This window comes from Saprospiraceae bacterium, from assembly GCA_016719615.1.
Lineage (GTDB): Bacteria > Bacteroidota > Bacteroidia > Chitinophagales > Saprospiraceae > Vicinibacter.
This window is the reverse complement of record JADJYQ010000001.1, coordinates 222,501-280,171: the sequence shown is the minus strand read 5'-3', so window position 1 is coordinate 280,171 and position 57,671 is coordinate 222,501. Positions and strand designations below refer to the sequence as shown.

Annotated in this window: 52 protein-coding genes, 2 rRNA genes and 1 pseudogene (2 of these 55 cut by a window edge); 25 read left to right on the top strand and 30 right to left on the bottom strand. The window is 38.4% G+C overall.

Translation table 11 applies throughout. The features are described 5' to 3' along the window. Window positions 1-777, top strand: the 3' portion of a protein-coding gene (locus IPM92_01180; protein ID MBK9107012.1) for a hypothetical protein. It extends 3 nt beyond the left edge of the window; 777 of the gene's 780 nt are visible here — the last part of the coding sequence; its start codon lies off the left edge, out of view; its stop codon occupies window positions 775-777. Between the two features lie 121 nt (window positions 778-898). Further along, window positions 899-1,447 (top strand): C40 family peptidase, encoded by a 549-nt coding sequence (locus tag IPM92_01175; protein ID MBK9107011.1) that lies wholly within the window; start codon window positions 899-901, stop codon window positions 1,445-1,447. Window positions 1,448-1,477: 30 nt separating this feature from the next. On the opposite strand, the gene IPM92_01170 is transcribed toward IPM92_01175, so the two are convergent. Further along, window positions 1,478-2,551 carry an isoaspartyl peptidase/L-asparaginase gene (locus tag IPM92_01170; protein ID MBK9107010.1) on the bottom strand — a complete coding sequence of 358 codons (1,074 nt, stop codon included), beginning with the start codon at window positions 2,549-2,551 and terminating at the stop codon, window positions 1,478-1,480. A 208-nt stretch (window positions 2,552-2,759) separates the two neighbouring features. Further along, window positions 2,760-3,143, bottom strand: a complete 384-nt coding sequence (locus IPM92_01165) for a DUF1801 domain-containing protein (protein MBK9107009.1) — start codon at window positions 3,141-3,143, stop codon at window positions 2,760-2,762. 103 nt (window positions 3,144-3,246) lie between these two features. On the opposite strand from IPM92_01165, the gene IPM92_01160 reads away from it, so the two are divergent. The 3 genes from IPM92_01160 (at window position 3,247) to obgE (ending at window position 10,477) form a co-directional block, all read left to right on the top strand. After that, entirely contained in the window at window positions 3,247-8,796 is a 5,550-nt protein-coding gene (locus IPM92_01160; protein MBK9107008.1) for a gliding motility-associated C-terminal domain-containing protein, read from the top strand. A 100-nt stretch (window positions 8,797-8,896) separates the two neighbouring features. Further along, window positions 8,897-9,472 carry an adenylate kinase gene (locus tag IPM92_01155; protein MBK9107007.1) on the top strand — a complete coding sequence of 192 codons (576 nt, stop codon included), beginning with the start codon at window positions 8,897-8,899 and terminating at the stop codon, window positions 9,470-9,472. 12 nt (window positions 9,473-9,484) lie between these two features. Then, complete coding sequence (gene obgE, locus IPM92_01150) at window positions 9,485-10,477, top strand: GTPase ObgE (protein ID MBK9107006.1); 993 nt, start codon at window positions 9,485-9,487, stop codon at window positions 10,475-10,477. Window positions 10,478-10,846: 369 nt separating this feature from the next. Here the strand turns inward: obgE and IPM92_01145 are convergent, their stop codons facing one another. Continuing rightward, window positions 10,847-11,413, bottom strand: coding sequence for a CvpA family protein (locus IPM92_01145; protein MBK9107005.1), 567 nt, complete (start codon window positions 11,411-11,413; stop codon window positions 10,847-10,849). Window positions 11,414-11,492: 79 nt separating this feature from the next. Between IPM92_01145 and IPM92_01140 the strand changes: the two genes are divergently transcribed. Next, window positions 11,493-11,987: a hypothetical protein gene (locus IPM92_01140; GenBank protein MBK9107004.1), complete on the top strand. Its 495-nt coding sequence runs from the start codon at window positions 11,493-11,495 to the stop codon at window positions 11,985-11,987. A gap of 387 nt (window positions 11,988-12,374) precedes the next feature. Here IPM92_01140 and IPM92_01135 read toward each other — a convergent pair whose 3' ends face one another. The 10 genes from IPM92_01135 to IPM92_01090 form a co-directional block, all read right to left on the bottom strand. Continuing rightward, a complete protein-coding gene (locus IPM92_01135) occupies window positions 12,375-13,730 on the bottom strand; it encodes a vanadium-dependent haloperoxidase (protein MBK9107003.1) in 1,356 nt (451 codons plus the stop codon). Between the two features lie 401 nt (window positions 13,731-14,131). Next, window positions 14,132-14,482 carry a transposase gene (locus IPM92_01130; GenBank protein ID MBK9107002.1) on the bottom strand — a complete coding sequence of 117 codons (351 nt, stop codon included), beginning with the start codon at window positions 14,480-14,482 and terminating at the stop codon, window positions 14,132-14,134. Between the two features lie 228 nt (window positions 14,483-14,710). Next, window positions 14,711-14,929 carry a hypothetical protein gene (locus tag IPM92_01125; protein MBK9107001.1) on the bottom strand — a complete coding sequence of 73 codons (219 nt, stop codon included), beginning with the start codon at window positions 14,927-14,929 and terminating at the stop codon, window positions 14,711-14,713. Window positions 14,930-15,071: 142 nt separating this feature from the next. Further along, entirely contained in the window at window positions 15,072-15,482 is a 411-nt protein-coding gene (locus IPM92_01120; GenBank protein MBK9107000.1) for a transposase, read from the bottom strand. Window positions 15,483-15,705: 223 nt separating this feature from the next. Beyond that, complete coding sequence (locus IPM92_01115; GenBank protein MBK9106999.1) at window positions 15,706-16,143, bottom strand: DUF1573 domain-containing protein; 438 nt, start codon at window positions 16,141-16,143, stop codon at window positions 15,706-15,708. 105 nt (window positions 16,144-16,248) lie between these two features. Then, window positions 16,249-18,363 carry an OmpA family protein gene (locus tag IPM92_01110; GenBank protein MBK9106998.1) on the bottom strand — a complete coding sequence of 705 codons (2,115 nt, stop codon included), beginning with the start codon at window positions 18,361-18,363 and terminating at the stop codon, window positions 16,249-16,251. Between the two features lie 60 nt (window positions 18,364-18,423). Continuing rightward, a complete protein-coding gene (locus tag IPM92_01105; GenBank protein ID MBK9106997.1) occupies window positions 18,424-19,449 on the bottom strand; it encodes a PorP/SprF family type IX secretion system membrane protein in 1,026 nt (341 codons plus the stop codon). Window positions 19,450-19,524: 75 nt separating this feature from the next. Beyond that, window positions 19,525-20,148, bottom strand: a complete 624-nt coding sequence (locus tag IPM92_01100; protein ID MBK9106996.1) for a TIGR04282 family arsenosugar biosynthesis glycosyltransferase — start codon at window positions 20,146-20,148, stop codon at window positions 19,525-19,527. Between the two features lie 12 nt (window positions 20,149-20,160). Next, on the bottom strand, window positions 20,161-20,307 hold the full coding sequence (locus IPM92_01095) for a DUF4293 family protein (protein MBK9106995.1): 147 nt from the start codon (window positions 20,305-20,307) through the stop codon (window positions 20,161-20,163). After that, complete coding sequence (locus IPM92_01090; GenBank protein ID MBK9106994.1) at window positions 20,304-20,591, bottom strand: DUF4293 family protein; 288 nt, start codon at window positions 20,589-20,591, stop codon at window positions 20,304-20,306. The genes IPM92_01095 and IPM92_01090 overlap by 4 nt, the downstream gene beginning before the upstream one ends. A 78-nt stretch (window positions 20,592-20,669) precedes the next feature. Here IPM92_01090 and IPM92_01085 point away from each other — a divergent pair, with 78 nt between their 5' ends. Genes IPM92_01085 through IPM92_01070 form a run of 4 tightly spaced genes read left to right on the top strand, consistent with a single transcriptional unit; the run spans window position 20,670 to window position 24,353 of the window. Next, window positions 20,670-21,821: an FAD-binding oxidoreductase gene (locus IPM92_01085; GenBank protein ID MBK9106993.1), complete on the top strand. Its 1,152-nt coding sequence runs from the start codon at window positions 20,670-20,672 to the stop codon at window positions 21,819-21,821. Then, window positions 21,818-23,071, top strand: a complete 1,254-nt coding sequence (locus tag IPM92_01080; GenBank protein ID MBK9106992.1) for a hypothetical protein — start codon at window positions 21,818-21,820, stop codon at window positions 23,069-23,071. Before IPM92_01085 ends, IPM92_01080 begins: the two co-directional genes overlap by 4 nt. Before the next feature lie 56 nt (window positions 23,072-23,127). After that, on the top strand, window positions 23,128-23,628 hold the full coding sequence (locus tag IPM92_01075) for a hypothetical protein (GenBank protein ID MBK9106991.1): 501 nt from the start codon (window positions 23,128-23,130) through the stop codon (window positions 23,626-23,628). Further along, the gene (locus IPM92_01070; GenBank protein ID MBK9106990.1) at window positions 23,625-24,353 is read left to right on the top strand and encodes a tetratricopeptide repeat protein; all 729 of its coding nucleotides are present in this window, start codon (window positions 23,625-23,627) and stop codon (window positions 24,351-24,353) included. Before IPM92_01075 ends, IPM92_01070 begins: the two co-directional genes overlap by 4 nt. Window positions 24,354-24,383: 30 nt before the next feature. On the opposite strand, the gene rpmA is transcribed toward IPM92_01070, so the two are convergent. After that, complete coding sequence (rpmA, locus tag IPM92_01065; protein MBK9106989.1) at window positions 24,384-24,632, bottom strand: 50S ribosomal protein L27; 249 nt, start codon at window positions 24,630-24,632, stop codon at window positions 24,384-24,386. 19 nt (window positions 24,633-24,651) lie between these two features. After that, window positions 24,652-24,963: a 50S ribosomal protein L21 gene (gene rplU / locus IPM92_01060; protein ID MBK9106988.1), complete on the bottom strand. Its 312-nt coding sequence runs from the start codon at window positions 24,961-24,963 to the stop codon at window positions 24,652-24,654. A 396-nt stretch (window positions 24,964-25,359) separates the two neighbouring features. Between rplU and IPM92_01055 the strand changes: the two genes are divergently transcribed. Continuing rightward, window positions 25,360-27,489, top strand: a complete 2,130-nt coding sequence (locus IPM92_01055) for an elongation factor G (GenBank protein MBK9106987.1) — start codon at window positions 25,360-25,362, stop codon at window positions 27,487-27,489. 453 nt (window positions 27,490-27,942) lie between these two features. Here IPM92_01055 and IPM92_01050 read toward each other — a convergent pair whose 3' ends face one another. Continuing rightward, window positions 27,943-29,328: a hypothetical protein gene (locus IPM92_01050; protein MBK9106986.1), complete on the bottom strand. Its 1,386-nt coding sequence runs from the start codon at window positions 29,326-29,328 to the stop codon at window positions 27,943-27,945. Window positions 29,329-29,379: 51 nt separating this feature from the next. Between IPM92_01050 and IPM92_01045 the strand changes: the two genes are divergently transcribed. From IPM92_01045 to IPM92_01030, 4 genes are all read left to right on the top strand, one after another. Continuing rightward, window positions 29,380-30,894: a F0F1 ATP synthase subunit beta gene (locus IPM92_01045; protein ID MBK9106985.1), complete on the top strand. Its 1,515-nt coding sequence runs from the start codon at window positions 29,380-29,382 to the stop codon at window positions 30,892-30,894. 2 nt (window positions 30,895-30,896) lie between these two features. Continuing rightward, window positions 30,897-31,139: an ATP synthase F1 subunit epsilon gene (atpC, locus tag IPM92_01040; GenBank protein ID MBK9106984.1), complete on the top strand. Its 243-nt coding sequence runs from the start codon at window positions 30,897-30,899 to the stop codon at window positions 31,137-31,139. Between the two features lie 329 nt (window positions 31,140-31,468). Further along, a complete protein-coding gene (locus tag IPM92_01035; GenBank protein ID MBK9106983.1) occupies window positions 31,469-32,413 on the top strand; it encodes a lytic transglycosylase domain-containing protein in 945 nt (314 codons plus the stop codon). A gap of 172 nt (window positions 32,414-32,585) precedes the next feature. Continuing rightward, the gene (locus IPM92_01030; protein MBK9106982.1) at window positions 32,586-34,127 is read left to right on the top strand and encodes a GH3 auxin-responsive promoter family protein; all 1,542 of its coding nucleotides are present in this window, start codon (window positions 32,586-32,588) and stop codon (window positions 34,125-34,127) included. A gap of 6 nt (window positions 34,128-34,133) precedes the next feature. Here the strand turns inward: IPM92_01030 and IPM92_01025 are convergent, their stop codons facing one another. The 7 genes from IPM92_01025 to IPM92_00995 form a co-directional block, all read right to left on the bottom strand. Beyond that, on the bottom strand, window positions 34,134-35,552 hold the full coding sequence (locus IPM92_01025; GenBank protein MBK9106981.1) for an efflux RND transporter periplasmic adaptor subunit: 1,419 nt from the start codon (window positions 35,550-35,552) through the stop codon (window positions 34,134-34,136). Window positions 35,553-35,573: 21 nt separating this feature from the next. Next, window positions 35,574-36,998 carry a TolC family protein gene (locus IPM92_01020; GenBank protein ID MBK9106980.1) on the bottom strand — a complete coding sequence of 475 codons (1,425 nt, stop codon included), beginning with the start codon at window positions 36,996-36,998 and terminating at the stop codon, window positions 35,574-35,576. Window positions 36,999-37,102: 104 nt separating this feature from the next. Next, window positions 37,103-38,383 carry a DUF5103 domain-containing protein gene (locus tag IPM92_01015; protein MBK9106979.1) on the bottom strand — a complete coding sequence of 427 codons (1,281 nt, stop codon included), beginning with the start codon at window positions 38,381-38,383 and terminating at the stop codon, window positions 37,103-37,105. 139 nt (window positions 38,384-38,522) lie between these two features. After that, window positions 38,523-38,834: a T9SS type A sorting domain-containing protein gene (locus IPM92_01010; protein ID MBK9106978.1), complete on the bottom strand. Its 312-nt coding sequence runs from the start codon at window positions 38,832-38,834 to the stop codon at window positions 38,523-38,525. 70 nt (window positions 38,835-38,904) lie between these two features. After that, complete coding sequence (locus IPM92_01005) at window positions 38,905-39,750, bottom strand: IS3 family transposase (GenBank protein MBK9106977.1); 846 nt, start codon at window positions 39,748-39,750, stop codon at window positions 38,905-38,907. Window positions 39,751-39,775: 25 nt separating this feature from the next. Next, window positions 39,776-39,994 (bottom strand): hypothetical protein, encoded by a 219-nt coding sequence (locus tag IPM92_01000; protein MBK9106976.1) that lies wholly within the window; start codon window positions 39,992-39,994, stop codon window positions 39,776-39,778. 286 nt (window positions 39,995-40,280) lie between these two features. Continuing rightward, window positions 40,281-40,649 carry a hypothetical protein gene (locus IPM92_00995; protein MBK9106975.1) on the bottom strand — a complete coding sequence of 123 codons (369 nt, stop codon included), beginning with the start codon at window positions 40,647-40,649 and terminating at the stop codon, window positions 40,281-40,283. On the opposite strand from IPM92_00995, the gene IPM92_00990 reads away from it, so the two are divergent. From IPM92_00990 to IPM92_00975, 4 genes are all read left to right on the top strand, one after another. Next, window positions 40,648-41,073, top strand: a complete 426-nt coding sequence (locus IPM92_00990; GenBank protein ID MBK9106974.1) for a BrxA/BrxB family bacilliredoxin — start codon at window positions 40,648-40,650, stop codon at window positions 41,071-41,073. The genes IPM92_00995 and IPM92_00990 overlap by 2 nt on opposite strands. Then, entirely contained in the window at window positions 41,070-41,687 is a 618-nt protein-coding gene (locus IPM92_00985; protein ID MBK9106973.1) for a hypothetical protein, read from the top strand. Before IPM92_00990 ends, IPM92_00985 begins: the two co-directional genes overlap by 4 nt. A 166-nt stretch (window positions 41,688-41,853) precedes the next feature. Next, window positions 41,854-43,746, top strand: coding sequence for a type IIA DNA topoisomerase subunit B (locus IPM92_00980; GenBank protein ID MBK9106972.1), 1,893 nt, complete (start codon window positions 41,854-41,856; stop codon window positions 43,744-43,746). Between the two features lie 35 nt (window positions 43,747-43,781). After that, the gene (locus IPM92_00975; protein ID MBK9106971.1) at window positions 43,782-44,219 is read left to right on the top strand and encodes an SRPBCC family protein; all 438 of its coding nucleotides are present in this window, start codon (window positions 43,782-43,784) and stop codon (window positions 44,217-44,219) included. A 212-nt stretch (window positions 44,220-44,431) separates the two neighbouring features. On the opposite strand, the gene IPM92_00970 is transcribed toward IPM92_00975, so the two are convergent. Continuing rightward, complete coding sequence (locus tag IPM92_00970) at window positions 44,432-45,781, bottom strand: alkaline phosphatase family protein (protein MBK9106970.1); 1,350 nt, start codon at window positions 45,779-45,781, stop codon at window positions 44,432-44,434. Between the two features lie 82 nt (window positions 45,782-45,863). Between IPM92_00970 and IPM92_00965 the strand changes: the two genes are divergently transcribed. The 3 genes from IPM92_00965 to fahA all read left to right on the top strand — a co-directional run bounded on the left by IPM92_00965 (window position 45,864) and on the right by fahA (window position 49,133). Further along, window positions 45,864-46,568 (top strand): carboxypeptidase-like regulatory domain-containing protein, encoded by a 705-nt coding sequence (locus IPM92_00965; GenBank protein ID MBK9106969.1) that lies wholly within the window; start codon window positions 45,864-45,866, stop codon window positions 46,566-46,568. A gap of 295 nt (window positions 46,569-46,863) precedes the next feature. After that, window positions 46,864-47,820, top strand: coding sequence for a methylenetetrahydrofolate reductase [NAD(P)H] (gene metF, locus IPM92_00960; GenBank protein MBK9106968.1), 957 nt, complete (start codon window positions 46,864-46,866; stop codon window positions 47,818-47,820). A 41-nt stretch (window positions 47,821-47,861) separates the two neighbouring features. Next, the gene (gene fahA / locus IPM92_00955; protein ID MBK9106967.1) at window positions 47,862-49,133 is read left to right on the top strand and encodes a fumarylacetoacetase; all 1,272 of its coding nucleotides are present in this window, start codon (window positions 47,862-47,864) and stop codon (window positions 49,131-49,133) included. Between the two features lie 153 nt (window positions 49,134-49,286). Here fahA and IPM92_00950 read toward each other — a convergent pair whose 3' ends face one another. The 4 genes and pseudogenes from IPM92_00950 to IPM92_00935 form a co-directional block, all read right to left on the bottom strand. Beyond that, on the bottom strand, window positions 49,287-49,859 hold the full coding sequence (locus IPM92_00950; protein MBK9106966.1) for a hypothetical protein: 573 nt from the start codon (window positions 49,857-49,859) through the stop codon (window positions 49,287-49,289). A gap of 161 nt (window positions 49,860-50,020) precedes the next feature. Beyond that, window positions 50,021-51,517, bottom strand: coding sequence for a hypothetical protein (locus tag IPM92_00945; protein ID MBK9106965.1), 1,497 nt, complete (start codon window positions 51,515-51,517; stop codon window positions 50,021-50,023). Window positions 51,518-51,609: 92 nt separating this feature from the next. Beyond that, complete coding sequence (locus IPM92_00940; protein ID MBK9106964.1) at window positions 51,610-52,680, bottom strand: DUF2279 domain-containing protein; 1,071 nt, start codon at window positions 52,678-52,680, stop codon at window positions 51,610-51,612. Window positions 52,681-52,779: 99 nt separating this feature from the next. Continuing rightward, window positions 52,780-54,089 (bottom strand): annotated as a pseudogene (locus tag IPM92_00935) (adenosylhomocysteinase). A 107-nt stretch (window positions 54,090-54,196) separates the two neighbouring features. Between IPM92_00935 and IPM92_00930 the strand changes: the two are divergent. From IPM92_00930 to IPM92_00920, 3 genes are all read left to right on the top strand, one after another. Further along, window positions 54,197-54,436, top strand: a complete 240-nt coding sequence (locus IPM92_00930; GenBank protein ID MBK9106963.1) for a hypothetical protein — start codon at window positions 54,197-54,199, stop codon at window positions 54,434-54,436. A gap of 131 nt (window positions 54,437-54,567) precedes the next feature. Further along, on the top strand, window positions 54,568-55,569 hold the full coding sequence (locus IPM92_00925) for a glycosyltransferase family 9 protein (GenBank protein MBK9106962.1): 1,002 nt from the start codon (window positions 54,568-54,570) through the stop codon (window positions 55,567-55,569). A gap of 62 nt (window positions 55,570-55,631) precedes the next feature. Further along, a complete protein-coding gene (locus IPM92_00920; protein MBK9106961.1) occupies window positions 55,632-56,777 on the top strand; it encodes a prolyl oligopeptidase family serine peptidase in 1,146 nt (381 codons plus the stop codon). A gap of 377 nt (window positions 56,778-57,154) precedes the next feature. Here IPM92_00920 and rrf read toward each other — a convergent pair. Both rrf and IPM92_00910 read right to left on the bottom strand, forming a co-directional pair. Beyond that, window positions 57,155-57,267, bottom strand: a 5S ribosomal RNA gene (gene rrf, locus IPM92_00915). Window positions 57,268-57,410: 143 nt separating this feature from the next. Then, window positions 57,411-57,671 (bottom strand): 23S ribosomal RNA (locus tag IPM92_00910); it runs 2,628 nt beyond the window's last position.

Here is a 57,671-nt window from a genome sequence, read left to right as displayed (position 1 = left end):
TCTTCCCTACGCCTTAGTTTATGCCAAATCCCCATAATTTGGGAAAATCCAGCTGCTAATAGAGAGGCCATAGAACAATTGCTTTTCCAGCAACTTAAACAGCCTACTGACCTTCTGATCTTCCCGGAGATGTTTACGACCGGATTTAGCATGGCTTCGGATAGGCTCGCAGAAAACATGGACGGACCTACGCGCATTTGGATGCAAAAAATTGGAGACATGTTTAATTGCGCTGTTGCAGGGAGTCTCATCATCAAGGAAGAATCTAAATTTTATAATCGCTTAATCGCAGTCCGAGCCAAAAGTGACCAAGCCTCGTTTTATGATAAAAAGCACCTTTTTACCCTGGCCAACGAGCATCAACACTATAGCCCGGGCTCACGCAAAATGATACTTGAGCTCAATTCCTGGAAAATTGCATTTTATATCTGCTATGACTTGAGGTTTCCGGTTTGGTGCAGAAATGAAGATGGCGCCGACCTCATCGTGTTTGTTGCCAATTTCCCTGAAAAAAGAGAACTTGCCTGGAATAGCCTTTTGCCAGCAAGGGCTATCGAAAATCAAAGTTTTGTGGCAGGCGTCAATCGAATTGGAAGTGATGAAATGGGAATTCACTATAAGGGGGATTCTGCAGTCTATGATTTTGAAGGAAGACCTATGGTCCATCTAAATTCAGCCCATGGCATCGCTCAGCTTGAACTGGATCTTGCTTCGCTCCAGGTATATCGCCGGGCCTACCCTTTTCTCAAAGACCGGGACCTGTTTGAATTCAAATAAGCATCATAACGAGTTTAAACAAAGCTGCTCCTAAGGCGTTATATCATTCCTGCTTTCCAGATAGTTAAAAATATATTAAATATTTATTTAATATGTATAATCTTATTATATTGCAGCTTGTATGAATATTATCCTTATTTTACGACATACATATCCTGGCCTTAAAGGCTGCTTGGCTTTGGTGGTTTGTCTCTGTATTTCATGTTCCGCGCCCAAAGTAGTCGTTGGCGATCAAAAACTAAACGAAAATGATCCCTGGAAAATGAGAGAAAGCATTCTATCGAATGGAATGCAATTGTTAGGGACGCCCTATAAACGTGCTGGAAAAAATACAGATGGTTTCGATTGCAGCGGTTTGGTACAATTTCTCTTTTCAAAAACCGGATTAAGCATAGGACCCAGCTCACGAGACCAAATAAACAAGGGAACGGAAATTGATCTCGATGCTGCCAAGCCCGGGGATCTCATATTTTTTGGTACTAAGAATCAAGTGAGCCATGTCGGACTGATCTGTAGCAATAAAAAAAATGAATTATACATTATACATAGTACTTCGTCTAAAGGAGTAATTCATGAAAACATCCTAGCATCTGACTATTGGCTGCGCAAAATTTTACGCATCAATCAGTTTGAATCCTATCTTCCTGAAAACTTGTTAACTCAGCATTAAGCTTAGCTTATCATTTTCATTTAAGCGCATTCATTCGTTATAAATCCTAATTTCTCTTTCCCCTCTCTTAGACCAGGCTCTGTACATACCATTCGAATTAAACGGAGTTGCAATATTTCCGAATCGGTCTATGGCAATCAATCCACCTTCTGCACCGATCGATTTTAATTCCTTATGAATAATGGTTTCCGCGGCTCTATGCAATTTTTGCTTTCCATATAATATTCTTGCATGCAAATCATGTGCTACAGCATACCGAATAAAATATTCTCCGTGTCCGGTACAGGAAACTGCACAGGTTCTGTTGTCTGCATAGGTACCGGCACCAATCACCGGGCTATCGCCCAGGCGATTCCATCGCTTGTTGTTCATGCCACCCGTCGATGTGCCGGCTGCAAGATTTCCACGGAGATCCAACGCCACGCAACCCACTGTGCCTAACGAACGTTCGTTATCTTCTTGAAGTGCCCCTGTATTAGTTGTTTTCAATTTTTGTAAGGTATTCAAATGTTGCAGCCATCGCTCTTCCGTATAAAACCAATTCGCATCTGCAGTATCCATTCTCATTTCCATTCCAAAAGCTTTAGCACCTTCTCCGACTAAAAAAACATGTTGTGATTTTTCCATAATAGCCCTGACCAGGCGGATAGGATTCTTGATACCCTGAACACCGCCGGCTGCACCCGCCGAATGTGTAGCACCATCCATGATGCTTGCATCTAATTCCACTTTTCCTTCCCGGTTAAAAACCGCTCCTTTTCCTGCATTGAATAAAGGACAATCTTCCATAAACACAATCGTTTGCTCAACCGCATCAAGTGCTGTACCTCCATTTTGTAATACACCCTCACCAATGGATAAGGCTTGCTCCAATGCCTTCAGATAGGCTGCTTCCTTTTCTACAGTCATATTTTGCCTGGAAATTGCTCCTGCACCGCCGTGAATAGCGATGGCCCATGTTGATTTTTTTTGAGCACCCAAAACTGTGCTGCAAATAAGAATGAAGCACAAAAATCCAAAGCCGGGTAAACGCGAAGTTTGGATCTGATTTATGGTTCCTAAATGAAGCTTGAGAATTTGTCCAGGTACAAACTTTTTTTTCATATTTTTTTTATTTTAGCTTCGTTTTTCGATTTCATCAAAAATAATTCTTTTTCCATTAGGTCCCAATTTGAATACCTCATAAATCTCCTATACATACGTGATTCATTAAAAAATATCCGATTTCACTCTTCTAACTTAACAGAGCCCCATGCTTAGAATGTTTCTGCTACTTTTAAATGCATTTATCAGATTTATCTAGCCAGCCATATCAAATTTTATGCTGCATGACCTGAACGCGATGTTGAACAATGCGTTTGATCAATCCGACTGGCAATTCCTGTTCAAAAGGAAATTGTATAGCACCTTTTGAAGTTTTATAAGGCTCCAGTTCCTTTTTGAATAAAGTAATGGCTTCCGGAGCCGGATAAAATCCCAGATGTGACTTAAAAGCCGCATAGTGTACCAAGTTTCCATTGAGCTTATATGTCGGAATATTATAACTTATGCATTCTTCCGCTTGTGGTGCAGTTTGTTGAATGATGTCTCTTATTTCATTTAAGCGAGTTTTTACAGGTTCTGAAAAAGCATTATGATACTGATCGATGTTTTGAAATTTAATACTTCCGTATGGTTTGTTCTTTGTTTTGGCCATATTAATTTTTCATATAAAGTTATTAAGAAATTTATTGAAGACTCCAAATTTAACAATCTACTACTTTGCTTTGGTTATCTTTGTTTACAACAAAGCCTAAGTTTTGAAACGGATTGTTATAAGCCTTATCTGGATATCACTCTTCAGTGGTTTACATGGGCAGAGTCTCATCATCCATCATAGCCTGGAAGACAGTGCTTTTGTCTGCGGAAATAGTCTCCTGAAAATTGAAGTGGAAAACAGTTCGTCAAGTCTTCTTAGTAATCTGCATTTTCAATTGATTTTACCATCTGGAACTTCTTATATTCAGGGTTCTGCAGTCAATGCAACTGAGTTTAACCTTAGCATTCCACATCAACCAGAGTTTACACTTACACCACTTGCTGTTGGTGAAAAACGCATACTCCAATTGCAATTTGAAATAAGTTGTTCCTTATTCGATCAGGTTAACAGTGGAGCATTATTTCAAAATAAATTAATATTCAGACATTCTTCAGGAATTGATTCCCTGCTTACCGAACCACCTTACCGGATCGAAACAGGATTTCTGGTGATCCCCCAGGTGAGAGATACCATTATTGAAGCAGGTAATCAAATGAAACGAACCATACAAATTCTCAATTCAAGGTTAGGTCCAATAAAGGAGTTCACATTTACAGACCAACATGATCCTTTAAAATTGACATCCAATTCAGGAACCCTTTTGATGGAGGATCTTCAAAATTTGCAACTGCATTTCAGCAGTAAAGATTTTATCCTTATAGGCGATCGCGATTCTTTGTTTGAAAGAAATGAATCGATTTTTATAGAAGAAATATTAATGGATAGCAACTGCCAAGCCAAAACCATCCATTCAAATTTTTCGGTATCCTGGGGATGTTCACAATCCTTTTGCCAGTCGGATATGGAAACAGCAGATGTAATCTTTACGAATCCGTCCGGAAATGCGCGATTAAATTTTTCCATTGATGTTCAGGCCCCATCTTGTCATTGTGAACCTGAAGGTGTGAAGTTTCAAATGCACATTCAAAATACCGGGACCCGCAGAGCTGACAGTCTATTATTAGATTTATTGACAGAATATCCTGCAAGCTCTACAGAAGTATTTTCATTTTTAATCGATAGTTTCAGGATTCAGGGCAATGCGTCTATAATTTCAATCGAGACTATCGATGAATTTAACGGAAACAATTGTGCCCAGGGTTCTTTTGCTGAACAGGCCTTACTTTCCATCAGCCCCATTTTACCGGGACAACAAATTACCTTACACGGTCGCATACTCATCTCGCCACAATTTAATGGCAATCAGTTTCCATTTTTTTATAATTACCGCTACATCACATCGTGCAAGAATACAGTTTCTATGAATCTGAATCCACTCGAATATTCAGTAGATCTTAGAAAAACACAGGTCATTTCACATATACTCGGCACCTCAAACAAATCAAAAGTATTTACAAAAGACAGCACTATTTATTTACACGACAGTATTCGCGTAAATCAAACCATCAATGACGCACCTATAGACCTACTCCTCGTCATACCATGCGGTTTAATATTATTGGATTCAAGTTTCATTTTAGAAGGAATCCGCCCCATAAATATTGATTATGACAATACGGACCCTAGTGCATCTTTAATCTACCTCCAGTACAGGCCCGGATTTTTTGAAAAAAAACTTCACCTACTTTCAATCCCTTTAAAAGTAGATTGTGAAGCTCCTTGTTTAAAAACCCTGGGCGGAACTTCAAGAAGGTTTATTACTTCTTGCGAAGAAAACAAAAACGATACTTTGAAAATTGAGGGTTTACTTTGCAGCGAACTGAGTTTGAATTGTTATGATGATGGAATTTGTAGTTGCGGACCTCGTTTAAGAGCTCTCTTTGGCTATTCTATGAATTGTTCAAGTTTAAATTTTCAAATAGATACCATTCCCGCATATGCTCATTTCAATTCTTCCATTTATCGTTCAAATATTTACGACAGTGATAAAGATGGAAATCGACTCAATGACGGAACCGGAAAAGCAGATACTGGTGATGTACAATTAAATAGATTCATTACTGGTGATACTCTGATAAATATTTTTGAAGCTGAAATTGTGGCCGATGTTCAAAATTTCACTAGTGATTCCATTGTTTTTCTCGTTTCACATGATTTAATATTGGTCCCCTTCAAAGCGGAAATGGAGTATTACAATCAGGAAACAGGGCTAAGTTATACTTGTACTTTTGATTCAATTGGAAAATACTCCAGTCAGGGTTCATCAGTAGTCTGTGGTAAAATTGCCCTCAGAAGTGAATCCTATGGTTCTGGACATCGCTTTTCATTACCTATAGATTCTCTCATATTAAAATGTGGAGTTCCACCAAATACTTTGATCAAAAACGGAGATCGTTTTAAAGTAAAACTTCATTTCAAATTTCTTGGAAATGTGAATGACCGGATTTATAATACTTCTATAGCCAATTATGTTCAACTCTTCAGCCGGACTTCAGGATTTTTATTTCCATATTCTTGTCAGGTTATCAGTCATCAGCTCGCAACAGCAACACCTGGGCTAATCATCTCTTTGCCGGCTACGGATATCTACTATTGCAATAATGCCTTACAATTGGAAGCGCTCACTATTAAAGGAAATAAGAACCTTTCAGACTTTTTCAAAAATGAATTTCGTCCAATAACAATTCTCGATAGCATTAAATATTTTTTACCGGATGGAATCACCCTGGATACGCTTTGGGTTTATTCATCTTACTTTGATTCATCCGGACAACAGCTCATTCGAAAAATTTTTCTGTTACCACAAAAACGCAACGGTTTCTTTTACGTGGACCCTGATCAACTCAAAGCTATCATATGGGATGAATCACATGTACTGGAATTTTTTCCACATTTGGTAGTAGATCGTTGCAGTGTGTTGAAAAATGACAAAGTCCTTTTAACATTCCAATATTTTATAAGCAGTGGTCGGGACAGTATTTTTTGGATAGCTCCGGATGTGCAAAAACTATACAACCGATATACTATTAACAGTAGTCTTGAATACCGCTTACTCAATCCCGGGAATAAACTTGAGTTTAAACAAAAAGAACTCTATATTTCTTCAAATGAATTGTTGTGGGATCTTTTATACCCGGTTGAGGAAGAAGCTGGCTTCTTAAAAATTGAAATGCAATCTGCCAAAGGTCTTGTTGACCAGTTCAAAATAGTAACAGAACCTAAAGTACCTATAAACGATATTAATCCACTTTGTATTTTACTTGGTCCTTTTGTAAAAGACAGTACATACATTTTTAAAATGAGTGGCTTTGAAAAATCCTGTGAACAGGATACCCTGATCATATATTCCAGTTGGTCTTGTGATTCGTTAGCCCTTATAATGTCATTGGATACATGCCTGCGTACTCAAATTATCATACCGGTCATACCTGCCAAACCAGAATTGGAACTGGATATCCGGCAGGAACAAAAAACTACATTGCTTTGCGATACCCTATCAGAAATAATGCTTGAGTTTTTCAACGCCAATAAAGGAACAGCCTATCAGCCGGAACTTTTTATTGAGATTCCAAATGGAATTACGATAATTCCTAATTCCGTTTATGTTGCATATCCCTCAGGTTCCAGTTTTATTCCGCTACCACTACCTGTTTGGGTCAATGGAAAAACATATGTCTGGAAACTTAGCGAATTACTTATGCCACTTCAAATAAAGGGACTTTCTGGAATTCAATTTCAGCCGGAAAACAGCATTCAAATTAAATTTACAGCTCTGACGAGTTGCGACATAGAAGCCAACAATTATTTTATTTATACTGCCACAGGTATGGATCTGTGTAATTCTTCAAGCAATACCATCCGCAAAGCTGGCAATGAAATAGAAATTGATGGAGTGACGAAAGTCCCAAGAATCAGAGCCCAGGTAAAATCTATGATTCCTAAAACATGCGAAAATATTAATCCCCTCTTAGAAATTGAATTTGAGATGGATCAGACTTCACAATTCAATGACAGTTGCCTGATCCGTTTCCCTAAACCCCTGCGTTTGCTTGAGAATAGTTTTAAACCCATACAAAATTTGGGAAGCCCAAGCTTAGTCACAGAAGAAACGGCAGATGAATGGTTGATCCGATTTAAAATTACGGAAGGTATTCCTGCAAATTCAATCATCCAATTTCAATTTGAAGTCCAGGGATGGGAGCTTTTAAAGTGTGGTGATCATAGCATAAAGCTGGAGTTTTATACCAGACGTAATGCATATTGCAAAGCAAGTCAAATGGATTGTTCTGTTTTTATCGTCACCGGACAAATCGAAGTGCCTATGTCAAAATTACTAACAAACGTTCGTTTGGAAAATCTGAGTCTTATGGAAGACAGTTCAGCACATTTGAATATAAATTTCGATCTCCTGACTTCCGGAGCCGAGTTTTTGGAAGATTCGGTTTTGTGCGTTGGTTTATTCATAGATCGTGAACAAACCAGTGTGCTTCAAACAAATGATTCGCTGGTGCATATCTTTAATTTTTCCGCAGACCTTTTGAAAACGAATTCCCGCTATAACCATAAGGCGAGTATCCAGATACCCAATACTTTAAGTTGCCATTATATTTTATCCATATTAAAAAATCCGTGTATTTGCCAAGGTGATACTTTACATGCCGCGATCAACTCGATTCAAATTTATACCTTTTGTGATAGTTTGTGTTTCGGCGATTCTCTTTTATTGGGCAATACTTTTCACCTGGCGAAAAATTATAAATGGACCATGAGCCCATCTGCATGTGATACATGTCAGCAACAATGGTATTTTTCGAATGCAATTAAACAGGTTCTTGTTGATAGTTTTGTATTGGAATTATCGGAAAATGAAAACTGCAAGCGGATCTATACTTATAAAATACTAAACTTTCCTCCGACAGAAGGGCTTTATACCATTGAGGAAGTTTGCAGAAATCAAGACATCATTTTAGATGGCGGATCGCGTAAAAACATTTTTTGGTCAGGCCCTGCAATCATAAATCCAAAGCAGATTCTACAAAAAATAAATGTGAGCAATCCCGTGAGGTATGTTTTGCATTATACAAATGATGATGCATGTTCGAGTACAGATACATTTGATTTCTATTTTAATAGTGATACGACGCGATTTCAGATCAGTCCGGATACGCTTATCCAGGCAGGAGACAAGGCATCATTATATGTGACTCCGGGATATCGGTACGAATGGATGCCCGCCCAGGATTTGAGTTGTACCGACTGTTCAAGTCCTTTGGCCAGCCCAACAAAAAATACATTATACACCGTCATCATAACAGATTCTTTGGGCTGCAAACATGCGCTTGATGTTTTGGTCCGTTTAATAGTTACCGATTGCGAGCAATTGCCCATAGGTATTCCAAATGCATTCTCTCCGAATGGCGACCAATCGAATGATTATTTCAGGATACGTGGCCCAATTTTGGAAAATTTTAATTTAAGAATTGCTAACCGTTGGGGTGAAATTGTCTTTGAAACTGCAGACCAAAACATTTACTGGGATGGCAGATACCGGGGGAAAACCCTGCATCCTGATGTTTTTGCTTATTTTCTCCAATTTGATTGTGAAGGACGTAGGATATTCAAAAAAGGCAACGTCAGTCTATTGAAATGATTCTGACCAATGTAAATGTATTCTAAATGGACAGCCATTTAGCCTGACATATGATTGATAACTCCAACTCCCTCTTATCTTTGCGCCTTAATTTTAAAAAATGATTCATATTATATTGTTTGGACCTCCCGGAAGTGGAAAAGGTACACAAGCAGAAAATCTCATTGTAAAATATGGTTTGGCCCATATTTCAACCGGTGATCTTTTTAGAAGTGAAACATCGCAAAAAACAGAACTGGGTCTAAAAGCACTGGAATACATGAGCAAAGGACAATTGGTACCTGACGAAGTCACCATTGCTATGCTTAAAAGAAAAGTGGAATCCATGCCTGATGTCAAAGGAGTTATTTATGATGGCTTTCCCAGAACATCTGCACAGGCTGATGCACTCGATGAAATGTTATGTGAAAAAGGAGAAGAAATCAGTGTATTACTGGCATTAGAAGTTCCTGAGGACGAAATCGTGAAACGACTGCTCCATAGAGGGCTCACTTCTGGCAGACCAGATGACAGCAACGAGGAGGTCATACGCAAGAGAATCCAGGTCTATTATCAGGAAACCGCGATTGTGTATGAACACTATGCCCATTTTGAAAAGTCACATAAAATTCATGGAGTCGGAAGTATCCATGAAATTTTTAGTAGATTGTGTGCAATGGTCGATCCACTCATTTAATTATAATCATAAATGGCCGAACAAAATTTTGTCGATTATGTAAAAATACTCTTTCGTTCCGGGAAAGGTGGTGCAGGTTTTGTCCATTTCTTTCGCAGCAAACATAATCCGAAAGGAGGACCTGACGGTGGAAATGGTGGAAGAGGCGGCCATGTAATTTTAAAGGGGAATTCACAACTTTGGACTTTGCTCCATTTAAAATACCGGAAACATATTTATGCGGTGCCCGGAGAAAACGGAGGTGAAAATAACAGAACCGGCGCTGAAGGAGAAGATATGATTATTGAAGTTCCTCTGGGTACCGTTGCCATTGACGCTGAAACAGGAAACAAGGAAGTTGAAATCACTGAACACGGTGAAGAACAAATTTTAATGCCCGGAGGGAGAGGCGGCATGGGCAATACTTTTTTCAAGTCTCCTACTCACCAGGCACCTGATTATGCACAACCCGGCGAGGAAGGCCAGGAAGGATGGAAAATTCTCGAATTAAAAATTTTAGCAGACGTAGGATTGGTTGGATTTCCAAATGCTGGAAAATCCACCTTGCTTTCAGTGCTTTCTGCTGCTAAACCCAAAATAGCTGATTACGCTTTTACTACCCTGGTACCTAATCTGGGAATTGTAGCTTACCGAGAAGGGAAATCCTTTGTAATGGCTGATATTCCTGGAATTATCGAAGATGCACACTTAGGCAAGGGACTTGGTTTACGATTTATACGACATATCGAACGAAATAGTGTTTTATTGTTTATGATTCCCTGTGATCGTGAAAATATACAGAAGGACTACAGCATTCTACTGAATGAATTAGAGCAATACAGTCCCGAACTCCTAGATAAACCGCGCTTACTTGCCATCACCAAAATGGATATCGTAGAACCGGAATGGCAAGACCTCATTAAAAAAGATTTACCTTCAGATCTACCCGTGGTTTTCATTTCCTCAGTTCAGCAAAAAGGTCTTGAGGAATTAAAGGATATGTTATGGACACAGTTAAATAGGTAATTCTCATCGGATTTTTGATATCATCCAATCTCCGGCTCTGTTTCTTAAAAACTGCAATTGTTAAAGCTAACACCTAGCTTATTCAGCTATAGTTTTCAATTTAGCAATGGTAGATCCAGGTGTTTTATTCCGGTTGATTTGGTCAGGTGCTAATAGTGTTGTAAATATTGAAACAATATCACCCATGCCGGTGGTTATAAATAAAAAGCTACTTATCAAGAAATCTAAATCGTACTGTACTATTTAAGTTTACAATTTAAAATTGATCTAAAACCAATGTTTACTTGAAAAACTATTTGAAGTTTTTAAATGCAGTTATTCATACTAACGTACGTTAGTTAGTTTTTAATTGGAATCCGTAAAAGTAAATTACAATTCACTTCCAGATGCGGGCTCTTTTTCCTGCTTTTTGACTTCCAGTTCATCCAAAGCTTTTTGGGTTTTATCCCAAAATTCTGAGAAAATAGGTTTGGTTTTATCCCAGATCCATCTTGATTTTTCGGGAAAAGATTCCAGGATCGCGTAAGATTTAGAATCATTTTTGGTGGAAGCATCGATTAATTTGACTTTATTCAGAAACCAGATCACTGAACTATAAAGCGTCAGGGCTATAAAAGTGCTCAATAAACCACCAATGATCTTATTGATAAAGTTGATTTGTGCCGTTTCCAGGACTTTTTCCAGGCCTCTTCCTATCATTCTAACACCTAGCATGACCATTAAAAAAGTCAGGAGGAATCCGAGGATGATCGAAAAACGCGTATCCATGCCAAACAATTGCTCTATCAAACCGATCAGCAGAAAAGAGAATTTGAGTGTTACAAGCACCGCCAATACAATACTGATGATGCCAAAAAAGGATTTAATGATACCTTTGGAATAGCCCAGGTAAAAACTCAGGCCTATGAGGATGGCAAAAGTTATATCAATAAACATAAAAATTTGATTAAAGAGCCGAAAGTTAAGCCGATTTTAACTAAATTGCTACATAAATGCTAGATTTGTAAGGTTTTTTATGTTAAAATATTTTATCATATATCTTTTGCTCATACTCCAATCCGGAGTCTACTGTCAATTAAATAAAGATTTGATCGGTCAACAGGAATCTGTACAACTACCTAGGGTTTTTATGATTGGCGAGTACGAAAATCTGTATGAAAAAATGATGGTTAGGTATGATAAGCCTCTTCTTTATATATTCAATGATGACCTTCAACTTGCTTTTGATGCCTGGACTGAAGTTCTATTGGATTTTGAAGACAGTGCTAAAGAGAACGGATTTGATTTGAATGGACTTAAATTATGGATCAATATTTTTTTCAATGAAGATGGAAGTTTACAACATATCGTATATTTTCCAAAGCCCAACTCCAGGCATATGCAATATGATAAATTGAGCAATTTTTTTTATCAATTTAGCAGTAAGTATCGTTTTCGGGATCCTGTATCGACCCGCTGTTCCCATTTTGGAAGCGTTTCTTTTCCAACTTTCGCGAAAAGAAAAAGATGATGAAAATTTTAGCGATGAATGCATAAGAACTTTTGTCCACAAGAAAAAACCAATAAGTCTGCTGTTAAAATCACCTCTCGATTCCCTTTTAAAATCGAAGGCCAAAACATACAATAAAAGCTTGTATGGACTTTTGATTTTACAGATTGGTTAGTGTCAATTCATATTGGAGTTATTTTAAAATAAATCATCCAGCATTTTTGAGGCACTCTACAATAGGGTACGAACGAATGACTTCATCGAAGTTTTGTTTGAGCTTTCCAGATTAAAGTATATTGCTGATATGCACAAGCCCAATATCTGCAATTGGTGAGATTTTAAATGTAGTAATAAAAAAGGGCTCCTTGTGGAAGAGCCCTTAAAAATTACAATATATAATCAAATTGTTTAGATCTTCAATTTGTTGACATTGCGGCCAATGATAGAACCTTGTTCCTGACCTGCTTCCAGACTAAATCTGTAATGAATTCCACCGTAAAGGCAAGATGAAGCAATTTCATCTGCCATTTGTTGGAAAGATTTAAAAGAACGAGGTGTTCCATCAATATCTTTTCTGTTTTCATGTGTGCGATCTGTGAATGCATAATTGTAACCAAAAATTTCACTCATTACTTCTGAACTGGCCATTCCCACTGCAGATGAACTTGAAGAATATTCTGGCGTAGCTTGTGGATCCACCAAGGGTAAAAAATCGCCGTCGATGTTTTCTCTGATATAAGTTTCTGGTCTTAGAATATTGTACTTGTATTTCACTTTCCAGGCAGCAACAGTTGCATCATGTAAGCTGATACACAATTTGGCATAAGCCTTTGCTGTGAAAGCCAGATCGCGGGATTCGTTGCTAAGAATATCGCTCAAAATATTCACCATATGACCCGCAGTTGTTATGGACTGATTTTGGTCATCATTCCAGAATTTGACCATTGTTTCAGAATTTCTATCCAAGTTGCGCACGCGATTTCTTACATCTAATGCATTTGCATAAAATTGAGATCCAGGAGCTGTAGAGAATGCAGGCGGTGTTGGCATATCCATCACATGCTCATGCTGTAGAAAACAACGAACTTCACCCCAATATGGCAATAAGGGTCTTTTGATGTGATTGGATGTAGGAGCCCACAAACCCTGCCCTTGCGGTACACTGTATGCAAGCGGATAATTATTCAGATAAGCTTCATCTTGACCATCAGTCATGGAATAATTGTAGATAGCTTTACCCATCATGGCTCCATACATCAATGATTTTTCGATGACATCCGTCGATAATCCTGCAGACAGTGTCAATTTATTATCATTGTAAAAAGATTCAATGTGTGCATGCGTTTCGGGAGTTACATTTCTGTAAAATTTTCCGAATAAGTAATGCATGCTTTCATTGATTACTAAGGCCCAGCTTACCTGGCCGCCTTCATGAATGACCGGAAGGCTTTGGGATGATAAACCATTCAACTTTCCTTGAAAACTTGGATAGCCATCAATGCCCTGAGCAACGGATTCATACAATCCCAAACCTAAATAGCCAAAAGCTCTGGCTGCTATTGGTGGAGTGTATCCGGGGATCTCCGGGGTAATTCTAGCCGCGAGTCGCATCCATTCAATTGCAATGCTTCCGTTCTCAACGGTAGATTTGTTTACTTCTTCGCTAAAAGTCGTTCTCTCTTCTTTAGTACAGGCAGTTAAAAAAACTACAGCTGCCAACAAGCAGTTTACTAGGGATGCTTTGAAATGTACTAATTGCCTCATGATCTTTAATTTTAAATAGTTTTCAAAATGATCGATATATACTGGCTAAGTCGAAAAGTTCTAACCAGATATAGTGATTGAGGCATTAGACCGGAACCGATCTAAAGTAACAAAGGGAATTAATACGCCACTAAGTTAAGCCGGGTATGATCAGTTCTCCAAATTTTAGAGCATTTATTTTAAAAAATCAGGGTTTACCCTGAGTGTTTATAAACCGCTGAAATTCTAATATATAGATAATTATATGTATAAATATATATCATTCAATAATATACGTCATATTTTGGCTTATATACGTTAAATTATGCTGGATAAGAGCGCAGAGCATGGATTAAAGATTATGGTGCAAGGAGCAAGGATTAAATAGTGTCCTTACCTGAAATAGGTTGACTTTTTTTAAGTTAAATTAAAGATAGTGATGATGATGATAAGTTTTTCTTTTTTGCTTCTTTTTTCTTTTTGTTAATTTCACAAATTTCTGTTGAAAACTCTTTAATTCCTTGATTTATAATCATTTTAGGCCTGTCTTTTTCTGTCAAGTTTTTAACAAGGTTTTCAAAGTTTTTAGGTGTTAACATTCCTAAGCTTTTATGTGGCCTTTGTTCGTTGTACCAGAATTTTATTTTATTACTCATTTGCATGATATTTTTTGAGGTTATTTCATACTCATTCAAATATTCGTTCTTTATTGTTCCTTGTATTCTTTCTACATAGGCATTTTCTTGAGGATTTAGACACATACTTGGATTCATTTTACTTTCTCGAATTAATTCCTTTAATTCTTTACTTTATATTGACTGCCTCTGTCTGAATGAAATATGCAACCTATTATCTCTTCTTTATTTGATGTGGATTTTATTGCATTTTGCAAAGCTATCACTGTATGCCTGGCTGCTAAGCTTTGTGACATATGTAACGCTTTCAATATTCTTGTATACACATCTTCGATGGTTACTCCATAATAGTTGATCTGCCCAGCCTTAAAATAAAAAGATATCAGATTGCCATACCTGGTTAGGACCATTGAGCTGCATTCCTTCGATTAAATTGGGATAGACTTCTGCCTGGCTCCACGTAGTCCTAACTATACTGCGTTTTTTACGCATTTTAAAGCCATTGGCATTCGCTATTTCAATTACCTTATCTCTTCCAACTGGCCATTGATTTTCTTCTTTATAATACATCTTTCTACAACCCATTACTTTATGTATTTTTCGTATTTCGTTTAGTTGATCAACTACTGATTTTATGAACTTGTCTTGTTTTGCATTTTTAATCCGGCTTTTCCAGAGTGCCTGTTTGCTTATTCCGGCCAGTTCACTAATTTCCTTCAGTTTATATCTATGTTTTATTCCTTTGTTGATTCGATACCATTCGAAAGTCTTTTTTTACAGATTGCTTAATATCAATTTTGAATTCTTCATTCGCAATTTCAATCATCTTATTTAAAAACTCAATTTCCATTTGCTTACGACCCAACATAGCTTCAACTTCCTTCAATTTATTCTCCAATTCTTTACTACGATATGCCTCACTTTTATCTTCGACTACCATGCGCTTACTTTGCTTTAAATATAAGCTATATTGGTTAATCCATTTGTATATACTGCCCTGGCTCACTCCTAACTCATTGGATGCTTGAAGAATTGTGCATTTGCCTCGTTCTACATCTCGAACTGTCTTGCGGCGTATCTCTACACTAAAAACACGTTGCACTTTTAGGCTTAATTTTTGCTTATTTTTGGATTCCATTCGGTTGACTTTTGACCAGATTTTGGTCAACCTATTTCAGGCATAGACATAGGAAGTAATTAAAAGAGGAAGAATGGTGAAATCTTGACCCGACTCAGTTTAGGCATTGACAATTGAAACTCTATAATCTAAATCCAAAATCTAGTATCAATAATCCTTCCTTCTATTTGCTCTCAAATCCATCCTCTCAATACTTTTAGCTATCAGCTTATAACTTTAGGACTCAAGGATTGACGTGTATGAAGAACTTAGTGTAGCTCATTTCGGGAGTGGTGTTGGCCAATACCTCAATATCCACAATTTGGGGCCCGGATTTGTCCTTACTGTCATATCGTACTTTTATGATTCCTGATCCACCAGGTTTAATTGGTAATTGTGGCCATTCCAATTGCGTGCATTCGCAGGCTGATATTAATTGTATATCCAAATCTGATCCTCCATCGTTGGTAAAAAGTATTTCCCGGTAAACGATGCCACCTTGTTTTACGGAGCCAAAATGATAATTGCTCGAATCAAATAAAATATGTGCAGAAGATGGAGAAACGACTTGCATGGCTTCTTCTACAACTGAATTTGCGGTGTCTATTGTTTGAGCATCCAGGATCATTGATTTACTTCCAGTACAATCTGTAAAAAGAAAACAAATAGTAATGAAAAACATTATGCTTCTATAGCATTTCCACAAATTTTCGGTTAAATAAATCTTCATAAAAAGGTAGGATATACTTAAAGCGAACTGAACTGGTTTGCCCCTTAGATAAGTCTTCTATTTTCCTTTTCCCTTTTTATTCATAACTTCCTTTCTGACTTCAATAGTCGTCGGACCAGAAAGGATTTTGAATTCAGTGCGACGGTTAAAACGATGTTCTTCTTCCGTACATTCTTCGCCGTTATTGCAATGATTGAGAATTTTTTCTTCTCCATAACCTTTGGCAACTATGCGTTGTGCACTAACTTTTTTAGTCATCAGCCATTTTTTAGCGGAATTGGCTCTGCGTTGGGAAAGTTTCTCATTATAATCATCAATTCCTCTTGAATCGGTGTGCGAACTCAATTCAATCACCATATCTGAATACTTGTCCATTAATTCTTTCAGGTAGGCCAAATCTTTTTCAGCATCAGGTAGTATTTTATCATCATCAAAATCGTAATAGATGCTATTCAATCGGATGGGTTCATTTATCGTTACAATTTCCACATCTGATTCGGGTGGTAACACGCGAAGTACAACTTCCTTTTTTATACTTTGATCTTTTTCGATGCCTACCGTATTTAATTCGAACTCAGCCGGGAAAAAGCCATCTTTACTTACTACGACTTTATAGGATCTGTCTTTATCCAATAGATGTGAAATTTCATTGCCCTGAGAATTTGATTTACTTTGAATTTCTCCATCTTTTCCGGTCTTCATTTCGATCAATTGGGCAGTGGCTCCCTTAATTCCCTTTTTCTTTTCATCCAAAACGATGGTTGTCAAATCGATGACCAGTTTCCGCTTTTCAATAAAGTAAATATCATCGCAACAGGTTTTACTTTTTAATGATTTCGAATCCGGATGTGCCCTGTTTGAAACAATGACAGCGCGGTCTCCGGACGGACTTAATTTATAAAATAAATCATCGACACTAGAATTGACCGGCATTCCCATATTTTCAGGCTTTGTCCAATCTGAACCGGTCCATTTCGATTGAAATACATCGAAACCGCCAATTCCAGGCAAACCGTTGGTACTAAAATATAATGTGCCTTCTTGCATGTAAGGGCTCCATTCATCAGCTTCTGTATTTAATCCTGCAATATTCACAGGTGCGCTGTATTCCGCTTCGCCGATTTTGTTTGCATAATATAGATCAAAACCACCCTTGCCTCCGGGAATATTCGCTGAAAAAAACAAAACCCTGCTACCATAAAGTTCACCTTCTACGGGGTGTCTTGCCAGAAAATCTCCATTCACCCCTTTTACTTCAATGGCAGGACTCCAGGTGGTAGCTGTTTTTGATGAAGCATAAATTTTACTTTCTTCCATAAAACCACCTTCCGACACGGCTCTCGTAAAAAACATAGTTTGACCGTCTTTTGAAAAACTCACATTCGCACTATGATATCCATTGCGATTAATGAGTTCAGGAAGTATTTCTGCTTTTTGCCAACCTTTTCCTTCAGAAAACGAAGCATTGTAGATTTTCATAAATGCTGCGGGATCGTCTTCTGAACCGGGAGCATCTTCTTTAGCTGGCTCATCCTCGCCTTCTTTGCCAGACTTCTTCTTATCATCCTTTTTCTTATCGTCTTTTTTGGATTTTTTTTCATCTTTTGCGTCCAGTGATCCAAAGTATAAAATTCCTTCGCGATCAATGGCCGGTCCATTTTGAGATTCCGGTGTATTTATATTTTTGCCAGCATTTTTAACTTCAATGCCGACATTCTCTTTCAATTGAGCTCTAAGTTCGATACCTTCCAATTCAATTTGTGCTTGTTTTTTTAAAGCATCATCAGATCCGGTTTCGAGATATTTTTTAAATTCTTCAGCTGCTTCTGTATAAGCTTCATTCATTTTTAATGCGACACCATAATCAAATCTATAGGCATTGTATTTATTTGCGCGATCCCTTGACAACACCCTTCCAAACCATATAGAAGCTTTGTTATAATCTCTTAACAATAAATGAGCCTTTGCGATTTTTACGGCAATATCGCGTTCTTTAAATTCCTTATAGGCTTTCTCATATTGCTCAAGCGCCCTGTAATACTGACCTTTCTCAATTTGCTCATCTCCGGAGCGCACTAAAGCATCCGGAGTATTTCCGGTAGCCGGCTGGGCATGTAAAGCCATTAAAGAAATTGTCAAGGCTATAAAAGAAAAAATCCATTTAGAATTCATAAAACTCAATTTTCCTGATTAAGAATAAATCTTTAGCATACAGATTTTAGAAGAATATGATTAAAAACGAGGGCAAAATACTTTTGGTTTAGGGTTTGGCTTTTTAATGATCGCACCTGTGTAGCTTATCCCGATTTCAAGGGCACCAAAACCAGCAGGATCTTTGGCATCTTTTAAATCGCCAATAGTTTGATCGTATCCGATTTGTGCTTTGATTTTTCCATAATCCATCCCGGCCATAATTTGTATTGCATCTCCAAATCGATAACCCAAACCCGCATTTAAGCGAACTTTTTTCTCCACATTAAATAGGTAGCTGACCATGCATTGCCCAATGGTTTCCTTATTTTTTTCCAAACTTCTGAAATAAACAGTTGGAATGAAATCAATTTTCTCGTTATAATGATATTGTAAAGAACCATGAACATTGAGTAACATTCCTAATTTATCTCCGCCAGATCCCAATACACTCACCGTTGGTTTATTCAGGTGATTTAATGCAAATCCCATTTTTAAGGAATGTTTTTTAACACTCAAGGGTGTGGTCAAGACCAAGCCCGCAGAAAGATCATTGTAACTTCCTTTTCCCTGTTGTAATTTTTGCAAATCTTGTGAACTTCCACTTCCGGTTTGAAGTTGATCGTAAAAAATTGCTTTTTCAGGATTTTTAGTGCTAAAACTAATACTCCCAAATTGAGCACCCAGAGCTAAATCACCCCCTCCAAGAGCGAAATGGTAAGCACCAGAAGCTAAAAATCCACCTTTACCAATATTGATATCTCCCGAACGGTCGTCAAACAAACTTACCCCCAATGAAGTCCAGTCCTTTTTTCGAAAAGCAAATCCAAAATTTACATCTATTGTAATGTAGGGCGTTTTAAAATCTGCGGTAAAGCCACTCGGAGATACAGATTGATCTCTATAGAGTCCGCTGATCCTGTAAGTTCCATTAAAGTTTCCGGTTTGGCCCGGATTCATCAATACAGGTGTAAATTCAAATTGGGTAAAATGTAGATCCTGAGCATTGGCTTTAAAAGCGATACACAGACCCAGACTTATAAAAAACAGACAAAATGAAAATTTCATGCAAAAAATCTTTAAAGCCGAAAGATACAGAAACTATATGCTCATTCAATAAAAAGCTTGCTCCAGCTCATATTTTTAACGTTTCCTCATCTCCTTTTGCAACATTTGATAAATCGTCCAGTCGTCTGGAAGGTCTATATCCCACAGTGTTCTTAGGAAGCTTGTTTTGAGTCCTAGTTTTCCGGCAATTTGCAGGCTTGTTTTTAATACCTCAGACTTACTCCAGGGAACACCGTCAAATAATTCACGATAGGGATGTCTCAAAGCCAATAAATAATAACCGCCATCGCCAGCAGGGCCAATGACCAGATCTCTTGATTCCAATTTTTTTTCAGCTTCCAGGAAATCATTTAATTGAAGATAAGGACAATCACTTCCAATAATTATGGCTTTTGGATGCCTGTCCAAAACGTTGCTGAATGCTTGATACATTCGATCTCCCAACTCTTCTCCTGATTGCACATTTTTATTATAAATGGATGGATCCCAATCATCTGTTGGTGAGATACCATCACTGTAATATAAGTATTTTGGCCCTTCAAATTCATCACATACGGCTCTTGTTATTCGCTGAAGTTCAAAATAAATTTCGAGCGCTTTTACATCGCCCCAAACACTTCCAATTCTGGTTTTAACTTTTCCCGGAATGGAATTTTTGATAAAAATAATTAAGGCAGTCTGAGTAGAAAAAGTGTCCAAACCAATTGATAATTAACGAAGTCTGTCCATCGATCTCACTAATGCTTCGTCTTTTCTAATAGAACGCGTAGCAAGCCAACACATGAAAAGCCCGATGCCGGATAACCATAACCCAATTCCCGGTTCAAATTGGTTGATCTTACCGGCTTTTTGGATCATGTAAAAGGAACTCCTACCCCCATGATCATTTGAATCAAACTGGAGACTGCTACGAGTAAAATCTGCATGACGCGTTCTTTATATAAAACAGATATCAAAACGAGAATTCCTGAAACACCCGAACCCATCAGAACAACAAAACTCTCGCCACTCCAAAATACCTTATCTGCAAACACCCCTAAACCTTCTGATGGAGTGCTTGCAAGCACTAAAGCTGGCATCCATTGGGCTAAAAAACAGCCGGCTGCCAATAATAACCATATCGTTTGTATGCGTTGTATCATAATAGATTTTGGGTCGAAAATACCTATTCCTGATGAATCCATCCTGATTCAGGTATTTTATTCGAGTATTTTTGCGGAATGCATACGCTGAGTTTTTGGGAACGGAAAGCATATTTTGAAAATGTGGATGTAACCATTGTTGGGGGAGGCTTGGTAGGTCTTTCTACGGGAATTTCCCTACTTGAAAAAAACCAAAACCTCAGGGTCCTGATCCTGGAAAGGCATTCCATACCTCATGGCGCAAGTACTAAAAATGCAGGCTTTGCATGCTTTGGAAGTCCCAGCGAATTACTAGATGATCTCAAAGGCAGACCCGCTTCCGAAGTTTTTAGTTTGTTCTCGCAAAGGTATCGCGGCATTCAAAAACTGATTGAAAGAACAAACAAATCTCAAATTGATTACCATCCAGATGGAGGTTATGAGCTGCTGTTAAAAAACACTGAATTCGAATCCATTTCTCAAGAAACTTTGGATATTCTTAATTCAGGAATTGAAAATGTCACCGGACTCAAAGATTATTTCTATTTCAGAGACGATCTGGTGGAAAAATTCGGACTAAAAGGCTTTGAAGGAATTATTTGCAACGCCTATGAAGCAAGTATAGATCCGGTAAAAACATTAAACTGTCTTCATGAAATTTATCGTTCAATGGGCGGCCACATTTTGTATGGAATGAATGTCAAAAAGTGGAATGAATCTGAACAACTTGTTGAAATCCAACTTGCCGAAGGTGTTGACTTTTATTGCAGGCAAATGATATTTTGTGTCAATGGATTTGCAAAACAATATTTTTCTGAATTAGCTGTTCAAGCAGCAAGAAATTCCGTGTTGATCTTAAAACCTTCCAAACCTTTACTTCTAAAGGGTTGTTTTCATGTAGACAGAGGATATATTTATTTTCGCAACATTGATGGAAATTTATTGATTGGAGGTGGGAGAAATTGGGATCCGGAAAAAGAATACACTACCGAATTTCAAATCAATCCGCTTATTGAAAGCCAATTATTGCAGTTTGCGGAAAATCATATATTTCAAAATACAAATTATATATACATTCAAAATTGGACAGGCATCATGGGTTTAGGTTCCGTTAAAAGTCCCATCATAAAAATGATCTCCGATCACATCGGAGTAGCAGTTCGTTTGGGAGGCATGGGAGTTGCATTGGCAAGTTTGGTTGGTGAAGAAGCCGCAATAATGCTGCTGGAACCAAAAAATCCGCTCAAATGATAAATAGGATTAAGTTTTTCAAACCTTCTTTTTTTACTTACATCCTGTTGCTTTTTGGTGTAATTGTAAATGCACAACAAAAAGATTCCATTTCTTCACGCGTGCAGGTCATTCATGCAGATGTATTGCGTTTCGAAAGGATTGGAGGCCGAGAATTACAATATTTATCGAAGGATGTTTTGGTTAGGCATCGTGCAAGTTATTTGTTATGCGATTCTGCAATCATCGACTCCAATAAAGTCACGGCGATGGGACATGTCCGCATTTTGGAAGGAGACAGTCTGCAATTATATGCCGATAGCCTGTTTTACGATGGAGATCAGCGGATGGCAAATCTCAAAGGAAAAGTTGTACTCAAACACAAAGATCAGCAGCTTTTCACAGAATCCATGCAATATGATTTAAATACTAGAATTTCAAAATATTTGCAGGGCGGTGTTATGTTTTCGGAACAAGCCAAACTTAGAAGCAGCAGAGGATATTATGATGCAAAAACGGGTGAAGCTTTTTTCAAAGATAGTGTTGTCGTTTTATTAAAAGATAGCATGAGTTTAATTGCAGATACTTTGTTATATCAAACCCGTGAGCGCAAAGTTATTTTTATTGGACCAAGCTTGATAAAACAGGATTCTTTAAAGATTTATACCGACGAAGGATATTACCTGATCGAAGAACAAAAATCATACTTTGGAAATTCTCCAAGATATACCAGAGGATCTCAAAAAGCAGATGCAAAAATTATTTATCACGATGCATTGCGTAAAAAAATTACTTTGGTTGGGCATGCAAGTATCAAAGACGATCAACAAGAAGCTAAAGCCGATAGTATTGTTTTTAATGAATCCAATGGTGACGTGTTGCTTTTTGGAAATGCTTATTACCAGGAAGGAGAGCGCATCCTCGAAGGACAAAATATTGAATACAACAGATTCAGCAAATCGCTTCAGGTGCAAGGGAATCCCCGGGTTTTAGAAGCAGGACGGATGATTCAATCGGCGAGATTAAAATACGATGGCAAAACTGATATTGGAACAGCCAGCGGAGCTGTAGTAGTAACTGACACCACTGAAGGATACACCATTGTAAGTGATTCATTCAGTTACAGTAAAACGAAAAAATGTTTTCCGCTATTGGTTGGAACCGGAGACCTTATCTCGTCATATTGTTTGACGGAGATTCATTATATCTCGCAGCAGACAGTCTTTTTTCAGAAAATATCAAACAAGAAAATGATAGCTTTCAAACGATAAAAGCCTGGGGCCATGTCAAAATCTGGCATATACATTTACGTGGTAAATGCGATTCATTGTATTTTTCAGGTAAAGATTCTTCTTTCTATTTATTCGAGAATCCTGTGATGTGGTCTGACAGTTCTCAAATGACCGGTGATACCATTAGAATGGTCCTGAAGGACAAATCCTTAAAAGATTTTTTTCTGTCGCCAAATGGCTTTATCATCAATCGAGAACATGAAATTATAGACCAACAGATAAAGGGCCGATTTATTCAAGGACATTTTGAAGATCAAAAAATAAAACATATGTTGGTGGAAGGAAATGCAGAATCCGTATATTTTCTACAAGATGGAGATAAGGGTTATATGGGTACTAACTTTATTCAATGCAGCAGGATGAAATTTAATTTTACATCCGATAAAAAAATTGATTACATCGATTTTTTTATAAAACCTCAAGGTCAGATCTTACCACTAAGTGAAGGTCGGAAAAAGTTTTTGGAAGGGCATCATCCAAGATATGATGAAAAGCCTGAATCTCTGGATGATATCTTAAAATGGAATAAAGAATGAAAGGATATTTTACTTTCCCATTATTGCTCTTCTTCTTTACTCAAGTAATTGCAGAAGATGCAAAACAATATTATAATGCCGGCAAATTTGATGAGGCATTGTTTGCGCTTTCGAAACTGGAAAATGAAGGTAACAAGGGATCTGAATTATACTTTAATAAGGCCATGTGCCATTACAAACTTTCTGAATACCCCTCAGCAATACTTTATTTTGAAAAGGCACTGAAGTGGGACCCTAACTGCGAATCATGTTTGCAAATGTTATCTGTTTCGCAAAAAAAAACAGGATTAGAATTATATGCGCTGCCTGAAAATAAAGTCATAGGCATATACTTTTCGGTATTAAATCAGTGGCCAACATTAATTTGGTTTATGGCAGCGCTGTTGCTGATCAGTTTTACTTTGTACCTGAATTATTATTGGCAAAGAGCTGATAGGTATTTGAAATTTCCATATTTCATAAATGCTTTGTTGGTCGTCGCGGTAATAAGTTTATTAATGGCGGCACACAGAGAGTACCTTTTTCTGAAATCGGACCAATTTATTTTGATGATGCCTGTTGCTCTTAAAAAATCTCCTGATGAAAAAAGTCCAGATATTCAGCAACTTCTAGCCGGGATGAAACTTAAAAAGACCCTCCAATTGGGAACATGGATCAAAGTTGAAACGACAGAATTCGATTCAGGCTGGGTACCTGCAGATAAACTTGCAGCTATAAGCCTTTAAGAATTTGAAATAGGAATTTTTTAAAATGGATTAAAGAACCTCTACTACGGTTCTATCCTGACGTGTTTTCTTAAAAGTAACCACACCAGGTTTTAAGGCAAACAAGGTAAAATCTTTACCGATGCCCACGTTTTGCCCCGGATGAAAACGGGTACCTCTCTGACGCACAATAATATTGCCTGCAATGGCTTGCTGACCGCCAAATAATTTGACACCTAAACGTTTACTATTACTGTCGCGACCGTTACTGGTACTACCTTCCCCTTTTTTATGTGCCATGGCTTAAATTTTTAAAAAATCAGGATTTTATAGATTCAATTTCGATTTGTGTAAAACTCTGGCGATGTCCGTTTTTCTTCTCGTATCCTTTTCTCTTCTTCTTTTTGTAAACGATTTGTTTATCGCCCTTTACGTGGTCTAAAACTTTAGCTGAAACACTAGCGCCCTCCACAACAGGAGTCCCAACAGTTGTTTGGTCGCCATTAATGATCATCAATACCTGGTCTAAATTAACTTGAGCGCCACGGTCTGCTTCGAGCCTGTGGACAAATAACTTCTGGCCCGAGCTGCACTTGAATTGTTGTCCTGCGATGTTCACTACTGCGATCATATACCTAGAGGTCTTTAAAATTGGACTGCAAAAATAGATATTTTCAGATAAATGGAGTAAAAAATATGGATAAAATAGCCAAATGATTAATACATTAAAATAATATATATTTGTATAATACTTATAATGAGTATATTAAAATTAAAATTTTGAAATTTTATCCATAAAAATTCTTCTTTTTTCAGGTTGATGATGAATCAATTTTAATGGTGATTCTGTCGACGGCTCATGTTTAGAAAGATTGACTTTGACATTACAAATCATAATTACTGAAATTCAATTAGATATACAATAGAGTATTTTCTAATTTAAAAATAATTGGCTAATAATTTTTTTTAATCTGTGTAAATCAAATAACTTGTTGCAATCTAATTTGAAAACCATAAAACAAAAGGTATGAGCCAGGATCCCAAGCACATCAGGAATGTCGTTTTGCTGGGCCACTCCCATAGTGGAAAAACCAGCCTGATCGAAAGTATGTTGTATGAAGCAAAAGCCATTACCCGTAGGGGAACGGTAGAAGCGGGTAATACCGTTTCTGATTTTTCAGATATTGAACAGGAGCGAAAATCCAGTTTGTTCAGCAAGCTCATGCATGTGAGCTGGAAAGAATCAAAAATCAATATTATTGATACACCGGGCTCAGACGATTTCGTAGGTGAAATACTCTCTTCTATGAAGGTGGCGGATTTGGGCTTGATGGTTATCAACTCAGCTCATGGGGTTGAAGTTGGCACCGAGCTCATCTGGGAATATGCTGATAAATTTCATTTACCCATGATGTTTGTAATGAATCAATGCGATCACGAAAAATCGGATTATGACGCATCTCTGGAGCAAGCTCGCGAGAGGTTCGGGCATAAACTCATACCTTTTCAGTTTCCGGTCAACACCGGAAGCTCTTTTCGGACCATTGTAGATGCCTTAAGAATGGTCCTGTATGAATTTGCTGCAGATGGGGGCAAACCTGTTAAAAAACCTATACCCGATGAATATATGGCCAAAGCCAAAGAACTACACAATGCAATCGTTGAAGCTGCGGCAGAAAATGATGATACCCTGATGGATCATTATTTTGCAACGGGCACTCTGGAAGAATCGGAGTTAGCCGATGGTTTGCGAAAAGGTATTGCTGCCAGGAGTTTGTTTCCTGTTTTTTGTGCAAGTGCTACAAAGAACATGGGAAGCGGTCGTATCATGGGTTTCATCAATGATGTGTGTCCATCACCGGCAGATCGCCCACCTGCCAGACTTACCAATGGAGAATTGCCTGCCAAATTAAGTGGGCCACCTGTTTTATTTATTTATAAAACGATGAGTGAAGCTAAAGTTGGAAAAGTATCCTACTTTAAAGTATTCAGTGGTAAAATAAAAACTGGAGATGAGTTGGTGAATAACTCGAACCGAAATTCCGAAAGACTCAATCAGATTTTTGTTTCAAACGGAAAAACGCGGGAAGCCGTTTCTGAATTGGTTGCAGGAGATCTGGGCGTCATCGTAAAATTGAGAGATAGCCACACCAACAATACGCTAAGCATCAAAGGTAATGATGTACAGATAGAGCCGATTCCATTTCCGGAACCCAGAATCAGGGCTGCCATATCAACCGAGAATAAAAACGATCTTGAAAAATTGATTAAAGCCATACACGAATTGCAGGAAGAAGATCCTACATTGGTCCTTGAGCAATCACAACGTTTAAAGCAAAATATCCTTCATGGTCAAGGTCAGCTGCATCTCGATTTGCTGAAATACCGCATAGAGAAATTACACAGTCTGCATATTGATTTCTTGAAGCCCAGAATCCCATATCTCGAAACGATTACGAAAGCCTCCGATACGAGTTATCGACATAAAAAACAATCGGGTGGCGCCGGACAATTTGCAGAAGTACATATGCGAGTGGAACCCTGGCACGAAGGCATTGGAGATCCATCTGGCCTTAACGTGCGGAACCGGGAAACTGAAGAATTGCCCTGGGGCGGAAAACTGGCGTTTTACTGGTGTATCGTTGGAGGTGCTATTGATACCAAGTTTTCGTCCGCTATTAAAAAAGGGATTATGAATAAAATGATCGAAGGGCCCCTTACAGGTTCTTATTGTACAGACATCAGAGTTTCTGTTTTTGATGGAAAAATGCACCCGGTCGACAGTAATGATATGGCCTTTCAGATAGCCGGAACTATGGCTTTTAAAGATTCGTTCCACACTGCTGCCCCTCAAATACTGGAACCCGTTTATGAACTTGAAATTCTCTGCCAGGATGAAGCTATGGGCGACATAATGGGCGACCTTCAAACCAGAAGAGCCATCATTCTCGGTATGGACTCCGAGGGCCATTACAAAAAAATAAAAGCAAAAGTCCCCTTATCTGAAATGCATAATTACTCCTCAAGTCTACGGTCAATGACCCAGGGAAAAGCAAAGTTCAAATTACATTTCAATGAATACGCACCTGTAAGTCCTGACATCCAACAACGGTTGATCAGCGAATATAAAGCGATCCATAAAGAAGCGGAGGAGTAAGGATAGGCTAAAGGCTGAAGATTAAAGAGTAAAGGAGGAAGAATGCTATAAGCTAAGTGCTTATTGCTATAATGTGTTTAATAATTTAACATCAATTATGATCAGATTAACCCTGTACTGAGTAGAGTCTTTGACTCTTCCTGTTGAGCGGAGTCTGCGTCTTGACTCGACTGCCGGGACTTGCCCGCCGCAAGTGGGAAACTGAGTTTTCCTACCTGGAGGTGAATAGAAAACAAGATCTGGAATCGATATAGAGTACCGGACGAAAGGTGAAAAGGTCAAAGGCTGAAGTGGATGTCTATATTCAAAGATACTTACAAACGTTTGTTAGTATTTTTTGCATGAAAGCCAATAATGAACAACGAAATGAAGAATTAAGAGATTTAAAAGATTTAAAAAAACAGCGAATTGCAGCTAACCTCATCCCCAATTTCTGCCTTTTACATTTCCCCTTTAGGCTTTATCCAACTTCCTCATAAACTTCCTAAACCGGATCACTTGTTCGAAATTTAAATGATCGCTGATCCTGAATCTGTATTCATCGGGAAGTTTATTTGCGTAATTCGATACTGGATTCATTTTAAAAGCCATCAACTGCCAGAATACCATCATTTCAAATTTTTTAGTAATTTCAGGAATCTTTGAAATACTTATAATTGTTTGGCATAACTCATCCGACCAAAAATGCCGGTGATGTAGAGACGCTTTGTAAAATGCTTCCATATCCGTTTGACCATTCAGGGTTTCCAGCCATTCTATACAACAGGCATTGTAAGAAAGAAAATCCATACCCTGTGTAAGTTTCTCCATTGGAAATTCTTCAGTCAAGCATTTGTTTTTGATCAGCCATTTAAAATATTGATTTCTGAGTTTAGATTTGGGATATCCTTGGAAAGAATCCAGAAATGCAGATTCCATCTGCTGTTGTTGAATGTATTCAAAAAAATAAGATTCAATACCCAGTTCTGAAATCATATCGGGGTTCATTGCTGCTATGACTAACTCCGGAGCCCATTGAAACTTACGACCGTTAGTTTGTTGAAATTGAAAGGACAGCAGATCATTTTTGTTTTTTGAATTTTGAAGCTGTTCTTTATTGATTTCGTAAAAGTCCTTGTGATGTAACAAACAGTAACGAACGAAAAAGATCTGCAATATTTGGGATTTTCCTTTGGAAAGAAAATCTGATAGAATCTGGTTTTCTTCTACCCCGTTTTTGAGAATTTGCCCCAAGAAATTTTTCTTGTCATCCTCATGCATTTTCGAAAAATGAGCGATTATGTATTGAAGTGCCGTTTCCGGATCCTGAAGGCATAAAAGACTAAATGCAAATTTGCGCTGCGCACGCTGTTTGAAAGATAAAGGGTCCTGCCATTTGCGATGATCGAACAAAGCAAATTCATCAAAGTGCTTTGCCAATTGAAAACCTCTGGGACCTATTGCTGGAACCAAATGAACCGCTAAATCCGGATGCTTCGAAAAATACCTCATCATGGGCGTTAATATGTTGGCGGGCAGCACTTTTTTGTCTTTCGCTAGTAGAAGTGCCCATTCGATGATGAATTCGGGAAATCCCACTTCCAGAGCTTCCTCAACCATTTTTTGAATATCTGGAAAAACCCATTGGAATTCCTGCGACAATATGTAGTCTGTTTCAATAGTGTTAACAGCAGCCCCTTTTGCTAACAATCCGGCTGAAATGATGGCATCTGACAAATCTTTCAATGCATTGTCAGGACAGCCTTCCATAAGTTTCTGACGGAGCCCGTCAAAAAGTTCAATCAAATGAGCTGATAAATGACTTGTCAAGGCTTTGTCAATGTTTTTGATTCTAGGCAAAGATGTACATATATTTGCGCGACTTTTAAAAACTTATAGAAAAAAATCAGTATGGCAAATCTGGGTCGCGTATCGCAAATCATTGGTCCTGTGGTGGATGTGAGCTTTTCAGCGGAAGGTTCTTATCTTCCTGAAATTTACAATGCGCTCTGTATTAAAAGACAGGGAAAGGAAGATCTCATTCTCGAAGTTCAACAACATCTTGGAGAAGACAGTGTTAGGGCTATTGCCATGGATTCCACTGATGGGCTTACCAGAGGGGCGGAAGTCATCGACCTGGCAGAAACAATATCTATGCCCGTTGGAGAAGATATCAAAGGAAGATTGTTCAATGTGGTCGGACAGAGTATAGACGGTTTGAAAACTGTTGAGAAAAAACACGCTTATTCTATTCATAAAAAACCACCAACATACGAGGACCTTTCTACAGAAACGGAAGTATTGTTTACTGGAATAAAGGTTATTGACTTGATCGAACCTTACTCAAAAGGTGGAAAAATCGGGCTCTTTGGTGGTGCTGGTGTAGGTAAAACCGTATTGATCCAGGAGTTGATCAACAACATCGCAAAAGGATATGGCGGATTGTCAGTATTTGCAGGTGTAGGCGAACGTACGCGCGAAGGAAATGACCTTTTGAGAGAAATGATCGAAGCTGGGATTATAAAATATGGCGATGACTTTAAACACAGCATGGAAAAAGGAGGCTGGGATTTAAGTAAAGTTGATATGGAAGGCCTTAAAGATTCTAAAGCTACATTTATTTTTGGACAGATGAATGAACCTCCCGGCGCGCGTGCGCGCGTAGCTTTGTCCGGATTAACGGTTGCTGAATATTTCCGCGACGGGGATATGAATGATCCGGCAGGAGGAAAAGACATTTTGTTCTTTATCGATAATATTTTCCGTTTTACACAAGCGGGTTCTGAGGTGTCAGCCCTTTTGGGTCGGATGCCTTCTGCGGTTGGTTACCAGCCTACACTCGCTTCTGAAATGGGACTGATGCAGGAAAGAATCACCTCGACCAAAAGAGGTTCTATTACATCAGTACAAGCAGTTTACGTACCTGCCGATGACTTAACTGACCCTGCACCAGCGACTACTTTCGCCCACCTGGATGCTACGACGGTATTAAGTCGTAAAATTGCAGCTTTGGGGATTTATCCTGCGGTTGACCCTCTTGACTCTACTTCCCGAATTCTGGATCCTTTGGTGATCGGAGAACTGCATTATAATACAGCTCAACGCGTCAAAGGGATACTCCAGCGCTATAATGAATTGTTAGATATCATTGCCATCCTGGGGATGGAGGAACTTTCGGAAGAAGATAAATTGGTCGTTCACCGTGCTCGACGTGTTCAACGATTCTTGTCACAACCTTTCCACGTTGCCGAACAGTTTACTGGTTTAAAGGGAGTATTTGTACCCATTGAAGAAACCATTCGCGGATTTAACATGATCATGGATGGCGAAGTGGACGAATATCCGGAAGCGGCGTTCAATCTGGTGGGAACCATAGATGACGCCATAGAAAAAGGTAAGAAATTGCTCGCTGAAGCCAATTCATAAAAATGAAAGTTTATATACTCACACCGACCAGCCAGCTTTTTGAAGGGGAAGCCCGGGCTGTGAAAGTACCCGGCACAACGGGACAATTTGAAATTTTGGAAAAACACGCACCCATTGTATCTTCGTTAGGCAAAGGCACGGTCCATGTCACAGATATAAAAGGTGAAAAACATCAATTCCTGATCACCAAAGGATTCGTAGAAGTTTTACAGAACGAGGTGAATGTCCTCGTTCGACAATCATAAATTCCTAACCCGGGTCCCCCATTGGGACCAGAAATTCATTGAAACGGAGCCTCGATTTTTCATCGGGGCTTTTTTAATCACGGATTGCACGGATTAAACAGATTAAGAGGATTAAGAGAAGTTCAATTGGGCAGCTTAACCGTTTTGTAAGCAAATCCTATTGTAATGGGAGTAAGTAGTAATTATCACGGATTACACGGTTTGAGAGATGTTAGATTCGGCTGGGCAGTTGTATAGCATACAAATTTGTTATTCCGGGAAACAGCCATAGCAATTTTACTACCGTTAAGATCTTTTCAACTTGTATTTATTGTTTCAAAAGCTTATATTTGAAGGGTCAAGTACAACGTTTATTCATTATGTACAAAAGTCAAAAGCACCGATTTCTATTTTTTACAGGAGGTTTACTAGTTGGAAGCTTGTTTGTTTGGTTGTTGATTTCATCATCTGAAATTCCATTCAACAACCGATACGATCCTCTGCCACAAACGATTCATGCGGTAAAATTGGCTTCGAACTATGATTTCGCCGGAGAGCCCATCCCGATGGATTATTTTGATGTTACTGAACGCCTGGAACGAGAATTACTGATTAATACTTATTACCATAGTTCCACTTTATTGCATATCAAATTAGCGCTGCGGTTTTTCCCTTTGTTTGAGCGCATTTTAAAGGACGAAGGCATTCCACAAGATTTAAAGTATTTGGCCGTAGCGGAGAGTTCTTTGCGCAATGCGGTGTCATCTGCCGGAGCAAAAGGCATCTGGCAATTTCGAGAAGAAGCCGCAAAGGAACTAAACCTCGAAGTCAATACCTATGTCGATGAACGAAATGATCCCGAACGAGCAACCCGCGCAGCTTGCCAGTATTTGAAAAAACTCAAAGAGCGATTTGGCAAGTGGACTTTAGCAGCTGCAGCCTATAATATGGGCCCAACAGCACTCACCAGGGCAATTTCCGAACAAAAAGAAGACAATTATTACGATATGAATCTCAGTGACGAGACCAATCGCTATATTTTCCGGATCGTGGCCATTAAAGAGATTATGAAAAATCCGGATAAGTTTGGATTTTACCTGCACAAGAATGAAATGTATTCGCCACTTGATAATTTTACACTGGTGAGTCATGCAGAAGGGATTCCGAGTTTGGCAGATTTTGCACACGAACATCAGATTACCTACAGGCAATTAAAATTATTTAATCCCTGGTTATTGAAGAGTGAATTGCCTAATCCCACCCAAAAGGAGTATCATTTTAAAATCCCAAAATAAGCTCAGTTTCGTTCCCATTCTTTGGATTTGGGATTGCCTATGTCATTTTATTCAAATTTTAGACGCTTGTAGTTTTTAGAAGATTGCAGGACCTATAAGCTAACTGAAGTCATGACGAGCTGTAAAAAACGAACTGATTGCTTACATTTGCTGAAAATCAGGCTGCTACCAGATGAATAAAATCTTTAATGTATTGTGGAGTCAGTACCTAAAGCTCCATCGTGCGCAAATGAAGGCATTCATGGAGCGTCCTATTGAAGCCCAACAAAAAGAGTTACGCAAAATTGTAAAAGCCACTACTAGTACCGAATGGGGCATGAAACACGGTTTTGCGCGTTATAAAAAAACTGCCGATTGGAAAGACTTTTTGCCTGTTCAAGATTACGATACGGTAAAAGATGATGTTCATCGAATGATGCGTGGTGAAAAAAATATACTTTGGCCAGGTAGGGTCAAGTATTTTTCAAAATCTTCAGGTACTACCAGCGATAAGAGCAAATATATTCCAGTTACAGATATCAACCATCGCAATTGTCACACAAAGGGCGGGTGGCGACTCGTCGTCAGCATGTTTGACAACATACCAAAACCCAGAGTCTTTGAAGGGAAAAGCATATTACTCGCAGGGAGTTCAAATCATCGCCTGCCTGAATATCCTGGTAGCATTGTTGGAGACGTATCTGCTATTATTTATCAACGACTTCATCCAATCGTAATTAACCGGCTCTATCCCTCTAAAGAAATTGCCTTGATGGAAGATTTTGAAAAGAAACTCGACATCATTGCCAAAAACAGTTCTGCCATTGATATCCGCTTGATTGCAGGAACTCCTACCTGGGCCATCGTTCTATTTAAAAAATTGCTGGAATATACCGGAAAGAACAATATTCTCGAAATTTGGCCTGATATGCAGGTATTTGTGCACGGAGCTGTGAGTTTTGTGCCTTACAGAGAACCCTTCAGGGATTTCTTCCCATCAAATGAGTTCACGTACATCGAAACTTACAATGCTTCTGAAGGCTATTTTGCAGTACAATCTGATACGTGCAAAGACGATATGTTACTACTTCTCGACAATGGGATTTTTTATGAATTTATCCCCATGGATGAATGGGAAAGCGATGATCCAAAAACTTTATACCTGGAGGATGTGGAATTGGATAAAAATTATGCATTGGTTATCACGACCAATTCCGGCTTGTTCAGATACAAGATAGGTGATACGGTAAAGTTTACTTCGCTCAATCCTTATAAGATCAAAATTACAGGACGGACCAAACAATTCATCAACGTATTCGGTGAAGAAGTCATGGTCTCTAATACGGATGCAGCTCTGTCAGCGACTTGTAAAATTCACAAAGCAAAAGTTACTGAATATACGGTCGCGCCGATATTTCTCACATCATCCGGAAAAGGCGGGCATGAATGGCTGGTTGAATTTGAACTTGCTCCTGCAGATATTGCTGCCTTCGCAATAACATTGGACAACGAATTAAAAAAAGTGAATTCCGATTACGAGGCCAAACGTTTTCACGATCTTGCATTGGAAAATCTCAAACTGAATGTCGCGCCAAAAGGCAGTTTTTTTCAATGGATGAAAACTAAAAACAAAATCGGAGCACAACAAAAAGTTCCCAGATTGTCGAATCAACGAAATCATTTGGAGGAATTGTTGAGGATATCTGGAGATGCGCCCTTATTTTTAAAAGACTAACAATTGTTAGTTTTCCTCCTCCTTCTTCTTCTCCTCTTTTTTCTGATGCACTTTTTTACCACTCTTTAATTTTTTGGATAGCGCTGCATAGGGACCTGTCACAACCATATCACTTTCTTCGAGTCCGCTTTTAATCTCAATGTATTCCACATCCTGGATTCCGGTGGTGATATCGATGCGTGCTACCGTATCATTTCTGACTACAAAAACGGCTTCTCTGAATTGACTGGCTTTTTGTTCATCATTGTCCTGATTCAGCTTTGGATCGTATTTTTCTTGCGCGCGCTTTGCCTTCTCTTTGTTTTTTTGCTCGTCGGGATCATAAGCAATGACACATTGGATCGGAATACTTAAAACATTATCTACTCTTGCCGTTTTGATCTCAACCGTAGCTGACATTCCCGGACGAAAGGGCGTTTTGCCCTGATCGGTGAGGTCTAAATAACCCGATTTATCAATTCGTACTTTTACGATGTATTTGGACACCTGATCAGTCGACAAATTAGCCCCACCTATAGATGCAACATTCGATGCGGAATTAGAAACTTCCGTCACCTTGCCTGAAAATTTGCGGTTGGAATAGGCATCTACTTCTATATCTGCATCATCTCCCGTTTTTACGCGAACGATATCATTCTCGCTGACTTCTACCTGAACTTCCATTGCATGTAAGTCGGCAATGCGCATTAATTCTGTTCCACTCATTTGCATGGTACCTACGACGCGTTCCCCTTTTTCGACGTTTAATTTGGAAATAATTCCGCCAGCCGGAGCTTTGATGATAGTGCGCCCTAAATTGGTTCGCTGTTCTTTTAATACAGCTTCCGCATCCTTGACCTGATAACCCGCTGCTTCAGATGTTTTCGAAGCATTTTTAAAAGCAGTTTCTGCATTTTTAAATCCGATTTCTAAATTTTTTAAACTGGTTTCTGAAGTTTCGAAATCCGCCTGTGAAATGATTCCTTCTTTATATAAGGATTTATTCCGTTCGTGAACTTTCCTTGCATTTTCCATTTGCAGTCTGGCCTGATTCACCAACTGTCGCGCACTTTCAATACTATTGCTGCTTGCGTTGGCTTGTGTGCGTGCCACATTGACCCCGGCAGTACTTCTTTCAACAGCCGACTCATAAGCATCAGCGTTGACACGGGCTAGAATTTGTCCGGCCTTTACACTGTCGCCTTCTTTTACATAGAGCTCAATGATTTCACCTGATACATCTGAAGAAATTTTGATCTCGGTTTCCGGAAATATTTTACCACTTGCCGATACCGTTTCTACAATGGACCTGCGTTCTACTTTTTCATAAGTAACTTCTTCGCCTTTTGGTTTGCGTTTTGCTTTAAAGTATGCAGCAAAGATCAATACAGGTATCAAGGCCAACAAAACCCAGGTATACCATTTGATATTTTTTAAGTTGAACATTTTTCTTTTCGTTTAAAATAATTACAATTCAATTCTTTTGCCCGCATAATAATCGAGCAATTTTTGTTTGAAGATGAGATCGTATTTTGCAATCAACAAATTGATTTCGGTAGTTTGCAAATTCGCTTGTGATACATTGAGTTCGAATGTGCTTGCTGCCCCGATTTGAAATTTCTTGCTCGTTTTTTCAAATGCAGAATTACCGGCTTCAAAAGACTTCATGGCAGCCTCATGCTCTTTAAGTGCTGCTTTGACATTGGCGATGGCCGTGTATAAATTTTGATCTAAAATTTCCTTTTTCAGTTGTAAATCCAGATCAGAAAGTTTGGTAGCCAGTTTTGCCTTTTGCAACCCAGCTTTATTACTATAGTTTTTATAAATCGGAATGGAAACTGAAACGCCTACTCCGTAACCCAAAAACTGATCAAACTGTGTATTGAATGGGATCACTTCCGTTTGGGTGATGACCGGATAATCTTGTTCGACTTTGACCAACTGGTTATTAATATATACTTCGTAAGTTTGACGTTCTGTACCAAATGCTGTAGGTCTAATGGCTGCGTCGGAAAACCGGGAGCCAATACTCCCACTCAGGAACACAGATGGATATAATAATGCCCGGGCCATTTTTTCGCCAATTTTTGCAGATTCCAATCTGATTTTTGCTGCCCGGAGCGAAGCTTGCTGATCGACTGCTTTTGCTTCAATCTGGTTGAAACTATAAATTTCCAATTCGATTTTATTCAATTGTTCCTCGGTCAATCGTACCAATTGCATATCCGTTTCCGGATCCATTCGCATAGCCTGTTTCAGTTGCAACCAGGCCAAATCTAATCCGTTTTCTGCAAGTACAATTGATTGTTCTGCACGTGCCAGTTGACTTTTAATTTCAAGGGCATCAGCTTCCGGTTTGACACCTGCCTTGATCAATTTTTCGATCTGATCGAGTTGGAGTTGCTGCAACTCGAGTGATCGTCCTGCTACTTCCAATCGCTCTTCAGCAAGTAGAACATTCAGATAAAAGGTAGCAATACTCAAACTCAAATCATTGACAGCCTGATTGTGGTCTTCTTTACCAGCGTTCAATAGTAGCTTATTCTGTTTAACCGAATTACGCATTAAACCGCTTTGAAAAAGAACCACAGAGCTCGACAAATTATAATTGGAATAAAGGATATTTTCTGTTGTAAATGTATTCGTAGTAGGGTCCACATTTCGGCCAAAACTGATCCCCCCATTGATGCCTGCACTGAGGTCCGGAAACTGTTGGTGTTTGCTTGTTTTGACATCAAGTTCGGCCATTTGAACCGCGATTTGGCTTTGTTTCAGGCCTATATTGTTCTTAACAGCAAAATCGATACACTGAACCAGGTTCCAGCTTTGTTGGGAATTGCCTATTTGTAAAAAGCAAATCAGGCCAATACAGCTTAATAATTTAAAGTTCATAGTACAATATTAGTGTGTCTTGAAGCACGATCTTACAGCTTTAGAGCTATTAACGAAAATTTCAGACAAAAAGCCAGGTTATCAGGACAGAACAAGCTTTCAGATCAATAATTTGAATTGAAAATACCTGCAAACATCAGGCGATCGTATCTGCTCCCAAAGGGACGGTAATAGATAAACACCGCATAGTTGTTTTCAGTCTCGTACCAATTTCCTTCCAAATGGTCCGTTTCAGCAAGCCCATCTTTATTGCGGTAGGCATACAAATAATTGTAATAACCCAATTTCAACAAAAACTGTCCCATATAGGCTTTTCTGCTTTCGTCATAATCCATTCTGAATTCTTCCCGGATCTGCCAATCGCTTACTGCTCCAAAAAGATAAATGGGCTCATCCAGTTCATATCCGGTCTTTAGGGTGAAATGCATCCAGGCATAATCGGATTCCGTTTCAGGCTTATACACATCCCGGTTTAGTATGAGGTACTTTCCGTTGATGTCTGTTTCGGTATAATAGGATTTGCCTTCGCGCACGCCATCGGGAATTAACCAGGCATGGTAACCATCTTCCTTTTCATCCCAATACTGAATATCGGGTGTACGCGATATAAGGGTGCGTATATCCTTAAATCTGAATTCTTTTTTTGCAGGAAAAATAAAATCGTCGGGTCTGGTAAATTTGAACGCATCTCCTGTGTAAAAATTGGGTTCATTTCTTTCGATCAAAGTATTAAAGTCACCGTTTTGTATGGCCTGTACAAACAATTCCTGTCCGTTGTTGGCCACCGGAAGTTCTCCCGTTTTTACTTCCATTTCCATGGAGTGGTGTGTCCTTCGATGTTCTATTTGTAGAGGATTGATAAATTCTACGGCTGCATGAAATTGTTGCTCTGTAACAAAAAATCTGCGCGTAAACAAGACCTGCTTCTGACGATTATACACGCACATTAAATAATTTCCACTCACTAAAAAGTCTTCGCTCTCTACCTGAAGCTGATAATGCACAAAAGGAATCTTAGTATTTCTCGAAGTCACATAACTATAGATTTGCTCCTCCTGAAATCCTTTTAAAAATTCTTCATGACGGAGCTCATCCTGTTTCCAGTTTTTATCAAAATGAAAAAAACTATAATAAAGATCCTCGGCGGATGGTATTAAAAAATCAAACTGCAATTGAAGGGCTTCCTGTTTTCCATGGGTAAGAAAAGCGATGCTCTCTTTTTCGGGATAAGTCCGGTAGAAAAAAATGCTTTTGATGCGATCATCGTAGATGGTATCGATGGCAGGTAATTCAAATTCATTAGATTGTGCCTTTAAATCTTGGATTAAGTTACCCATCAAGGTAAACAGTAAATAACAAACAAGGACTTTTTGCAATAAATTCATGACAAATGAAAACGTATAAACCTTTAAAAAATTTTAAATCAAATAAACTTCGAAACAAAATTATTGCAAGAGAACTAGGTAAACGGTAAACTACGTTGACGACGTACAGGCCTATCTCAAGCTGGTAAATTAGTTCAAATTAAAAAACACTTATTTTAACGATTTTTCCACTATGAATTAAGCCCAATGGTTCGCTAATTTTTAAAAAATACAAACCATCTTCAAGATACTCCAAATTAAAATCAAATTTAATAATCTTATTTTCTAAATATTTCTTTATAACTGATTGTCCAAAAATATCGACTAATTCAAATTGCATATTTTGTCTAATAATATTCCCTAAGGCAACAGTTATTATACTAGTAGTTGGATTAGGGTATATATTTAATACTAATTCATTTCCAGAATTATTTGTATTTTCAATTACCAGTTTTTTAAGTTCAAAAAGCAAATTAACATTAGTTTTGAGTAATACTCCCCATTTATTGGACCAAAAGTTGAGTTCGTTAAGTTAATAAAATTCATATTAAGCTGCATGATTTTTTAATGGAATCATCGTATCGTTTATTGGGAGTTTGTCCGGTAGTTTGGTGCATTTTCCGGTGGTAATAGGCGATATGGTTTTGAACTCCTTCAAAAAGTTCAAAACCATTATCGCATGGATTGAGATAAATATAATCGTACTTTAAAGTTTTCCAGAATCTTTCAATCCAGGTATTATCTGTAGCTCTTCCTTTGCCATCCATTGAGATCAATATCTTTTCAGATTCCAAATAATGAGTCCACATCGCACTTGTAAATTGAGAACCTTGATCCGAGTTTATAATATTGGGTTTACCATTGACAGCAATGGCTTCTTTTAAAGCAGCAACACACCATTGTTTACTCATACTATTACTTATACTCCAGCCCATGATTTTGCGACTATAAACATCAATGAAGGCAATCATGTACATAAATCCTTTAGCCATCGGGATGTACGTAATATCGGTACACCAAACCTGATTGGCATGTGTGATTTCCAGATTTCTAAGTAAATACGGTTTAATAAATTGCTTTAGGCCCTGTTTTGTTAGGTTTTTGCGACGATATATTGTTTGCCATCCCATAACCTTAAACAACCTCCTTATTCGTTTAGGACCTACCGGATATCCTTTTTCCTTTAAAAGATTCACCATTGATTTAACCCCTTCTGTCGGGTGCTGTAACAAATGCTTATCCATGATATTCATCATTTTAACATTTTCAGGCTTTTCCTGAACAGGCTGGTAATAAAGTGTGCTCCTTGGTACGTTCAATAGATCACACTGTTTGCGAATACTCAGCTTTTGTGGTTTCGTATGCACCATCTCTATTCGTTGTTTCATATCCCCAGTTTCTTGCAACTTTTTTTTAAAAATCATTCTCTACTTTCAATTGGCCGATTTGTGCATACAATTTCTCCATTTCAGCTGAATCAGTATCATCCTGAGCTGATTTTGAGTTCTCGAAAATAGATCCCATGTTCTCTAAAAATTCAGTTTTCCACTTGGAAATCATAACGGGATTAACATCAAACTGAAGACTAAGATCAGCCATAGTCTTTTTGTTTTTAATGGCTTCTAAAGCCACACTGGCCTTAAAGGCCCCGGTAAATTTGCTTGTTTTTTTTTCATAGGTCTAGTAAATTTAAGTGTTTTTTTAACTAAACCTCTGGTCTCAATTTAGGGGAGTATTACATTTCACTATACCCCCAATTGAAATTTTATCATTAGATAGTTGACCATAAATATCATGATGCAATAAGGTTACAATTAAAAAACTAATAATGATTATTTTAATAAACATATTTTTTTATATTCAATTTTTTGAAAATAAATATACTCTAAAATATACACATTTGAAGGAATTAAGTTACCTAAATCTTTACTATGGCTTTGCCAAGCTTCAATATTTTCACTGACTTAATAAATCTACCATCAATTGAGTAAATATTTATCTTTAATGGCTCTACATTCGAATCTAATAAAGAACTTAATTTTATTTGATTTTGTATTTTATCATTATGTTTTTTAATGCCTACTGGCGATGTACTAGGATAATAAGTATAAACTTCGCCACCTACTATTAGATTATTAAGGTTAATTTGCTTCAAGTTAAAGAATTCATACCAAAACAAATTTAACTCAACTTTAAATGTGTACCTATGAATAATCATAAAGATTTGATCAAATATTTCAACAATTTTGTCTTTAAAGCGTTTTAGAGTTCTAAATTTCCAATTCATGTATCCACAGGAACTCGTACTACCCATGACCCGTGAGCTGACCCAAATTGGCTTTCAATCATTGCTCAGTTCAGATGAGGTTAAAAAGGTCTTAGACCAGAAATCGGGTACTACCCTATTGGTAATCAATTCGGTATGTGGTTGTGCGGCTGCGAATGCAAGACCTGGAGTTAGAGTTGCCCTTCAAATGGGTCCTAAGCCCGATCATCTGGTTACTGTTTTTGCGGGTGTTGACCGCGAAGCTGTGCAAACGGCAAGAGAATACCTATTGCCATACCCTCCCTCTTCACCGGCTATTGCTTTGTTTAAAGACGGTCAATTGGTTCATATGTTGGAAAGACATCACATCGAAGGTCGTTCTGCCCAAATGATCGCCGATAATCTGGCTGCTGCATTTTCTAATTACTGCTTGATAAACGCATGAAAAAATCAGGAATAATCTTACTGCTCTTTGGAATTTATTGTTCAAGTTTAGTAGCAATTCCACAGCATCGCGACAGCACCGAAAAGCTTTCCATAAAATACAGTAAGCAAGAATGGAAAAAAGAAGCAAATGATCTTAAGCTTTTGGAAAAACAAATCAAAGAGTGGAATAAAGCTTGCAAAAAACCCAATTCAGATTATTTGAATACTTTATATAGTAGACTCATGGAGACCGTTTACAAAGAGCATAATGAATTGAGTACAAAAATTAGCGGCAGAAGTAAAAAAATGCACCCAGGTTCAAAGATGAATGCAAAAGATAGTCTTTTGGAAGCAGAAAAACCAAAGGCTTATAATGCAGAGCTTAAAGACCAACCCATGCGATTGAGTAAATCAGAAATTCACCGCCAAAAAGCAGAATCTGATTATTTGAATAAATATGTTTCACTCGTTAAAGCAGAATCCAATTTGCTGTTGAAATTGAAAAAAATGGAAGCTTTTACAGCCGAAACAAAAGCAAGTATTTATGCAGGAATTTCTGCTGATCTGAATGATTTTAAATCTATCATGAAAGCAGAGTTGGAACTCATGAAACCAGAGACTGCAAAAAAATAGCAAGCCTCCGTAACCAACCACCTTGTTGGTAGCAAATTGCCAAATAAAGACCTTAAAATCCTATAGAACTTAGCTCATCTCTATCCGTTCAGATTCCGGAGCATCAAACAAATTATTATATTTTTTAATATGTTATTACCTTTGGCTGACTAATTCAGAAGAGAACATGGCACAGGTACACAGTTATACGGAAGAAAACATTAAATCGCTCGATTGGAAAGAACACATCCGATTAAGGCCCGGAATGTATATAGGTAAGTTGGGAGATGGCAGCCATATCGATGATGGTATTTACATACTTTTGAAAGAAGTCATCGATAACTGTATAGATGAATATGTGATGGGTTATGGGCGAGAAATCGATATTGAAGTTCAGGATGGAATTGCAAGAGTGAGAGATTACGGAAGAGGCATCCCATTGGGTAAAGTCATTGAATGCGTTTCACAAATCAACACCGGAGGAAAATACGACAGCAAAGCTTTTAAAAAATCAGTAGGTTTAAATGGTGTAGGAACCAAAGCTGTAAATGCACTGTCGAATTATTTCAAAGTGACATCCATTCGCGATGGCAAATGTAAGATGGCTGAATTCGAACGCGGTAATCTGATCAAAGAATACAATCTGAAAAATACAGATGAAGTCAACGGCACTGAAATTGAGTTTAGAGCAGACGAAAAGATTTTTCAAAAATACAGATTCGTTCAGGAATTTATTGAGAGCCGCATCTGGCATTATGCTTATTTGAACGCCGGTCTTCGGATCAATTACAATGGCAAAACTTATGTATCCAAAAATGGATTGAAGGATATGCTCGAACGCCGTACCGACAGCGAGCATCTGGACTATCCGATCATTCATTTAAAAGGAGAAGATATCGAATGTGTGTTGACCCACGGTGGTCAATACGGAGAACAATATTACAGTTTTGTCAATGGGCAATACACTTCACAAGGTGGAACGCATTTGAATTATTTCAGAGAAGCTATTGTCAAAACACTGCGCGAATTTTATAAAAAAGATTTTGATTCCAGAGACATACATACTGGAGCTATTGGTGCCATCTCTGTGCGCATAGAAGAACCGGTTTTTGAATCACAGACGAAAACAAAATTGGGATCCACGACGATCAGCCCGGAAGGCTCATCGCTGCGTTCATTAATTGTAGATTTTATCTCTAAAGAACTGGATCTTTACTTGCACCAAAATCAAGATGCTGCTAAGGAATTCCAAAGTCGCATCTTACAATCTGAACGCGAACGCAAAGAAATTGCAGGAATTAAAAAACTGGCTAACCAACGTGCAAAAAAAGCCAATTTACATAATAAAAAATTGCGCGATTGCAGATATCATTTATCCGATAGTAAATTAAAACCAGAAATTGCAGAAGCGACAACCTTGTTTATCACAGAAGGAGACTCAGCCAGCGGATCGATCACCAAGGCCAGAAATCCGGAGCTCCAGGCAGTGTTTAGTTTAAGAGGAAAACCCCTAAATTGTTTCGGCCTTACCAAAAAAATAGTTTACGAAAATGAGGAACTGAATTTACTGCAACATGCTCTAGATATTGAAGATGATATTGAAAATTTGCGTTTTAATAAAGTCGTCATTTCAACAGATGCAGATGTTGACGGAATGCATATACGCCTGCTGTTGCTCACTTTCTTTCTTCAGTTTTTTCCCGAATTGGTTCGCACCGGGCATCTTTTTATTCTGGAGACGCCTTTATTCCGCGTAAGAGACAAACAACAAACCTTTTATTGTTATTCTGAAAAAGAAAAAAAAGAAGCTATCCAAAAATTGCGCGGTAAACCTGAAATTACACGCTTCAAAGGACTGGGAGAAATTAGTCCGGATGAATTTTCAGGATTCATTGGCAGCGATATCAAATTGGAACCCGTAGTGCTGAACGAAGATTCGCATATTGAAAAAGTTCTGGAATACTACATGGGAAAAAACACAGCTGAACGCCAGGATTTCATCATTGAAAATCTACGAACCGATCTCGACCAAATGACTGCTGAAGAATTGTTGGCACAAGAGGAAGCTTTGCTAGTCTAAATAATAATTTCAATTGACATACAACTGTTCGTATGATAAAATATACCGTAGACGTCATCATCAACAAAGATCTCGAATCCATTTTAGATCTATTTGACAACGAAGCAAATTTATACAAATGGATGGAGGGCCTTCAAAAATTTGAGCACATCAGTGGTACGCCCGGGGCAGAAGGTTCTCAATCGAAAATGTATTTTAAAATGGGTAAACGCGAATTCATATTACTTGAAACCATTATAAGCAAACAATTACCCGGTAAATTTGAATGCGCTTACGATGCTGATGGAGTTCGCAATGTGGTTATTTCCAGATTTATTGCATTGACTGATCATCAAACACAATATATCAGTGAACAGGAATTTCATTTTAAAGGACTTATGAAATTTTTCAGCATTTTTTTAAAATCTGCCTTTAAAAAACAATCGTTAAAATATCTATTGGATTTTAAAAAGTTTGCAGAAAGCAAGAAGTGAGGAAGGAGGAGGGTAGATTATGGAGTATAGAGTTTGGAGCAAAGATTATAGATTATAGAGTATTAGCCCATACATGAAGAAATTATTCAATAAAAAAGGGATGATGATGTCAGGAAGTGTATATGCTTTAAATGATTTATGGAACCAGGCCTGTTATAGATTTTGGCATTAATTTGCTTTAGGCTTTAGGCTTTTAGCTTCAGCCTTAAAGCTTATTCCTTAAACTCCAAATCCTGTTGATTAATCTGCATGGATGCCAATGTTTTTCCAAACTTATCGACGAATTCGATTTTTAAAACCCGTTGTTTGTGTGGTCCGCTGATGCTTGCCCTTGTATAATTATTTTGTTCGACCAGCATATTGAGCAACATCATGGGATTGGATTTTTCCAAATCGCCTACTTTATAAGTACCGGATGTAAGCGCAGAATTTAAAAATTCATAAAGCGGATAACCATTTGGAATGATATGTTGAATGACTTCACTATGATGGCGATCGCCGGTAAGAAAAACGACTCCATTTATTTTTTCTGATTCAATAAAATTCAACAGATCATTATATTCTATCGGGTAGTGGACCAGACAGTCATATTTGTTATAAGTATTTAAGATACTGCTTCCGTTACAAATCATCTTAAAAGGTGCCCGGCTATTGGCCAACTGATTCTTAAGCCAATCCAGCTGCTCTGCTCCCCACATCCATTTATTTGGATTGGGCTGCCCATTTATGCTATCCATCAGCGCATCGGAGGATCTGAAGCTCCGATCATCCAACAAAAAGAAATCGACATCATTGTAATGAAATTTGGTATAGATACCGCCTTCTTTAGATGGAGAGGGCGGATTACACCAATAATTTTGAAAAACACGACTTGCCTCTTCTTTAAACACATAAGCTTTGCCTTCATTGTTTGGACCATAGTCATGATCATCCCATATAGCGTAGTGACTCATGGACTTTAGAAAATCCTTCATCTCAGCCTGACTGCGGTCATGGGAAGCCCGATACCATAATCCCCATTCGCTGGAATAATCAACTTCTCTGTAATACCAATTGTCACCTAACCAAAGCATAAATGAGGCTGGTTCTTTTGCCATCGTCCTAAAAATACTGGAATCCCCTCCATATGGTTTGCCGGGTCTATCGTAAATTACTTCGTTGGTAAATGAGCAACTCCCGGCTAAGAAACGGAAATCCCCGGCTGGTTTGCGGTATTGCCAAAGATCCTGTGTTTTAAAATGTCCCCGAATGGGTGGAGTCTTCTTTTTATTCTCAATGACCAGTTCGTATTCATAAGTTGTTCCAAAGTCCAGTCCTGTCAGGTAAAATTTACAAATGCGGTAAGAAAATCTTTTGCTTACATCAGGTTCGATTTCAAATTTTCGAGCAGGATCTCCTTCTTTCCAATAAGTCAATTCAAGTTCTGTTCCTTTTTCAATCTCGCACCAAATAGAAGCTGTTCTTAGCTCTACTGGCCCCAACATAGGGCCGCTTTTTAATTGGGAAACAAGTTCTGTAAGCCAAAGAAATGAGCAAACCAGGAGGCAGAATGACTTTTGCATATTCAATTTTTTCCAAAGTTAAATGCTTTGTGAAATTTACGGGGCTGCAGTGCTTTAAGAGATTATAAAATATTCGCGCGTCATGTATTCTTTTACCTTAGCAATTCGTTTATTAAACGATATGCCAGTTTTGTCCAAAAATCGAAGAATTATTGTTGTATTTCTCGTCTTTATAGGATATTTATGTCCAGGGGCAAATGCTCAACAATCCTCAGTACTTCAGTTCTCCGGAATAGTATATCAATCGGAGGACGATAAAAAGACACCCTTGCCCTATGTAAATGTTGGTATTTTGAGAAACAGGAGGGCTACTTACAGCAATGAACAGGGTTTCTTTTCCATAGCTGCACAAACGGGTGATACCATTTTGTTTCAGTATCTGGGTTACAAAAACAAAAAATTCATATTGCCAAATGTTGTCCTTGATCCATCCTATTTTTCAGCAATCATTTTAGAAAGGGATACCATTCAACTTAGTAAAACCACTGTCTACCCGATACCATCTAAAGAACATTTCAAACAAGAATTCCTTGCCATGAATGTTCATGATGAAATGCGCAGCATTGCCGAAAAAAATCTCGAAGCAGATGTATTGGCCTGGTTAGAACCCGGAGTCCCATCCGACGGAAGGGCAGGTGTAAGTTTGTATTTCAGGCAAGAAGCCAATAATGCTGTTTATGACGGACAATTCAAGCCCCTTCAGATCTTTAATCCTTTGGCCTGGATAGACTTTATCAAAGCCCTTAAAAGAGGAGATTTTAAGAAAAAGAAGAAACCGCCGGAATAGGTTGGCAGATTGAAAGGCTAAAGGGAAAAGGCTAAAGCTTGGCTAGTGTTTCCTTTCAAGCTTTGACCTTTTTCCTTTAGACTAAATATATTTGGCCATTTTGAAAATTGATATAAAGCATAGATTAGTGATCAATGATTGTCGAGTATAAAAATCCTCAAAATATTTTTTTAATCTTTAAATCCCAGTCAAAAATCCTGTAAATCAGAATAATCCTGATAATACTGGTCAGCTTTTCGCTTTTAAGCTTTATGCTTTAAGCTTTTCCATATTACTTTTGCTTTGAATCCATAACATGAAAGTTACCGAATACCTGAAACAAAATACCGGACGCACCCTGATCTCGTTTGAAGTTTTGCCACCCCTGAAAGGTGGAAGCATCAAATCTATTTTTCAAACTCTGGATCCATTGATGGAATTTAAGCCACCTTTCGTGGATGTGACCTATCACCGGGAAGAATTTATTTACAATGTGCAACCCAGCGGGTACTATCAGAAAATCGCTATTCGCAAAAGGCCCGGCACAGTAGGTATCTGCTCGGCTATCATGCATCATTATGGTGTGCAGGCAGTACCCCATTTGATTTGTGGTGGATTTACCAAAGAGGATACGGAGAATGCGCTCATTGAATTGCATTTCTTGAATATTAAAAACGTATTGGCTCTGCGAGGGGATGCCCGAAAATTTGACGAAAAATTTATACCAGAGCCCGGAGGTTATGAATATGCACTGGACCTCGTCCAGCAAATCGGCAGAATGAATCAGGGAACCTACCTCGACCCGAGTATTGAAAATGGTTCCAGGACTGATTTTTGTATCGGCATTGCAGGCTATCCCGAAAAGCATTTCGAAGCACCGAATATGAAATCAGATCTCAAACATACGCTTGAAAAAATTAAGTCGGGCGCTGAATACATCGTGACACAAATGTTTTTCGACAATCAAAAATATTTTGAATACTTAAAAACCTGCAAAAGCGAAGGGATAAACGTCCCTATCATACCAGGTATCAAACCATTGACTAAAAAATATCAGCTGAATTCTATACCCCGCCATTTTTACATCAATATTCCGGATGAACTGGTAAAAGCGGTCAATAAAACCAACTCCGAACAAGCCGCTAAAGAAGCCGGTATCGAATGGTGTGTAGCCCAATGTAAGGAGTTGATTCAAGCGGGTGTGCCCTGTCTTCATTTTTATACGATGGGTGACAGTGATACGACGCGTAAAATTGTTGAAAAGATCCTTTGATCAATAACTAACGTTCGTTAGTAATATAAATAAATCGCAATATGAACCAGGCTTTGATCATAACTGCAGACAAAAAATCATGGGTGCATTATCCGGCAGATTCCGGATTTCCCATACAAAATTTACCGCTGGGTATATTTAGCTACCATGACCAGACAGCACGGGTATGTAGTCGAATTGGTGATTTTATCATCGATCTATATAGTTTGTCTGCGGCCGGACTGCTCAATGTCGAAGGTTTTCAGTCCAACTGTTTTCTGACTAAATATTTAAATCCCGTCCTGGCAAAAGGTAAACCTGCACTTAGAAATTTAAGAGCCGCACTGGTTTCCATCCTTGATGAAAACAGGGATGCAGACACCAGGCAAAAAGTAGAACAACATTTAATTCCTATACACCAAGTCCGCCTCTTGCTGCCTGTTAAAGCAGCCAATTATACTGATTTTTACAGCAGTCGCGAACATGCCTACAATGTAGGAGTCATGTTTCGCGATCCCAGCAATGCCTTGTTGCCTAATTGGCTACACATGCCCATTGGTTATCATGGACGGGCGTCTTCTATCGTAGTTTCGGGAACTCCTATTATCAGGCCAAAAGGTCAAATGCAATTGAAAGATGGTGAAGCCCCCGTTTTTGGATTTAGCAAACAATTGGACTTTGAATTGGAAATGGCATTCGTCATCGGAAAAGAAAATGCATTGGGACATGCAATTCCCATCCAACAAGCAGAAGAACACATTCAGGGAATATTGATTTTTAACGACTGGTCGGCGCGGGACATTCAAAAATGGGAATACGTACCACTAGGACCTTTTCTGGGTAAAAATTTTGCTTCCAGTGTTTCGCCCTGGGTCGTAGACCTCGATGCTTTGCAAGTATTTAAAGTACCGGGCCCTACACCGGAAAAACCTTTACTGGAATACCTGAAATCAGATAAGCCCTCTAACTTCAATATACAACTCGAAGTCAGCATCACTGCGGAGAACAGTGAGGAAACGATCGTTAGCCAATCCAATATGAAATATTTATATTGGTCAATGGCACAACAACTCGCACACCACACTGTAAATGGCTGCAATATGGAAATTGGCGATATCTGTGCATCGGGCACGATATCGGGACCAACACCTGATTCCTACGGATCAATGCTTGAGCTGGCCTGGAAAGGCACCAAACCTATTCAGATGAAAGATGGCTCCGAACGAACGTTCGTTAGGGATGGAGATACGGTTTCGATGCGGGCGTATGCACAACATGAAAACTATCGGATTGGGTTTGGGGAGGTGAGTGGGACGGTTATGGAAGCAAATTAATAAAATCTCTAATCGCTCTCTTTTTCAGCAGGAATTTGATTCCAATATTTTAATGATCTCAGGTCTAATCACTTCATGTGCAATGAGCCTGGATTCTTTTAGGAATACAGAAGTCCTAGAAATACTTTAAAAACTGTTGAATCCAAAACATCATCAATACTTTACAAAATAACCAGCCGCTTGAAAATTCCCTTTCCCTTTGATCGTATAAGCATAAGGAGCAGAAGTCCATTCATTAGGGATTGAAATACTTGTCATTCCAGCATTGATTTTGCTTTTCTTTAAAACCCTACCCAAAATATCAAAAAGAGTAATTTCCAGAAAACTATCTGAAGCACAAATTTGACAATGCCATTTTAATTGCTCGCCTGACTTATCATAGTATAAATTGACATCGTTATCCTGTTTGAATTCCCGTGTAGCAACCAAAGGATTAATGGATTTGTAAAGGCCGTCGTAAGATATAGATGCATAAGCATTAGAGGCGTCATCTAAAGTAAAGTCTCCAATGTTTTTTACATCATTTTGCAATAGCCCAAGTCCATTACTAAAATCCTCCCAGGTTTCCCCTCCATTGCCAGAAATATAAATATTGGAAAACACGCTGATAGCAACAAGAATATTGTCTGGAAAACTAAAGAACTCATTGAGAATAACATCCTTAAACCTTCCGTTTTCTACAGGAGAAAATCTCTGCTGATCTCTACTCACATAAAAATCCAGCATACCATTGTGTATTCCATTCACAAATAAAAACCCATCCTCATTGACACCATATGAATAGACTCTGGAAAAAACATTTAAACTATTCGGGAAAATAAAATGAGACCCGAAATCATCACTGACATAAAATTCCGGATGTACAAAAGGGTCTTTTAATGAATAGATCAGTTGATTTTTTTATCAAATTTTATATCCAGTTTAAAAAATACGGATTGGGCCTTATCAAGGCCTATCCAATCAGAAGCCCCCATTTTTATAAATGGCAAATACCGTTCAATTTGGCCACTTAATGGATCTATATAAGCTCCCAACAAGAGAGAAACTCCTGTTGCCAAATTTTTAAAATCCAAAAAAACCAGGTCAGGAAAATTTTTGTGAATTTCGGTTATTTCGCTCCATAAATCTCCGCCATCAAAGGAGTGAAATAATTGTTTTTGTCCAGCTGTAATTGCGAATAAATCGTCCGGACTATGTTTATAGATTTCGAGCAAATCCTTTCCTTCGATTTGGGTTGATTTCCAAGTGAACGCATCGCCATTACTCTCCTCAACATAACAATCCGCTCTTTGAGCATAAATTTTGCTTTTCGAATTTACCAATAGACTTCCCCTATGTACAGAAGAATAATTCGTTTCCGATAAATACCATCCCCTTTTATACTCACTTAATTCTAAAGTCATGTTTGAACATTCGTCCTCAACGATAGCCAATGCATTAGAGCTGTCTGAAATTTCGATCTGGCGTATATTGGATAAATCAGGAAAACCATGGGCAAACGAAGCCAATTGCGTCCAGGTATTACCATCATCATCAGAAAAATAAAAGTAATTTTCTGCGTTAACTATGAATTGACCTGCTTTGGTGACATACAACGCTGATACCGAATATGCAGTTTGCAATGCGGGATCGAGGATCAGCTTATTCAGTTCCAAACTAAGTCTGTCCAGTCGATAAAGTCCATCTGCCTTAACTATAAAAAGGTTACCACTTCTCCCAATAGCAGTTAAGGATTGAAATTTTTTTGGCAACTCCAATTGCGCCAAAAGTTGCGACTTTGCACTCGCTGAATTCAATAAATAATAATATAAACTATCTTCATGATGTTGTGTCAATACATAGTTGACATCCGCCTGAAACATGGCAATCTTTAATATAGGTTCTTGTTTGTTAAAAATTAATTTAGGAGCTTCCAACTTGTTATTGTATTTAATTAGTTTATTATTTTCAATTTGAAAATAATTTCCTAAAGTATCGAAATGCAGATCATTGCTGAATCTGACATGAATATTGTTTAGAGTGCTTGTATCTAAATCAAACTCATCGTTCGAATTTGCGAATAGCCCATCGAAAGATCCATTATTATAATACAATAATGGGGTGCCTCGAAAATCAAGGAATATCTTTTTCGTATCATTAAAGAAAAAGTAAGATAACTCCGGATTATTAGCCAGAATATCTACCCATTGATCCCCGCCACTTTTTTTGTGCAATATGGTTTTTCTCCCATAAATTGAAATAAACTTATCACCAGATGGCGAAACCAAAACGTCCTCTGGTATAAAAGTCTTTTGATTGTTTAATCTTTGCCATTGCACTTGGGACAAGGCTTCTTGAAAAAATGGAATACCTATTATTCCCAGAATAAAGATGAAGGCTCTCATAAAAAATAATATTTTATTGTTAAGTGTGTTCATAATGACCTCAATAGTCGAACACTAAAATAAGAATAAATTATCAAATACAAGTCCTTCGATCAAAAAAACACCCAATGCCCCTTCCATTTCCCTGCTGAATTCAAAGAAAGTGCTGGTGCCGGAATTTTGATGATGTTGAATACAGTACAAAGTGTTTTTATAAACCGGTTGCGGGTTTTGATTTTACTCAGATCAATGTCAAATGACAGATAGTATTCGTTGACCCTTGGAATCCATTCAGCATTGTAAATAATATTTTGTCGCACCCAACGATTGATGTAACCCCCAAACAATCCGTCAGCTCCAAATCCAAAAGCTACATTTAACCAATCCGGCCAGGTTTTCCACTGTCTGTTGACAAGGCGTTCCGGACTAAACGATAACCAAAATGTTTGCGCATTGTAATCTTTGAGGGCACTGTTGAGAAAGCCGGAACCATATAACTCCTTTGCGCGATCTTTAAAACTATAGCCAGGATCTCCCAGCTCATTGGGTGAATGGTTAGAATAGTTCTTCGGCCAGGGAGATATTTTGATTCTAAATTTCTGCTCCTTCCAGATCAGCTGCTGGCTGGTAAACAGTCCTATGCCGATGACATTGGCTGCCATGTCCGGCCAACTGAATCCATAATCTTTGCTGTAGCCATCCATAACTTCAATGGTCGATTGAAACAACATGGCCATAGAGACACCCCATATTATAGAGGAGCCTTCACGGTAACCACACCATTTCGCGCCGCGATATCCCCATTCACTTTGAAAGTAACTGTTGAAGACATGTGCCGCTTTGTCAACATGGAGCCATTCGCCGTAATCGTTAAATTCATGGAATTTTCCTAAACCCTGATTACTATACCAGGCATTGTAAAGTCCTATTGAAAAAGCAGAATAACTCACCGTTGCAAACCCTCCGGCCAGCCAGGCGCGTTTGGATTGGAAAGAATCAGACGGTATGAAAAAATTTTGGAAATGGCTTTGACTGCTAACACATGTTAGTTTTATGAAGATTAGGAAAACGAAACAAAATCCTTTGATGGAATTAAAACGCCTTTTTTGAAGTATTCCATCGCCTAAGAACCTGTCCGTATGCATTTTAACAGATGAAATAGTAAGAGCGTCCTTTAAATTCATTTCATACTAAATAAAAAATGTCTAAAATTGGACTTCAAGTCCAATTTTAGACAAATTTACACTGGAAATAAATAAGTTAAAAATTTACAATTTAGGGCATCAATACCGGTATTGTTCTCCCTTAAACGGACCGTCTTTATGTACACCAATGTATCCGGCTTGTTTTTCATTTAACTCTTCGAGCTCTACGCCAATTTTGGCAAGATGCAATCTGGCCACCTTTTCATCGAGGCTTTTCGGCAAGGTGTACACCTGATTTTCATATTTGGATGCATGCAACCACAGTTCAATTTGTGCAAGTACCTGATTGGTAAAGGAGTTGCTCATAACAAAAGATGGATGCCCGGTGGCACAACCCAGATTCACCAGGCGTCCTTCTGCAAGCAAAAGAACATCTTTGCCATCGATGGTATATTTATCGACCTGAGGTTTGATCTCTACTTTGGATTGTCCGTAATTATGATTCAACCAGGCAACATCAATCTCGTTGTCGAAGTGACCGATGTTGCATACAATGGTTTTATCTTTCATCTTTCTGAAATGTCTCTCAGTTAAAATGTCGCAATTTCCGGTGGCAGTCACCACGATATTAGCTAAAGGAATGGCGTTTTCCATTTTCATGACCTGGAATCCATCCATGGCTGCCTGTAAGGCGCAGATCGGATCGATCTCCGTCACAATGACGCGGCATCCGGCACCTCTTAAAGAAGCTGCTGAGCCCTTGCCAACATCTCCATAACCGGCCACAACGGCGACTTTACCAGCCATCATTATATCAGTAGCTCTGCGAATGGCATCCACACAAGATTCTTTACAGCCATATTTATTATCGAATTTTGATTTGGTAACCGAATCGTTCACATTGATGCAAGGCAGGGGTAAGTTTCCACTACGCATGCGATCGTATAATCTCATCACTCCAGTGGTGGTCTCTTCTGAAATTCCGCGAATATCTTTGATCAGCTCAGGAAAATGATCTAATACCATATTGGTCAGATCGCCACCATCGTCGAGAATCAAAAAGGCTGATTTCCTTCAAAAGCAAATAGTGTTTGTTCGATACACCAGTCAAATTCCTCATTGTTCATCCCTTTCCAGGCAAAAACGGGAATGCCTTTAGCAGCGATTGCTGCAGCGGCATGATCTTGAGTTGAAAAAATATTACAGGAAGACCAACTCACTTCTGCACCCAAATCGATTAATGTCTCGATCAAAACCGCTGTTTGAATGGTCATATGCAGACAGCCAGCAATGCGAGCTCCTTTGAGGGGTTTAATTTCTTTATATTCTTCGCGAAGGGCCATTAAACCAGGCATTTCTGCTTCTGCCAGTTCAATTTCTTTACGACCCCAATCGGCCAATGTAATGTCTTTAACTCGGTATTTCAGGTGGGTGGCTACTTGCTCCATAAACGTTTAATTTTTTTTTGCAAAGATAAAAGATATCGTATTAAATAAGCTGTTGTAAATCAACTTACTCAGACAGAAAATAAAATGTTTGAAAACATAAAAAGTTCATGTTTTTCAGGAGAAATTCAGCTAAAGCAAGAGTCACCTCACCTCCTGCTCCTCTCCACGAAGCGGAGAGGAGAGCAGTTCTGGGTTCAAATGAAATTTTCATTCTCATCAACTTTCATTTCTTAGATTTTTATGCCAAATCTGCAGGGTTTGTGATGTCAACAAGATTCGTTACTCCTAAATCCTTACACCACAGACGAACATCCAAGAAACAATGGTCAATAGCTAAGAGTCAATAGTCATAAGTATGGGCCCTACGAACCAATGGTCAATAGTCATAAGTATAGGCTCTACATACAGACTAGCAGACTAACCGACTTCCCCCAATTTCCAATTAATAATTATCTTGTCCGGGACTTTGCTTTCTTTCATGTCAAAAATTCTATTCATACAAACTGCATTTCTTGGAGACGTCATATTGAGTACGTCCCTGATTGAAAAATGGAAAGCCTTTTATCCGGATGATGAGGTCGATGTATTGATCCGAAAAGGCAATGAAGGTGTTTTTGAGCATCATACCGTGATTCACGAATTGTTGATTTGGGATAAACAACAAAATAAAACAACAAATCTCATCAGTTTAATTGGAAGGATTCGCCGAAATAAATACGATAAAATTTTCAATCTGCAACGATTTCTATCAACTGGTTTGATACTCCTGTTTTCGGGTGCTCGTGAGACCATTGGATTTACAAAAAACCCTTTGTCCTTATTTTTCACCAAACGCGTTTCACACGAGATCAATGCAGTCGGAAGTCCGCATGAAGTACAACGCAACCACCAATTGATTCAATCCTATACGGATGCATCTTATGCGCTTCCGAAAATTTATCTTCCACATAAACGAACAATTGTTAGTAAATATACCATTCAACAAGCTTTTATTACCATTGCCCCTGCTTCTGTTTGGTTTACTAAACAGTATCCTGAAGAGAAGTGGATCCATTTTCTCAAAAAACTACCGGATTCGATGGATATAGTTTTGCTGGGTTCGAAATCCGATTCTCAACTTTGTGAACGGATCTGTAATGCTTTAAAGTTTCATCGGCCTCATTCAAAACTTCTCAATCTTGCCGGACAACTTACTATTTCCGAATCAGCTGAACTCATGCAAGAAGCCCGAATGAATTACGTAAATGATTCGGCACCACTTCACATCGCTTCTGCTGTTAATGCTGCGGTATGTGCTATCTTTTGCAGCACTGTTCCTGAATTCGGTTTTGGCCCGCTATCTGAAAATGCATACCTCGTACAAACGAAATTAAAATTGAGCTGCCGACCTTGCGGCTTGCACGGCAAAAAAGTATGCCCAGAAGGGCATTTTAAATGTGCGATGGAGATTGAAGATCAACAATTGCTGCAATGTTTGTAAAATCATCCATCAACTATTTCACGAATAATATCTTAGATTTGGCTTTATTAAAAGGTCTACATATGAAAATACAAGTTCAAAATTATATGGTATTCATTTTGTGTTTTGCATTTATTCAAAATATCAATTCACAAAAAACAATAAAAACCACGCTTATTCACGATCAGCTCACGCGAAGTTTTTCGTTCTACATTCCTGCGTCTTACACTTCAGGAAATCTCTCAGCGCTGGTATTTAATTTGCATGGTTACAGTTCGAATGCCGACCAGCAGGAGTTTTACGGTGATTTCCGAAAGATTGCAGATACTGCAGGATTCATTATCGTGCACCCGAACGGAACAATATTTCCGCAGTCGGGACAACAATTCTGGAATGTAGGATTGGTGGGGAACAGCAATGTTGATGACGTCGGCTTTTTGCATGCCATCATCGATACTTTATCAACAGCTTATTCCATTGATGAAAACAGGATATTCAGCACCGGAATGTCGAATGGTGGATTTATGAGTTATCATTTGGCTTGTGTAAGTGATCGTTTTGCAGCTATTGCTTCTGTTACAGGTTCCATGACAGCGCTTACACAGGCATTGTGTAAAAATGCTAAACCAATTCCGGTGATGGAAATCCATGGTACTGCAGATGGTGTGGTGAATTACGATGGCAGCACTGGTATATTATCTATTCCGGATGTATTAGATTTTTGGATTCAAAAAAACGGGTTGAATGCTCATGCTGTGATCAAAACGGATGTACCCAATGTTAACACCACTGACGGAGCAACTGCTGAGCATTACTACTATCCTGGCAATCACGAAGTAGAGCATTATAAAGTCTTGAATGGCGGCCATACCTGGCCGGGAACACCTTTCGTTATTGGGACGACCTGTCAGGATTTTAGTGCCAGCCAAGTGATTTGGAATTTTTTCAACAAGCATAAAAGACAAACGGTGAACTCAGAGCAGACAGATAAGTCGACTATGCGTCTTCATCCAAATCCAGCAAACGAAAAACTACATATAGATTTTAAGGAATTCTCAAAAAGACCTGGCACTATAATTATCAGGAATTCTGTAGGCATCCCTATTTTTGAACATCTCATCAAGGAAGATCAATTTGCTCTTGATATCCGATGGATACCTTCCGGCTTATACTTTATTCAATGCTTATCAGGTAAGAACAGCTTTTATTCAAGCTTTATCAAGATTTAAGGTTTTAAAGTCGTCTAACGGAATTTTTTGAGATTCCTTGGAAGGGCCTAATATTGGATCCCCCATGAATACTAACACTTGTTAGTATTGAGTATGAATTTTTAAAGACTTTAAAATATTCATGATAAATTGCTGCATTACGGCTTTTCGCATCCCCAAATGAGGAGGATTGAATTGCAATGGTTTAAAGGCATCATCATCCTAAAATTAAAAACATTGCATTTGTTCAGGAACAAATGGCTCCACAAGAAACCTGCTTATATATTCAATCCGGATCATCTATCGTGTCGAATCTTGCGAATCCATTCAATCCGTTTAATCCGTAAATCCGTGGTTAAAAAAAAAGCCCTGTCACAAAGTGCAGGGCTTTTTAAAAAAAAAGGCGGTGACCTACTCTCCCGGATTTGCGTCCAGTACCATCGGCGCAGAGGGGCTTAACTTCTCTGTTCGGAATGGGAAGAGGTGGAACCCCCTCGCTAAAACCACCTAAATCTTATTTCCGTGTTAGCGGAATATTTCTTTAAAAAAGTTCACAATGAACTCATACCGTTATGAGCACAGTTTTCCAAAAAGCAATAGCTTATTGAAAAAAAAAAGGTTGGAAGAGGAAATGAGTAGAAGATTTTGAAAAAAAAAAGGAAGTTACGGGGTAATTAGTACTACTCAGCTTAACATATTACTACGCTTCCACCTATAGCCTATCAACGTAGTCGTCTTCTACGACCCCATATAACACTCATCTTAAGGATAGCTTCGCGCTTAGATGCTTTCAGCGCTTATCTAGTCCGTACATAGCTACTCTGCGCTGCACCTGGCGGCACAACAGATACACTAGCGGTACGTCCGACTCGGTCCTCTCGTACTAGAGTCAGTTCCCTTCAATGTTATAACGCC

Bases quoted from the DNA above. Each gene is read 5' to 3' on its own strand.
- IPM92_01175 (MBK9107011.1), top strand. From the start codon at position 899: ATGAATATTATCCTTATTTTACGACATACATATCCTGGCCTTAAAGGC.
- IPM92_01170 (MBK9107010.1), bottom strand. From the start codon at position 2,551: ATGAAAAAAAAGTTTGTACCTGGACAAATTCTCAAGCTTCATTTAGGA.
- IPM92_01165 (MBK9107009.1), bottom strand. From the start codon at position 3,143: ATGGCCAAAACAAAGAACAAACCATACGGAAGTATTAAATTTCAAAAC.
- IPM92_01155 (MBK9107007.1), top strand. From the start codon at position 8,897: ATGATTCATATTATATTGTTTGGACCTCCCGGAAGTGGAAAAGGTACA.
- obgE (MBK9107006.1), top strand. From the start codon at position 9,485: ATGGCCGAACAAAATTTTGTCGATTATGTAAAAATACTCTTTCGTTCC.
- IPM92_01145 (MBK9107005.1), bottom strand. From the start codon at position 11,413: ATGTTTATTGATATAACTTTTGCCATCCTCATAGGCCTGAGTTTTTAC.
- IPM92_01140 (MBK9107004.1), top strand. From the start codon at position 11,493: ATGTTAAAATATTTTATCATATATCTTTTGCTCATACTCCAATCCGGA.
- IPM92_01135 (MBK9107003.1), bottom strand. From the start codon at position 13,730: ATGAGGCAATTAGTACATTTCAAAGCATCCCTAGTAAACTGCTTGTTG.
- IPM92_01130 (MBK9107002.1), bottom strand. From the start codon at position 14,482: ATGAATCCAAGTATGTGTCTAAATCCTCAAGAAAATGCCTATGTAGAA.
- IPM92_01125 (MBK9107001.1), bottom strand. From the start codon at position 14,929: ATGGGTTGTAGAAAGATGTATTATAAAGAAGAAAATCAATGGCCAGTT.
- IPM92_01120 (MBK9107000.1), bottom strand. From the start codon at position 15,482: ATGGAATCCAAAAATAAGCAAAAATTAAGCCTAAAAGTGCAACGTGTT.
- IPM92_01115 (MBK9106999.1), bottom strand. From the start codon at position 16,143: ATGTTTTTCATTACTATTTGTTTTCTTTTTACAGATTGTACTGGAAGT.
- IPM92_01110 (MBK9106998.1), bottom strand. From the start codon at position 18,363: ATGAATTCTAAATGGATTTTTTCTTTTATAGCCTTGACAATTTCTTTA.
- IPM92_01105 (MBK9106997.1), bottom strand. From the start codon at position 19,449: ATGAAATTTTCATTTTGTCTGTTTTTTATAAGTCTGGGTCTGTGTATC.
- IPM92_01095 (MBK9106995.1), bottom strand. From the start codon at position 20,307: ATGATCCAAAAAGCCGGTAAGATCAACCAATTTGAACCGGGAATTGGG.
- IPM92_01090 (MBK9106994.1), bottom strand. From the start codon at position 20,591: ATGATACAACGCATACAAACGATATGGTTATTATTGGCAGCCGGCTGT.
- IPM92_01085 (MBK9106993.1), top strand. From the start codon at position 20,670: ATGCATACGCTGAGTTTTTGGGAACGGAAAGCATATTTTGAAAATGTG.
- IPM92_01080 (MBK9106992.1), top strand. From the start codon at position 21,818: ATGATAAATAGGATTAAGTTTTTCAAACCTTCTTTTTTTACTTACATC.
- IPM92_01070 (MBK9106990.1), top strand. From the start codon at position 23,625: ATGAAAGGATATTTTACTTTCCCATTATTGCTCTTCTTCTTTACTCAA.
- rpmA (MBK9106989.1), bottom strand. From the start codon at position 24,632: ATGGCACATAAAAAAGGGGAAGGTAGTACCAGTAACGGTCGCGACAGT.
- rplU (MBK9106988.1), bottom strand. From the start codon at position 24,963: ATGATCGCAGTAGTGAACATCGCAGGACAACAATTCAAGTGCAGCTCG.
- IPM92_01055 (MBK9106987.1), top strand. From the start codon at position 25,360: ATGAGCCAGGATCCCAAGCACATCAGGAATGTCGTTTTGCTGGGCCAC.
- IPM92_01045 (MBK9106985.1), top strand. From the start codon at position 29,380: ATGGCAAATCTGGGTCGCGTATCGCAAATCATTGGTCCTGTGGTGGAT.
- atpC (MBK9106984.1), top strand. From the start codon at position 30,897: ATGAAAGTTTATATACTCACACCGACCAGCCAGCTTTTTGAAGGGGAA.
- IPM92_01030 (MBK9106982.1), top strand. From the start codon at position 32,586: ATGAATAAAATCTTTAATGTATTGTGGAGTCAGTACCTAAAGCTCCAT.
- IPM92_01025 (MBK9106981.1), bottom strand. From the start codon at position 35,552: ATGTTCAACTTAAAAAATATCAAATGGTATACCTGGGTTTTGTTGGCC.
- IPM92_01020 (MBK9106980.1), bottom strand. From the start codon at position 36,998: ATGAACTTTAAATTATTAAGCTGTATTGGCCTGATTTGCTTTTTACAA.
- IPM92_01015 (MBK9106979.1), bottom strand. From the start codon at position 38,383: ATGAATTTATTGCAAAAAGTCCTTGTTTGTTATTTACTGTTTACCTTG.
- IPM92_01005 (MBK9106977.1), bottom strand. From the start codon at position 39,750: ATGAAACAACGAATAGAGATGGTGCATACGAAACCACAAAAGCTGAGT.
- IPM92_00990 (MBK9106974.1), top strand. From the start codon at position 40,648: ATGTATCCACAGGAACTCGTACTACCCATGACCCGTGAGCTGACCCAA.
- IPM92_00995 (MBK9106975.1), bottom strand. From the start codon at position 40,649: ATGAATTGGAAATTTAGAACTCTAAAACGCTTTAAAGACAAAATTGTT.
- IPM92_00985 (MBK9106973.1), top strand. From the start codon at position 41,070: ATGAAAAAATCAGGAATAATCTTACTGCTCTTTGGAATTTATTGTTCA.
- IPM92_00980 (MBK9106972.1), top strand. From the start codon at position 41,854: ATGGCACAGGTACACAGTTATACGGAAGAAAACATTAAATCGCTCGAT.
- IPM92_00970 (MBK9106970.1), bottom strand. From the start codon at position 45,781: ATGCAAAAGTCATTCTGCCTCCTGGTTTGCTCATTTCTTTGGCTTACA.
- IPM92_00965 (MBK9106969.1), top strand. From the start codon at position 45,864: ATGTATTCTTTTACCTTAGCAATTCGTTTATTAAACGATATGCCAGTT.
- metF (MBK9106968.1), top strand. From the start codon at position 46,864: ATGAAAGTTACCGAATACCTGAAACAAAATACCGGACGCACCCTGATC.
- fahA (MBK9106967.1), top strand. From the start codon at position 47,862: ATGAACCAGGCTTTGATCATAACTGCAGACAAAAAATCATGGGTGCAT.
- IPM92_00950 (MBK9106966.1), bottom strand. From the start codon at position 49,859: ATGCTGGATTTTTATGTGAGTAGAGATCAGCAGAGATTTTCTCCTGTA.
- IPM92_00945 (MBK9106965.1), bottom strand. From the start codon at position 51,517: ATGAGAGCCTTCATCTTTATTCTGGGAATAATAGGTATTCCATTTTTT.
- IPM92_00940 (MBK9106964.1), bottom strand. From the start codon at position 52,680: ATGAATTTAAAGGACGCTCTTACTATTTCATCTGTTAAAATGCATACG.
- IPM92_00930 (MBK9106963.1), top strand. From the start codon at position 54,197: ATGTTTTTCAGGAGAAATTCAGCTAAAGCAAGAGTCACCTCACCTCCT.
- IPM92_00925 (MBK9106962.1), top strand. From the start codon at position 54,568: ATGTCAAAAATTCTATTCATACAAACTGCATTTCTTGGAGACGTCATA.
- IPM92_00920 (MBK9106961.1), top strand. From the start codon at position 55,632: ATGAAAATACAAGTTCAAAATTATATGGTATTCATTTTGTGTTTTGCA.